Origin of the sequence: Myxococcus hansupus, from assembly GCF_000280925.3 — a bacterium.
In the GTDB taxonomy this organism is placed as follows: domain Bacteria; phylum Myxococcota; class Myxococcia; order Myxococcales; family Myxococcaceae; genus Myxococcus; species Myxococcus hansupus.
In genome coordinates, this window is sequence record NZ_CP012109.1 from 5054942 (window position 1) to 5112397 (window position 57456).

Here is a 57456-nt window from a genome sequence, read left to right on the forward strand (position 1 = left end):
CCTCCCCAGTGCTCCGAGCCATTGAGAATCGACCAGGGTTGAACCCGAATTCGCCCCAACTGCAGTGGGAAACATCCTGCTGAAGAAAGCAGGTATCCGCCAGAATGTCCGCCTTGACCGAATCAATTAGGTTGGCGACCACCGGATCCAATTGGTAGCCCGGCAGCGTCGCTGGCGGTATGGACACGTCGTCTCCATCCGGCCCACAGCCTGATACCGGCAGCAGAAGCAGGACGGACACCACAGGCAGGACGAACCGAAGCAGCATGAGGCCTCACCCTTCCAATAGCGCGGCCGTCATTGAAGCGGCTTGCTCACGCCCATGCAGGGCTTTTAGTCGAAGAAAGAGGACATCGTCGTAGATGCGCTTCACCGGCGCGGGCATGCCGGGTGAGTACCCCAATGACCGAAGCAAGGCGGACTCTCCATTGGCGAGCGACTGGACGCCCTTCACGTCAATGTAGGCATGCATGAGGTCACGCAAGTCCGTGCTGCGGCCCTCATCCAACGCCGCGCCACCTCCTCCCGTGAGAGTCAGCTCTCGAGCGAGCGCGTCCGCAGACCGAAGCAACCACCGTTCATCCCCCTTCTTCGCGGCCGTCCGCAACACGTCGATAGAGTAGAAGCGGGATTCCGCCTGAAAATCGCCGAACGCCTCTTTCGCGAAGGCCGTGTCCGAAATGGCTCTCGAAGCAATCTCGGCACCGTGTCGAGATTCCAGGATTCGAGCGACCTGCCGCTGACGCACGGCGTTTTGATTGTAGAGCCCTTGGACGGACAACATCTCCCGGTAGCTCTCCGTCAGCAACGCCACCGCCTCTCGAGGGAACCCGCCCACGAACTCTGGGACGGCCACGGGAGGAGGAAGCTCGACCAGCCGCTGCTTGGCAATCTCAGCCGCCCGCGCCTCCAGGCGTGCCGCCACCGGAGCAGGCAGGCCTCGCGTCGGGATGGAGTGTGCCTTCGGAGTTTGCTCCGGCGGGACTGCAGCGTCCCATGCCACGACAAGGCTCAATCCCAAGACGCTTGCGGCCACCGAGACCATGGCCATGCGCCACCGCACCGTTTTCGACATGGTCTGTGCCTCCTGAGGCTAACACTGACTGGCGAGACGAACGGCTCGTGTCCATCCCGCCAGTCCAAAGGACCGATTCCTGACTAACGTCGGACGGCGATGGCGCCCAGTTCGCGAGAAAGCTGGTTCTGCCAGGCCAGGTCGCCAACGAGAACGCCTTCAGCAGCCAGGAAATGGCCCGCCTTGTCCTCCGCGTTGACCTCGAAGTTGTACACGTCGAAGGCAGTGTGTTCGAAGGTAAGGTTCCGCACGGTGACAATTTCACCCTCCAGCCCGACAAACTCGTCGCCAACACGTACGGTCTTCGCTTCCACCACCCGACCGTTGCTCAAGAGCATGCCGTGGTTTTGTGTCACTTTGAGCTGACGACCGTTGTCCAGGGTGAAGACGAAGAGCGAAGGGGATTCCTTCCCCTGCGACATCGCGACGATATTGCGCGTGAGGAACCCGGGCGTCGTCAGATTCGTTGTCTCATCGAGTGAGATAAGCTCGGTGGTCGAACGAACGGACTTCGCGGACAGCCACACTCGGAACCCATCCGCATCCTGCGTCAAAATCTGAGTATCCGCCTCGAAGCAGCCGCATTTACACACAGCGCCGATTTGATTGTGCCGGTCGACAACCGGGTAGAATCCGGTGGACATGCCCCAACTGTAGGCCGCCTGCGTAATCAGTTGCTGGGAGTAGGCATACGCCAACTCCGATTGGCACTCCGTCATGGTGATGCCACCCACGCAGCGGGTCGTATTCTGGCCCGCGAGGCTCTGGAAGGTGGCCAGCCGCATTCCCGGCCCAGTCTCGCTTCCCCCACCGCCTCCTCCGCCTCCTCCGCCTCCTCCGCCTCCTCCCCCACCCCCGCAGAGGCCTTGGTCCGTGAGTTCCATGCAGGGCTGCTCCTCGATGACGATGATGTCGCGGACCCCCTGCGCCGAGCTGTCGAGCCGCGCATCCTCGGGATTCGTGACCTCCTGACCACACGCGGCGACAAAGACGCTCATCCCCAAGCAGACCGTTAGCCAGATGCTCTTGCGTTCCATGATTGGACTCCACGCACAGCGGATTATTGGGAATACGAGTGGGACGGTCCTCGACCCCGCCGCGCACAATCCCTCCGAGCGCGAGCCACATCACTGGAACACAATCATCTGGCGACCGGATTTGTCCGTTCCGGAAGCGCTGCGCATGGGATGACGCCGGACGCCCTCACTAGAGAGATTTGACCTCTCGGGAAAGACTATCAATCCGGAAACAATGGCAAAGCAACCCCGACTCGAATGCTAAGGGATATCCACATCCAACCCGCGCATGAGCCAAGCAAGCCCGCACTGGGCCTCCCCGCTCATTGTGACGCCGCGCCCACCGCAATCCCAGCGCCACTAGAGTACGCGGTGAACTCCGGAGCGAACATGGCCTGGAGGGTCGCCAGCCCCAGATTGAACGCGCCGGCCGTATTGGCGAGCAGGCAGTAGTTTAAGGTGTCGTGAGCCCTGCGAAGGGCCACGCCCCCACCCGCGACAAGGCCACCCGAGGGAAATGAGCCCGGCGAAGGGCTCCGCTCCCACCAGCGAGCGCGGACCTACTTCGCCGCGCCCACCGTAATCACGGCGCCGCTGGAGTACGCGGTGAACTCCGGCGCGTACATGGACTGGAGCGTAGCGGGCCCCACCTTGAACGAGCCCCCCATGTTGGCGCGCAGCCGATACTTGAAGGTGTACTCACCGGCGGGCAGGCGCTCGAAGAAGAAGTTGGTGCCGGAGTCGCGCGTCTCCTCGTACCAGGCGATGCCCAAATCCCACCGGTGGCGGGACTGCACGCTCTCCGGCTCCAGGCCCGCGGCGCGCGGGTCCCTCAGGTGGACGTACTCCGCGGCGTGCTTCGTGCGCAGGGACAACTGCACCTCCACTTCGTCGCCAGGCAGCACGACGGAGCCCTCGGCCAGCGGGACGAGCACGGCTTCACGGCCCTGGCGCTCGCGCAGGAAGTAGCGCCGCGACACCTGGAAGAAGTCGCCCCGCTCGCTGTCCGGCAGCTTCTCCGTGGAGAAGTGCCACGTCGCGGACGCGAAGGCGAAACCCGGCGTCGTCTTCTCCACCTTCACCGCGCTCATCGTCGCCGGGTTCAACTCCGGGCCGGGCACGACGACCTGGTTCTTCTTCCCCGTGTACTCATCCGGCGAGAAGTTCATCCGCACCACGCGCGGGCCCACCGTCACCAGGGCATCCTCACGCACGCCGAGCGCGCCCTCCGCCTGGAGGTACTTCACCAGCGCGTACAGCGCCTCCGCCGTGGCCCGCGTGGACTTCCAGTGGTTGAGCTTCTTGTTCAGCAGCAGCCACTGGACCAGTCCCTCGCGGCGCGGGTCCTTCGGGTTCAGCTCCGTCAACGTGCGCAGCGCGAAGGCGTGCGTCTCCGTGGTGTCGTTGTACCAGAGCCAGCTCCGGTCCTCCTGAGCCCAGTAGGTGCCCAGCTCGTCGCTTGTCTTCGCCGAGTCCATGACGCTCTCCCACACGCGCTCCGCATCCGCCTTGCGGCCCGCGCGCTTGAGCGTCAGCGCCAGGTACCCCTTGAGGTACGGCGAGTGCTGCTTCCAGTGCTTGTAGCTGAACGCGAGGATCTGCTGCCGCTCCGCGGCGGTCAGCGCGTCACCGGTGTAGCGCTCGTTCGGGTACGCCGAGGCCGTGTAGTTGAGGAAGGTGAGGAACTCCCAACCGGTCCCCTTCGCCATCAGCTTCTTCGCGTACTCCTCGCGGAAGTGCCCCGCCAGATAACCCCAGGCAGCGCGCGTCATCTCCGGAGGAACCTCCACGCCGAACTCCATCGCGCGGGACAGGCCGTGCACGATGTAGAGCGTCATGTACGGCGACGGCGGGCCACCCGGCCACCACGGGAACCCACCGCTGGCCGTCTGGGCCTTGCGGAGCTTCGCCATCGCGGACGTGCGCTCGGCGGCGGCGACGCGCGGGTCCAGCACGTTCGCCAGGCCTGCGTCCACCTCCGGGCCGCCCTTGGCCATCTCCAGCCAGGGCGTCTCCTCCAGCGCCAGCTTGCGGTTCGGGTCCACCGAGTCCCACGTCTCCAACTGCGTGGGGCGCTCGCTCAGCTTCTTCGCCATGCGCGCCACTGACGGGTACTGCCCATACAGGCTGGACAGGATGCCCGCGGAGACGAAGCGGTTGAGCGTCTGCTCCGTGCACTCGTAAGGGTAGTTCACCAGGTACGGCAGCGCCTGGAGCGCCGAATAGAACAACTGCGTGTCCACCGTGACGACGAGCTGCTCGTTCACCCGCGTCGGGTCTCCCCCCGCGCGCAAGTCATCGAACCGCATCGTCTTCCCGTCGTTGCCCTTCAGCGTCACGAAGCGCGACTGCGACAGGTGCATCCGGCCCGGCAGCACCGGCACGGGGCGAAGCTCGCCGTCGCTCCAATCCCCCGCGCGCGCCTCCACGCGGAACGCCACCATCCCCACCCGGGCCGGCGTGGTGAGCGGGAAGCGCAGCCGCGTCCCCTTCCCCGCCGCCACGGAGAAGCGCTGCGAGGCGCTCTGAACACCGAAGTCCGCGAGCACGCTCTTCTGCGTCTCCGGATCGACGATGTCCAACACGAGCGAGCCATTCATCGGCGCGGTCCCCGCGTTGTTCACCATCACCTCCAGCACGGCGCGGTCCCCTTCACGCAGGAAGCGCGGCACGTAGGGCCGCACCATGAGCTCCTTCACGCTGCGGGACGTGCGCTGCAACGAGCCGCCCTTCAAGTCCCGGGTCAGCGCATGGACCCACACGCTCCACGCCGTCACGGAATCCGGCACGGTGAACTCCAACGTCGCGGAGCCGTCCGCCCCGTTGAGCACCCGGGGCACCCAGAACGCCGTCTCCGCGAAGTTCGAGCGCAATCCCTCCGACGGCGCCTCCGCCCCACCCTCAGCGAACTGGGCCGCGGCATCCACGGACGTCACGCTCTTGCGCTTCTCCTCCCGCGCCGGCGCGGGAGCCGGCGGTGGCGGCGGCGGGGCACCTTCCCTCAACATTTCGGGAGCCGCCGCGGCGCGGGGAGCCCCCGGAGCGTTCCGCATGCCACCCACGCTTCCACCGCGGTTGTAGGCCCCGAAGCGCCGCCGACCGGGTCCGCCCAGTCCGTAGCCGTCCTCGAAGCGCAGCACGTCGGGGTCGGGGCGCGGCCAGCTCGTCACCTCGGCATAGCGGTCGTTCACCAGCCAGCGGGAGTACCCCAGGCCCAGGGATGAATGCAGGGACGCGTGGGTGCTCCAACGCGGATACAAGTCCGCCACGCGGGGCGGAGACTGCTTCGCGAACAAGTCCAACGACTGGTCATACATGTACGCGAGCAGCTCGGCGGTGCCGGCCTCGACCTTCGCGCCGTTCTGCCCCCGGACCGTCACCCGCCACGTCTCCTTGGCACCGGGCCGCAACGTGTCGCGGAACGTCGCGAACTCCAGCTTCAGCTCCTTGTCGTCCCAAGGCACGAAGAGGGTCTTCGAGAACTGCAGGAACTGGTAGTCGCGCACCATCGACAGGACCACGGTGAAGCCGCCGCGCATCTCCGCCGTCACGGGGACCTCCAGCACGCCGGAGGACGTCCCCGCGACGAGGGTGCGCCGCGAGAGGCGCTGCTCTCCCCGGTAGACGTCGAGCAGCATGGGCTGCCCCTCGAAGCCGGAGAGGGCCAGCAGCCGCGCCACTTCGCCCACCTGCGCCGTGTCACGTTCGGCTTCCAGCAGCCCGGGCAACTCGAGACCGCCCTTGGCCCCCGCCACCAGCAGGTCGCTCGCCACGGTGTACTTCTGTCCGAACGCGTCCGTCGTCTCGTAATGCAACCGGTAGGCACCGGCCTTGAGCGAAGGCAGCTTCACCTGGGCCAGCCCCTCCGCGTCGTGCTGCACCGTGCCCTTCGCCTGCTCCGCGCCGTCTGCCCACCCGCGCAACGTGGAGTCCGGCGAATAGGAGGAGAGCCAACGCGCGTGCTGCGCGTCTCCCGGCGTCGGCGTGTACACGACTTCGGGGTCCACGAACTTCTCGAGCGCGTTGGCCTCGTCCGCGGGCATCACCGGCCGGGAGGGCTGCGCCAGGGCCACCAGCCGCCACCGGCCCTCGCCCTTCTGGGGCACGCCATCCAACGTCGCGCGCGTCAGCCGAAGCGTCGCGGGCGCGCCTTCACGGAAGAACCCCGTGTCCGCGTCCACGCGCGTCTCCACCGAGACGAAGCCCAGTCGGAAGGCGCGGTGGGCCGAGCGCGTCTCGCCGCCTTCGTCCGTGGCGTCCGCCTCGATGCGGTAGCTCCACGTCATGCCCGGCGTGCCCGCCATCCGCTCGTCCGCTTCGGGCGTGAAGCCAATGGTGAAGCCGCCGTCCTCGCGCAGCGACGCCATGCCCGTGCCCACCACCTGCCGCTCCGCGGAGGTCGAACGGACGCCCCACCACCACCAGGGCATCACCGGCTCCCGGTAGGCGCGCCACCGCACCGAGCCGGACGTCACCGGCATGCCGAAGTAGTAGCGGGCCTCGCCCTGAATCGTCGCGGGGCGGTTGATGCGCAGCGGCGCCTGCGCATCCTTCAGCGTCACCTCGAAGGTGGGCCGCTTGTACTCCTCCACGCGGATGACGGCCTGGCCCCCATTGCTCACCGTCACGGACCACGCGCCCAGCACCCGGCCCGTGGGGATGGTGAACTCCCCCGCGGCCGAGCCGAAGTCATTGGTGTGGACCTCCCGGGTCTCCACCACCTGGCGGTTCGGGTCCATCAGCGACACATGGAGCCCCTCGCCCGCCTTCACCGCGAAGCGCGCCTGGTCGTAACGGCCGCTGTAGGACACCACCTTCCACTGCACCTTCTGCAGGGGCCGGTACACCGCGCGGTCCGTGAAGACGAGGGCGCTGCTGCGCTCCCCGGGGGGCTCCCGGTGGTAGAGGCCCACGTGGTGGGTGTGCCGGAGCAGCTCCCGCCCACGCCCGGCGAGCAACATGTGGTTCTGGTAGCCTCGGCCCGGCGCCGCCTTGAAGGTGGCCATGCCCGCCGCGTCCGTGGTGGTGCGCGCCGCTTCGGTGAACCCCTTCTGGTAATCCAGATGGATGAGCCGCAAGGGGACCTTCGCGACGGGGGCGCCCGTCTCCCCGTTCACCACCCGCACCTCCACCACGTCCGTCCCCTGCATCCGGGAGACAATCACCCAGGGCGTCACCGTGAGGTACACCGCCATGATGCGGTTGTTCTTCTCCCGGAAGTCCTCCTGGGCGGACACCGCGATGACGTAGGTCCCCGTCTCCTGGAGCGGCGGCGTGACGAAGGTGCGGTGGTCCCGGAAGTCCTCCGTCTTCGGCAGCGCGACGCTCCAGGTGGCCACCGCGCGCTGGCCCTTCATGAAGGACTTCAGCTTGTCCCCGTCCGGCATGAAGTCGAAGTCGTCCCTCTTCGCGAGCTGCGCCTCCAGGTCCATGCGGTACGCGCGGAAGTGCAGCGTGGGCACGTTGCGGTGGGTGACCTCGATGGAGCGGCGCCGCGGCCCGTCCGACGACATGATCCCCAACTGGAACTCCGGGGCCTCGAGCTGGGACACGATGGACTGGCAGCGCCGGGCCCCCAGCGAGCCGGGATGCGTCGCCGCGCACGCCTTCGCCAGCGTGTGGGCACGCACCGCGTGGTCCGCGGTCCGCTCCATCTCCGCGAGCTGGGCCTGCCCCACGGCCGACCAGGGAACGTTCTTGAACGTGGGCAGGTGCGCCGCCAGGTGCTGACGGATGCGCGTCCGGTCCTCCTTGTCGGTGAAGTGCTGGTGCAGCACCTCGTAGCGATTGAGGCGCGCCTCCAGCTCCGCCTCACGCCGGCCCGCGGCGCGGTGCCAGACCTCCAAATCCCCGAGCACCGCGGCCACCTTCTCCAAGGGGTGCACCGCCGGGTCCGTCAACGCCACCGTCCGCGTGCCGCTCAGGAGCGCGCCGAGGTCCAGGCGGTACACCTCGTTGGCCTGCTCGGGCCGCCAGTGCGAGCTGTCCGACAGCAGGGACACGCGCAGATACGTCACCGCGTCGCGCAGCGTGGAGCGCACGCCGTCCGGGTAGGTGTTGGGCTGGAGGTACTCCGTCAGCACCTTCACCGGCTCCGCGCCGAGCTGCTGCCGCTGCGTCCAGACCTCCTCATAGGCCCGCTGGGCCTCGGTGAGAATCTGCTCGTACGTCCACGCCTTGAGGTCCACCGGACCGGAGGACGCCACCGTCTCGCGCTGGCGCACCTCCCAGCCATACTCCCGCGCGTAGGTGACCAGCGCGTTGGCGTAGTAGAGGTTCAGCGTCGCGCGGTGCAGCGCGCCCTTGGGCCAGGGCTGATCGCGCAGGAACCGGACCGACGTTTCATACCCATGCAGCGCGGTGCGAAGCTGCACCGTGCGAATCAGGGCCCGCGCCCAATCGGCCTCGTCGGCCGCCTTCTTCGCCTGCTCCAGGCGGGCCTCGGCGGCCTGCGCGGCGGCCTCCAGCTTCTGCTCGGAGACCATCGTGTCGATGGCCTTCCACGACGGCGGCGCCTTGCCCTGCCCCAACGCGGGCGAGGCCAGCAGGAGGGACATCAAGCACAGCGAAACGAAGGGTGCGCGGGTCCAGGGGGTCCGGTGCATGTCGGCACTCTAGACACAGCCGCCCCCTGGAACGTTCCACAATGAACGTCAGATTTCCCCGGAGGGCTCTGGCGCGCGACGGCGCAGACCCACCAGGTAGACCTCCATGCTGGCGCCGCGCGTCGCCTCGGGGCGGACCACCTTCACCTCCTCGAAGAGGGCGCGCACCTGGTTGCGGAAGTCCTCGAAGTCGCCCCCCATGAAGACCTTGGCCACGAAGGAGGAACCGGGGAGCCCCCGCGCCGCGGCGATCTCCAGGGCCTTGCCCGCGAGCCGCAGGCTGCGCGCCTCGTCGGTGGCCTTGATGCCGCTCGTCTTGGGCGCCATGTCGGAGATGACCGCGTCGAAGGGACCGTCATAGATGGCGGCCAGCTTCGCGTCGAAGTCGTCCGCGAGCACGTCCATCACCTCCGTGCGCACGAAGGGCTGGCTGAAGGGCCGGATGGGGACGATGTCCACGCCGATGACGCGGCCCTTGGGGCCCACGGCATCCGCGAGGATCTGCAAGAAGCCTCCCGGCGCGGCCCCAAGGTCGAGCACCACGTGCCCCTTCTTCACCATGGGGAAACGCTTGATGAGCTCATCGACCTTGAAGGCCGAACGGGCTCGAAGGCCCTCTTGCTTGGCCTTCTGGAAATAGTGGTCTTTAGGACGGTAGGGCTTGCCCATGTCAGGGGGGCTCCCTAGCATCCGCTACTGTCTTCGGGAAGCCGGAGCAGTCGCGGGTGTGACTGCCCGTGCAACGGCCAGTCCGGAGGATGTTGCATGGGCACCACCCGGAGCGTGATGACGGCGCTTTGCATCTCCCTGCTCGCGGCGGGCGGCGCCTCGTACTGCTACATCCGCGCGGATGCCCTCCAGGTCCAGGGCCAGTGGCTGATGGAGCGCGGCACCGCCCAGGCAGAGGATTACGCGGCACGGCTGGATGGCGGCGCGGCGGATGCCCAGTTGAAGACGTTCGCGGAGCGCCGCGGGGTCCTCGAGGCGGCGCACGTGTGGCAGCGCGGCATGATGCTCGGCGTGCTGGCGGCCTCGCTGGCGGCGGTGTGCGCGTACCTGCTGTTCCTCCTCAAGCGGCTGAACGACCAGCTCATCGACGTCACGGGTGGCGACAGCCACGCCAGCCACACCCGGGAGCATGCCTCCTCGGAGCACGTCCAGGCGTTGACGCCCAGCCCCCAGCGCTGAGCGCTCGCCGCGCCCGGTGGCGCGCTGGCACAATGGAGGCCCCCGTCTCATTGGAGGAGGCCCATGCCCGGCTGCGCGCACTGTGGACACCGGCTCGACATCATCGCGAACCAGGTGGGACGGCGTGACGACTGCCCTCACTGCGGCGAGGACATCCGTTCGTGCCGCAACTGCCGTCACTTCGATTTGAGCGTGGCGAAGGAGTGCAAGGAACCCTTCGCCGAGGTGCCCAAGGACAAGGACGGCGCCAACTTCTGCGAGCTGTTCCAGATTGGCGAGGGCGGCCTCCACGTGAAGGAGGGCCGCGACGCCCTGCTGAACGCCGCGGAGGCGCTGTTCCGCAAGAAGTGACGCGGCCCGGCATGCCCCCGGCCGCCCGCTGCCCCCCCACCCACCCACCCAGCGAGTCCCAGGATGCGGCGCGCTATAGTCCGCGGCCTTCCACAGTGGGGTGCGGATGCGGTGGTTGAAGAATCTCTACGTCCAGGTGCTGCTGGCCATCGCGGTGGGTGTGCTCCTGGGCTGGCTGCGGCCGGACCTGGGCACGTCGATGAAGCCGCTGGGCGACGGCTTCATCAAGCTGGTGAAGATGATCATCGCCCCGGTCATCTTCCTCACCATCGTCGCGGGCATCGCGAAGATGGGGGACCTGAAGCACGTGGGCCGCATCGGCCTCAAGGCGCTCATCTACTTCGAGGTGCTCACCACGCTGGCGCTCGTCGTGGGGCTGGTGGTGGTGAACACGCTGAAGCCCGGCGCGGGGATGAACATCGACCCGGCGCAGATCGACACCTCCGGCATCACCCAGTACCGCGCCTCCGCGAGTCAGCAGGGCACCATCCCCTTCCTGATGGACATCATCCCCCACGACTTCCTGTCGGCCTTCACGGAGGGGAAGCTGCTCCAGGTGCTGCTCGTCGCGGTGCTGACGGGCGTGGCGCTCACGCGCCTGGGGCCCATGGGGCAGCGCGTGTTGGACCTGTCGGATGACCTGGCGCAGGTCTTCTTCGGCATCGTCGGGATGATCATGAAGCTGGCGCCGGTGGGCGCCTTCGGGGCCATGGCCTTCACCGTGGGCAAGTTCGGCGTGGAGTCCCTCAGCTCGCTGGGCCGGCTGCTCATCGCCGTCTACGTCACCTGCGCCCTCTTCGTGTTCCTGGTGCTGGGGATGGTGGCGCGCCTGTCCGGCTTCTCCCTGTGGAAGCTGCTGCGGTACATGCGCAGCGAGCTGCTGCTGGTGCTGGGAACGTCCTCGTCGGAGTCCGCGCTGCCGCGCCTGCTCAAGCGCCTGGAGACGCTGGGCTGCGACCGGGGCGCGGTGGGGCTGGTGCTGCCCACCGGCTACTCGTTCAACCTGGATGGGACGTGCATCTACCTGACGATGGCGGCCATCTTCATCGCCCAGGCCGTCAACGTGGACCTGACGCTGGGCGAGGAGCTCACCCTGCTGGGCGTGCTGCTGCTCACGTCGAAGGGCGCGGCGGGCGTCACGGGCTCGGGCTTCATCACCCTGATGGCCACGCTGGCGGCGCTCAACGGCAAGGTGCCCGTGGAGGGCGTGGCCCTGCTGCTGGGCGTGGACCGCTTCATGTCGGAGGCGCGCGCCATCACCAACGTGATTGGCAACGCCGTGGCGACGCTGGTGGTGTCCAAGTGGGAGGGCGTGCGTGACGACGCCGTCATGCACGCCGAACTGGACAGCGGGCCCAAGCCGCTGGAAGGGCTGCACCTGGGCCACGGCGCCTGAGCGGACGGCTCAGAAGCCGTAGATCTTCGAGATGATCTCCTTCATCACCTCGGAGGTGCCGCCGCCGATGGTGATGAGGCGCACGTCGCGCCACATGCGCGCGATGGACGTCTCCTCCACGTAGCCCATGCCGCCGTAGAACTGCTGGCAGTCGTAGGCCACGCGCTGGGCCAGGTCACCGGCGAACAGCTTCGCCATGGAGACCTCCTTCACCGGGTTCTCCTTCCGGTCGAAGAGGTCCACCGCGTGGTACGTCAGCCGCTTGGCCGCCTCGATGGCCGTCAGGTGCTCCACGAACTTGTGGCGCCACACCTGGAACTTCATCAGCGGCCGGCCAAAGGCCTCGCGCTCGTTGCCGTACTGGATGGAGTCCTCCACCATCCGCTCCATGCCCGCCACCGTGGTGATGGCGCCCACCAGCCGCTCACCCTGGAAGTTGGTCATGATGTGGTAGAAGCCCTGGTTCTCCTCGCCCAGCACGTAGCGGGCGGGGATGCGGCAGTCCTCGAAGTAGAGGACGGCGGTGTCCGAGGACAGGTTGCCCACCTTGTCCAGCTTCTTGGAGACGCCAAAGCCCTTCACGTCCGTGGGGAACGTCACCAGGGAGATGCCGCCGTAGCCGGCCTCGCCCGTGCGCACCGCCAGCGTGATGAAGTCCGCGCGCGTGCCGTTGGTGATCCACATCTTCGAGCCGTTGATGACGTAGTCATCCCCGTCCCGGCGCGCCGTCGTCTTGATGCTGGCCACGTCCGAGCCGCAGCCCGGCTCGCTCACGCCCAGCGCGGCGATCTTCTCGCCCTTGAGCGCCGGCTCCAGGAACTCGCGCTTCTGCTCGTCGGTTCCAATCTCGTTGATGATGGGCGTGGCCATCTGGCTCTGCACCAGCAGCGCCATGTTCACACCCGCGTTGAGGCTGCGGCTCAACTCCTCCGCGAACACCGTCACGTACCAGTAGTCCAGCCCGCTGCCGCCGTACTTCGGGTCATGGCTGATGCCCAGGAAGCCCAGGTCTCCCGCCTTGCGGAACAACTCCTTGGGGAAGATGCCGGCCCTGTCCCACTCCAGGCCGTGGGGCGTCATCTCCTTCTCGACGAAGCTGCGCACCGTGTTGCGGAAGGCCTCGTGTTCCTCGGTGAACGGGTGGGGCATGGGGGGTGTGTCCTCGCGAAAGGATTGATTCTGGAATCAATAACAGGGGCCTCTAGGTGCCACAAGCGGCGCCTCCGTGACACACATCCCCCGCCTCCAGGCCAAGGGACGCTCCCAATGCGGCATGTCATTTTTCCTGCCCGCCCAGCGGCCGGGCGTTAAACGCCCCCGATGGGAGATAGTCCGCAATGCGGAGTATCCCCTTGACAGACAGTTCAGAGACTGTAGTTTCTGGAGCGCAGACTTTCCATGTAGAAGCCGGTTCGGAAATGTCTCCCAGGGGACAGGTGCCCCATGACCGGCAGGAGCAGGACGACCGTGATTCGACGCATGTGGATGGCCGCGGCAATGGCAGCGGTGGTGACGACGGGCTGTGGCAAGGCCAGCAACAAGCCGGCCCTTCCCGAGCAGACGGGGGCCACGGCGATGGGCGTGCGTGCGATCACTCCGGCCACGGAGCTGAGCGCCGACGTCACCCGCGTGACGGGGCAGATCCGCTCCAAGCACGAGGCGGTCCTCGGGCCCCTGACCACCGGCACCCTGGCCAAGATGAACGTCCGGGTGGGCGACAAGGTGAAGAAGGGCCAGGTCCTGGCGGCGCTGGACGCCTCCAACGTGGTCATCAGCGTGGAGCAGGCGCGCGCGGTGAAGCAGGCGGCGGACGCGGCCCTGGAGCTGGCCACGTCCTCCCTGGAGCGCACCCGCAAGGTGGCGGAGTCCGGTGGCGTGGCCGCCGCGGGCCTGGATCAGGCCGTGATTGGCCAGAAGCAGGCCGCCGCGCAGGCCGCGCAGGCCGCCGCCGGGCTGCGGCTGGCGGAGGAGATGCTGCGCGACCACTCCATCATCGCCCCCTTCGACGGCGTCATCACGTCCCGCACGAAGAACATCGGTGACTCGGTGGCGATGACGCCCTCCACGCCCATCTTCACCCTGGTGGACACCACGGGGCTGGAGGTCCGCGCCCAGGTCCCCGAGTCCGTGGTGGACAAGATCCGCGTGGGCGGCAAGACGCACGGCACCGTGAGCCCCAGCGGCGCTCGCTTCGACGTGCAGGTGGCGGTGGTGGGCGCGGTGGTGGACACCACCAACCGCACCGTGGAGGTGCTGGCGGACGTGGTGGGTGAGCCTTCCTCCGCGCTGCGGCCCGGCGCGCTGGTGGAGCTGGACTTCTCCAACCTGAGCGACGCCGACGACAAGGGCCTCTTCCTCCCCACCCAGGCCGTCAGCGCCCGGGGTCAGGAGGGTTTCGTGTGGGTGGTGCAGGACGGCACGGTGCGCAAGCGGGATGTGCGCGTCGAGCGAGTGCTGCCGGGTTACGTCCGCATCCTCCAGGGACTGGCCGCCGACGAGCGCGTGCTCGCCGATTCCTCCCTGGACGTGAAGGAGGGCACGGCCGTCCGCGTAGTGCAGTGACGCCTGCCCTCCCCTTTCAAGCTTTGGAGTCCTGAATGCTCAAGACATTCATTTCGCGCCCCGTCTTCACCGCGATGTTGATGCTGGCGCTGGTCGTTTTCGGCGTGAACGCCTACCCACGCATCGGCGTGGATCAGTTCCCCGACGTCGAGTTCCCCGTCGTCACCGTCACCACGGTGCTGCCCGGCGCGGACCCGGAGTCGATGGAGAAGAACGTCAGTGATCCGTTGGAGGAGGCGCTCAACACCCTCAACGGCGTGGAGCAGCTTCGCTCCATCAACCTGGAGAGCGTGTCGCAGATCGTCGTGCGCTTCACCCTGGACACCAAGGTGGACGTGGCGTCCCAGGACGTGCGTGACCGTGTCCAGGCCACGCTGAGCAAGCTGCCGACGGAAATCGAGACGCCGGTGGTGGAGAAGTTCGACATCGGCGCGGCGCCCATCATGACGCTGTCGCTGTCCGGCGCGCTCCCCATCGAGGAGATGACGCGCGTCGCCGAGGACGTGGTGAAGCCGGCGCTGCAGCGCAACCCGGGCGTGGGCAGCATCGACGTGGTCGGTGGCCGCGAGCGTGAAATCCAGATCATCGTGGACCCGGAGCGGCTGCGCGGCTTCGGACTGGCCGTCAGCGACGTGAGCCAGTCGGTGCGGGCGCAGAACCTGGACGTCCCGGGTGGCCGCACCATGGACAGCGGCCGTGAGCGCGTGGTGCGCCTCACCTCCGAGGTCAAGAGCGTGGACGAGCTGCGCAACATCATCATCGCCAGCCCCAACGGCGCGCCGGTGCGCGTGCGCGACGTGGCGGACGTGGTGGACGGCCCGGAGGAGGCGCGCTCCAGCGCCAAGAGCGGTGACCGCAGCGCCGTGGCGCTGGTGGTGCGCAAGCAGTCCGGCTCCAACACGGTGCAGGTGGCCGAGGCCATCAAGGAGTCCCTGGGCGAGGTGAACAGCCTGCTGCCCGAGGGCGTGCGCACGGAGATGGTGACGGACAACTCGCGGTTCATCCGCTCGTCCATCGCCGCGGTGCAGTTCGACCTGGTGCTCGGTGGCTTCCTCGCCGTGCTCATCGTGCTGGTGTTCCTGCGCAACCTGAACTCCACGCTGGTGGCGGCCATCGCGCTGCCGGTGTCCGTCGTCGGCACCTTCGCCGTCATGGCGGCCCTGAACTTCACGTTCAACGTCGTGACGATGCTGGCGCTGACGCTGTCCATCGGTCTGCTCATCGACGACGCCATCGTGGTCATCGAGAACATCGTCCGGCACCTGGAAGAGGGAAAGACGCCCATGGAGGCGGCGCTCGTCGGCACCGGGCAGATTGCCCTCGCCGTGTTCGCCGTGACGCTCGCCATCGTCGCCGTGTTCATCCCCGTGGCCTTCATGGACGGCACGATGGGCATGTTCTTCTACCAATTCGGCGTCACAGTGGCCGTGGCGGTGCTCATCTCCTACGCGGTCTCCATGACGCTCACGCCCATGCTGTCGTCGCGCATGCTGAGCCACCACGGATCTCCCACGGGCGTGTCCGCCATGGTGGAGAAGGTCCTGGTCGCCACGGAGACGGGCTACCGCAACATCCTGGCCAGCATCCTGCGGCACCGGGCCATCACCCTGGTCGTCGCCGTGGCGGTGCTCTTCCTCACCTTCTTCATGGCCGGGTTCCTGAAGTTCACGTTCATCCCCGAGCAGGACAACAGCAACATCAAGCTGGCGGTGGAGCTGCCCATCGGCTCGACGCTGCAGGAGACCCAGGCGGAGCTGGACGCGCTGGACGCGCAGGTCCGCGCCCTGCCCGGCATCGACTCCACCTTCGCCACCGCCGGTGGCGGCGTGCAGGAGGAGGTCCACAAGGGTGAGCTGCTCATCAACCTGATTCCGCTGAAGGACCGTGGCTTCAACCAGGGCGAGCTGAAGACGTACCTGCGTGGCGCCATCACGCCCCGCAGCGGCGTCACCGTCACGGTGCAGGACGTCGCGGCCATTGGCGGCGGCGGCGCCCGCACGCAGCAGATCCAGTTCAACCTGCGCGGCGACAACTGGGACGAGGTGGTCAAGGCCGCCGACAAGGTCCAGGCCGAGATGCGAAAGAATCCGGGCCTGGTGGACGTGGACATGACGTTCCGCTCGGGCAAGCCGCAGTACGACGTCAAGGTGGACCGCGAGCGCGCGGCCGCCCTGGGCGTGCCGGCGGCCTCGCTGGGCTCCACGCTGCGTGCCTTCCTGGGCAAGGACAAGTTCGGCGACTACCGCGAGGGTGGCGAGACGTACGAAATCAAGGTGGCGCTGCCGCCGCAGACGCTGGCCTCCGCCGACGCGCTGGGCAAGCTGACGGTGCGCAGCACGACGGGCCAACTGGTGGAGCTGCGCAACATCGCGACGATTACGCCGGCCGACGGCCCGGTGCAGATCGACCGCGAGTCCCAGAAGCGGCAGATCACCCTGCTGGCGAACCTGGCGTCCGGCTACGCGCTGAGCGACGGCATGAACTTCCTCAACGCGTACGCGGAGAAGGAGCTGCCCAAGACGATCATCTACGACTTCGAGGGTAACGCGAAGGAGATGGGCAAGTCGGTCGCGGCGTTCGGCTCCGCCCTGCTGCTGGGCATCATCCTCATCTACATGATTCTGGCGGCGCAGTTCGAAAGCCTCATCCACCCCTTCACCATCATGATGTCGCTGCCCTTCGCCCTCATCGGCGCGATTGGCGGTCTGCTCATCACCGGTCAGGCCATGTCGATGTTCGCCCTCATCGGCATCATCATGCTCATGGGTCTGGTGGTGAAGAACGGCATCCTCCTGGTGGACTTCACGCTGCAGCTTCGTGAAGAAGGCAAGACGGCCACCGAGGCGCTGCTCCACGCGGCTCCTGTCCGTCTGCGCCCCATCCTCATGACGACCATCGCGATGATCGCCGGCATGATTCCGGTGGCGGTCGCCAAGGGTGACGGCGCGGAGACGCGCGCGCCCATGGCCATCACCATCATCGGCGGTCTGGTGACGTCCACGTTCCTCACGCTGGGCGTGGTGCCTGTGGTGTACTCGCTGATGGATCAGCTCATCGAGAAGATGAAGCGCCGCAAGGGCCCGGGCGCGTCCCATGGCACGCCGCACTCCGTGGGTCCGAAGCACGGCGAGGACTCGCCTTCCGTGGCCGCCGCGGCCCGGGTGGAGACGGCTTGATGCGCAGGCCGGATGACAAACCGGCCGTCCTCGCGAACCGGCGAGGCGACCCGGGCGAGGAGGGACAGGACCTCCACGAGGACGGTGGCTCCGAGGAGAGTCACGGTCCGGTGGTCGAGGTCGGCGCCTCCACGCCCGAGTCGCGGCGCCTCCACGAATTGATGATTGAGTTCAGCCGCTACCGCTCGCTGAAGAACCCGCTGGCGGGCATCTGCGAGGACCTCCAGCTCACGCCCACGCAGATGCATGCGTTGTCGTGGCTGGGCAACGACGGTCCGGTGCAGGTGGGGGTGCTGGCGCTGCGCGTCGGCATCACCCGGAAGACCATCACCGGGGTCGTCGACCGGCTGGAGAGCATGGGGCTGGTGGAGCGGACCCGTGACGTGGAGGACCGACGCGCCGTCGTCGTGCGCCTCACCGAGCAGGGCGACAGCGTCTTCGCCCGCATCGACCGGGGGCTCGACGAGAGCCTCCGCCGGGTGCTGGATTTGATGACGCCCGAGGACCGGGACGCCGTGTTCGGCATCCTGGAGCGGATGCTGGCGAAGCTCACGGCCGAGGCACAGTCGGACGAGGGCAACTCGCAGGCGAGCTGACGTTGGGCTGATGTTTTCACGCACGCGCGCGGGTCCGGATTCGGGCCCGCGCGCGTTGTCGTTTGGGGGGCACGGGATTGAGCTCGCGGCAGGTGCAGGAACCGCCTGGGGCTGCGACGCTCGCGTCCGCCACGCATGCCGATGACGCCCCTGCTCCCAATTGGACTCGCCCTGAGCCTGGGCGCCCCCGCGTTGCCCGCCACGACGCAGGCGGAGTGCGTGGCCCCCGTGATGGTGCAGGCCGTGCGTCCCGGTGACATGCAAAGCGACAGTCGGGCGCGGAGGGGCGACGTCTCGTTGCCCGCCACGGCGCAGGCAGAGCGCGCCGCCCCAGTAACGGAGCAGACCGAGCGCGTCGCCCCCGCAGCGGCGCAGGCCGAGCGCGCCGCCCCCGCAACGGCGCAGGCCGAGCGTGCCGTCGACGTGCAAGGTGACAGTCAGGCGCGGCGGGGCGACGTCTTGGCACTGCTGTCCCTGCGATGTCGACAGTGGGCAGCCGCGCCCGAGAACCCCTGGGCCCTGGCGCATGGCATGGTGCTCGACGGGCGCGCCTTCCGAACGCGGGATGGCCAACCCGCCGCGGACACGGTCATCGCGGGATTCCTACGCCGGACGCCCGAGCGGCTCTTCTTCGAGCCGAGAACCGCCGATGGCACACCGGTGGAGCCCCATCCCGCCTTGCAGGTGAAGACGCTGCTGCGCTCGGGCTACCGCCTGTCGCACCAGTTCAAGGCGTCCTGGGGACCGGTCACGGTGCGGGACCTCGTCGCGCAGGTGCAACGTGACCACCGCCCTGCCCTCGCGGCCAGCCCAGAAGGCGCGTGGGCCTTGGATGCCCTGTCCCTGGCGCACAAGCCCGGCGATACCTTCCTCGATGGCACCGGCACTCGGGTCCACGTTGACGCGGTGATGCGGGAGGCACTCGCCACGCTCGAAGCGGCGCAGGCGGAACTCGCGGAAGGGATGCGCGCGGGGCGGCCCGAGGTCCCCAAGCGCAAGCAAGGCATCTACGCCCACCCCTGCGGCGGCCTTCACTACTTCCAGGCCGTGGCCGGCTGGGCCCGGCACGCCCGTGTCCGAAAGGCGTGGCGCGAACGGCTCGACACGCAGGTGGACGTGCTCCTGTACCGGCTGGACTCGGAGGGGCGTCAGTACGAGGCGGCGCTCGCCTCCATGCCCGCGGCGTACCGTCTCCCTCTGCTGGTGCAGATGCTGAAGTTCCAGGGCCACCTGCTGGAGACGCTCGGCCGCTACCGCGACGACACGGGTTGGCGGCCCACCCCGGCACAGCAGCGGACCGTGGAGCGCGCGCGCACAGCACTGGAGACCACCGTGCGCAGGCTGAACGCGGCGGGCGCCTTCGACGGCCTGCCGGCCATCGCGGCCCAGCAGCCCCAGCTCGCGCTGGACCTCGTGGGCGACACCTGCCACGCGGCGCACGGCGAGGCCCTGTGGCGCGCGCCGCCGCTCAGTGCCCCAAGCGCGCCCGCTCCTCGGCGGTGAAGCCCGCCTCCTCCAGAATCTCCCGCGAGTGCTGTCCCAACGCGGGCGGAGCACGCAGCGGCGTCTCCCCCATGCGCAGCGGCGTGAGCAGGTGCGTCACCTTGCGACCCAGCGTCGCGTCCTCCGCCTCGACGAACAGGCCCCGGGACTTGAGCTGCGCGTCCTGGAGCACGTCGTCCCCCTCCGCCACCGCCTCGATGCACAAATCCGAGCCCGCGAAGCGCTCCTGCCAGTACGCCAGCGGGTGCTCGGCGAACAGGCGCGTCAGCTCCGCCTTCACGCGCGCTCCCGCCTCGCCCGGGGCATAGGCGTCCTCCATCAACCCCGGGCGCCCCAGCCGCTCGCACACGCCCGAGAAGAACTTCGGCTCCAGCGCGCCCACCGCGAGCCACCGGTCATCCGCTGTGCGGTACAGGCCGTAACACGCGTAGCCCCCGTTGAGCGCCTCCGTCCCGCGCTGCAACGGCGTCCCCTCCGCGCCCATGTAGAGCCGCGACGCCAGGTGCATGTGCAGGAAGGCCAGCGCGCCGTCCGTCATCGACACGTCCACGAAGCGCCCCTGCCCCGTGCGCTCACGTTCGTGCAGCGCCGCGAGGATGCCCACCAGCGCGAAGAGACTTCCGCCGCCAATGTCCCCCATCTGCACGCCGGGGAAACCGGGCGCCCCGCCGGGCTCGCCGCCGTAGCCCAGCAGCCCCGCGCGGGCCACGTAGTTCAAGTCGTGCCCCGCCTTCAGCCGGTCCGGGCCCGTCTGCCCATAACCGGAGATGGCGCACACGATGAGCCGGGGGTTCTCCGCGCGCAGCACGGCATCCCCCACGCCCAGCTTGTCCAACACGCCGGGCCGGAAGCTCTCCACCACCACGTCGTAGTGGCGCACCAGCCGCTTCAGCGCCTCGCGGCCCTCGGGCTGCTTCAGGTTCAGCGTCAGCGAGCGCTTGTTCCGGTTGAGGCCGTAGAACAGGCCGCTGACGTCGTCCCGCAGCGGGGGCATCTGCCGGACGTAGTCGCCGCCCTCCGGCTCCTCCAACTTGTCCACGGTGGCGCCCAGGTCGGCCAGCACCAGCGTGGCGTAGGGACCGGGCAACAGGCGCGACAAATCCAACACACGCAGGCCAGCGAGCGGAAGCGACGACATGGGCACTCCTCGAGGAAGAGACTCCGGGGTGTGGAAACGACAGCGGCGCGGCCCCTGGAAGGAGACGCGCCGCGGACGACTCAGGCCTCGGGAGCGCTGCCGCTCACCAGGGCCAGGTCGGAATCAAAGCAGCTTCGCGAGCTTCATCGCGAGGCCCATGTCCATGGGCTTGAACTTCAGCTTGCCCTGCATGGCCGCCATCTGCGCGTTGAGCTTCTTCTCGCGGATCTTCACGAAGTCGTCGTTGCTCACGCTGATGGTCATCTTGGCACCGTCGGTGGCGCCCTCGGTCACCCAGCCCTCCGTCTTGGTGGTGTCCAGCGTCCACTTCCCGCCGCCCTCACCGGAGACGTCAAACACGATGACCGCGTTGATCTCCTTCGCCAGCTCCGGCTTCGCCTTGAGGGACTCCGGAATCTGGTTCTCGATGATGTCCTTCGCGTTCATGCCCCACTCCTTGTCGCCTGATCGTTGATTTGAAAATCAAAGACGGGGGGACCGTAATGGCGCCCCCTTGGCAGGTCAAGCCACGGATGCGGCATCTGTCAGGCGCTGGTGGACGCGGCCGCGGGATTCAGCGCCCGGCGCACCATGTCCAACAAGTCATTCAGTTCGAAGGGCTTCGCCAGGTGGCCCACCGCGCCGATGTCCGCGGCCTTGCTGCCCACGTTGCGGTCGGCGCTGAGGACGATGAGCGGGACGCGCGCCACCTCGGGCGGCTTCTGCCGCATCCGCTGCGCGAACTCCCAGCCGTCCATGACGGGCATCATCAGGTCGAGCAGGATGAGGTTGGGTGGTTCAGGCTCGAGCCGGTCCAACGCCTCCTTCCCGTTCCGCGCGCGGCGGATTTCGAAGCCTTCGGCTTCCAGAATCTCTGAAAGGGCCTCCAGGATGTCCGGGTCGTCATCGACGACGAGGACAACGGGGGCACCCGCATGCTGTGCATTGTGCAAGGTCAGAGCAGTCTCCCGAGGGTGCGACGCGGAGATTCTTCAACCATCCTCCCACACGGCCGCGCAAGAAAATGCGCCCACGCCGCCAGACATGGGCCCACGTTGCAAAACCGACAGTCACTGCCCACCCTTTCCGTGACCTGATGGACTGGAGGCGAGGAACGTGGCGAGCCCGGGGGAGCTGACGACAGGGGATATGGCGGCACCAGGGCTGCTGCTGCTCCCGCGACAGGGCCCTCCGCGCCTGCTCGGACGCTCCCTGTTGGAGCAGTTGGGCCTGGAAGAAGTACCTGCCCGCGTGGCCTCGGTGACGGAGCTGCTCGAGTCCGCGGGCTTCCAGCGGCGCCCGGGCAGCGGCAGCCTCTGGAGCCGGGACGGCCAGGTGCTGATGGCCGGCGAGGAGCGCCTGGAGGACGGCGGCCGGCTGCTGTGGACCGCGCCCCTGAGCTGGGACGAGGCCGGAGTCCGCCGCCGTGTGAAGTACCTGTCCATGGCCTCGCATGACCTGCGCGGCTCGCTGGCGAACGTGCGCTCCTACGCGGCCCTGCTGCTCAACGGCCGGGTGCCCCTGGAGCCGAAGGTCCAACGTGGCCTGGAGACCATCCTCCGCAACGCGGACCGCTCGCTCTCCTTCTCCCAGGACTTCTTCGACGCCAGCCGGGCGGACCTGGGCGCCCTGCCCTGCGAGCTGGAGCGCCAGTCCCTGCTCCCCATCCTGGACGCGGCGGTGGAGAAGCAGAGCGCCGCGGCGAAGGCCGCCCAGGTGACGCTCGTCCTGGACCTGGGGCCCGGGGACGCGACGCCCGACATCGTCGTGGACGGGGCCCGCATCCAGCACGCGGTGGAGTCCTTCATCCAGTACCAGCTCGCGCGTGCCCAGCCGGGCGAGGTCATCCGCCTGCGCATCCGCGCGTACCCGCCCCGGGTCCGCGTGGAAGTCCGCCGGGACGGAGCGCCGCTGACGGACGAGGACGCCTCGGCCGTGTTCCAGCGCGAGGAGCGCGCCTTCCGGGAGAAGAAGCTGGAGGACCCCCTGCGCGTCTACCTGGCACGCCAGGAGGTGGAGGCCCACGCTGGCAGCGTGGGTGTGGAGACGGACCGGGAGGGCAGCACCCTGTACCTGACGCTCCCGGAGGCCCCCGCGGCGGAGCTCGGTTCCCCAGCGAGCATGCAGGCTTGAGTCGTCCGCCGGTCTTGCTGGCGGTCGGCGGCGCCCATCGGTATGCTCCTCGCGTCTTCACGAAGGAGCCGGGTAATGGGTTTGAAGGGAATGGAAATCCTGCTGATCATGGGCGTGCTGCTGCTCCTGTTCGGAGCGTCGCGCCTGCCGCAGCTCGGCTCTTCGCTGGGAAGCGCGATCCGCAACTTCAAGCGTGGCTTCGGCGGCGAGGGTGAAGATGCGGCCGCCCCCGGGGACAAGAAGTCCTCGGGCTCGCTGTCCAGCGCCACGGGCGTGGACAACAACGTGTCGAAGAGCCAGACGCCCAGCAGCCACGTCTGAAGCACCCGGGGCACCCCGCCCCTGACCTGAAGTGCGAGACGCCCGTGCCGCCCCGTTCATCCGGGGAGGCCGGGCGTTCGCATTTGCCCGTCAGTCGACGACGGTGGTGCCTTCGTACATCCGGTCGAGCTGCGCCTTGTACTTCTGGCTGCAGACCTTCCGCTTCACGCTGAGCTTGGGCGTCAGCTCCTCCGTCTCCTGGCTGAAGTCGGCCTCCAGCACCGCGAAGCGCTTGAGCGTGGAGTACGGCGGCTGCTGCGTGTTGACCTGATCCACCGCCGCCTTCACGGCCGCGTGGACCTCCGGACGCCGGGAGTTCTCCGCGTAGGTGCCCACGGGCGCGCCCTTCTCCTGGAGGAGCTTGCGCGCGGCCTCGTCCGACACGGTGATGAGCACCACCAGGTACGGCCGCTTGTCCCCTGTCACCACCGCCTGGCTGATGATGGGGTGCGTCTTGAGCGAGTTCTCCAGGTTCTGCGGCGCCACGTTCTTCCCGCCCGCGGTGACGATGATGTCCTTCTTGCGGTCGGTGATGCGCAGGTAGTTGTCCGAGTCCAACTCACCGATGTCGCCCGTGTGGAACCAGCCGTCCGCGTCGATGGCCTCCGCCGTGGCCTCGGGGTTCTTGTAGTACCCCTTCATCACGGAGGGCCCGCGGATGAGGATTTCGCCGTCGGAGGCAATCTGGACGTCCAGGCCGGGCATGGGCGCGCCCACGGTGCCGATCTTGATCTTGTGCTCGCGGTTGACGGTGGAGCCGGCGGACGTCTCCGTCAGGCCGTACCCCTCCAGCACCTTGAGGCCCAGCAGGTCGAAGAAGTAGCCAATCTTCGGCGACAGCGGCGCGCCGCCGGAGATGAACAGGCGCATGTTGCCGCCCAGCTTCTCGCTGATGGCCGCGCGCACCTTGGCGAACACCAGCTTCTTGGCCAGCGCGAAGCCCAGCGAGCTGTACTCGCGGCCCTGGCTGCGGGCCTCCACGTACTCGTCGAAGAGCTTGAAGGCCCAGCGGAAGAGCCGGCCCTTGAGGCCCGGCGCCGAGGAGCCGTTGGCCACCACGTTGTTGTAGACCTTCTCGAAGACGCGCGGCACGGACGGCAGGACCGTGGGCCGCGTCTCCACCAGGTTGGCCAGCAGCTTCTCCACCGACTCGGCGATGATGAGCCGGTAGCCCATGCTCAGCCAGGACGCCTTCACCACCTGGGCGAAGACGTGCGCCAGCGGCAGGAAGAGCATCACCGAGTCACCCGGCGCCATCATCCCCACGGACTGGGCGGCCTTGGCCTCGAAGGCCCAGTTGCGGTGGGTGAGGATGACGCCCTTGGGGTCGCCCGTGGTGCCGGACGTGTAGATGAGCGCGGCGGTGTCATCCATGGACACGGCGTTCACGCGCGCATCGAAGTCGTCCGGGCGCGCGGCGTGCTCGGTGCGGCCCTGGGCCACGAAGTCCGACAGCGCCAGCTCGTTGCCACCCGCCGCCGGGCCCTCGAAGAGGACCAGCTTCGCGACGGAGGGACACTCGGCCAGCTTCTGCCGGATGCGCGTGAGGCGGCCGGGCTGGCGGACGTCCTTCTCGTCGTTGTCGATGAAGACGAGCGACGTCTCGGAGTGGTTGAGGATGTACCGGCATTCATCCGGCGTGTTGGACGCGTAGATGGGGACGGTGATGGCCTGCGCCGCGCCAATGGCGAGGTCACAGATGAGCCACTGGAGGCTGGTGTTGGCGAAGATGGCCACCCGGTCTCCGGGCTTCACCCCTTGCGCCACCAGCGCCGCGGACATCGCCTTCACGTCTTCCAGGAACTGGGCGAAGGTGACGTCCTGCCAGCGGCCGTCCTTCTTGTGTGACGCCCCCACCGTTGACGCGTTCTTCGCGCGCTGGATGAGCAGTTGTACGAGCGTCCCGTCCTGAAGTCCCCCCGGGGTAGCGGGAGCCGCTACCTGATTCTCTGCCCTCATCTGAGCTCCTTCTCGATGTCGGCTTCGACCTTCTTGGACCACTCCTGTACGCGCCGCCCCTCCGCGGGGTCATACGCGACGCTGCCTTGCTTCACCTTCTGAAGGGTGTCCCGCGCCTTGGCGGCCTTGCCGTCCCGAAGCTGCGTCTCCGCGAGGAAGTAGTAGGCGCGCAGCATCTCCGGGTGCTTCGCGATGGCCTTCTCGTAGAGGCTGGCGGACTTGGCCAGATCCCGCTTGGGCCACGGCAGCTCGTAGTAGTAGCGGCCCTTGGCCAGCAGCGGCGCGCCCCGGTCGTAGTTCGCGTCAATCTGGAGGGCCTTGTCGAGCCGCTCGTTGAACTTGCCCTCGAGCCCCTCGCCCAGCGCCTTCATGATGCCCACGGCCTGGGAGTACGCACCGATGCCGGTGGCCGCGTAGTAGTGGCCCTCCACCCGGGCGGGCGCGAGCTTCACGGCCTTCTCGCCCCAGTCCCACGTCTGGCGGCCCAGCACCTTCTTGAGCTTGTCGCTGGCCGCGCCGTCCGCCTGCCACTGGAGGATGCGCGCCTTGCGCCACACCAGCTCGTAGTCCTCGGGGGCGGCGTCCAGCGCCGTCTTCAGCGCGCCCTCGTAGGCCTTCTCCCCACCCGCGTCGCCCCGCTTCGCGTACAGCGCGTCAAGCTCGGACAGCAGGGAGGCTTCAGCCCCCCAGGCAGGCAGGCTCAGGAGCAGGCACAAAGCAAATGAAATCAGGCGCATAAGCGCGGGGCTTAGCACGCGCAATTGCCCGCTAGCAAACCAACGGACCTCAAACATCCACCAAACGACACGAGGCGGGAGCAGTGCGGGTTAACCCGTACCGTCCCGCCTCGACAAGGCGCCCTCCCAGGTGGGGAGGCTGTTGGGGGCCCTCACGCGGCGTCGGCCGCGTGCTCGCCCAGGTCCACGAACTCCTCGTTCTCGTTGAACGCGGAGAGGTAGCGCTCCAGGAAGTTCTTCGTCTTCAGCTCCACCTGACGCACGCGCTCGCGCGACACGCCCCAGCGCTGGCCCAGCTCTTCCAGCGTTAGCGGCTTGTCCTGGGTCAACCGCTCCGTGAGGATGTCCCAGCCCAGGTCACCAATGCGCTTGCGCACCTTGGCGAGCGCCTCCTGAATCTCGGTGTCCTGTTCGTGCGACAGGAACACCTGCTGAGGCGAAGGGCCGTTGTCCTCCAGCCTGTCGAGGAAGGTCGTCTCGCCGTCCTCGTCGATGCTGGCGTCCAACGAGAAGTCCACCATGCTGCCGCGCTCCGCCTCGCCGCCGCGCACCTGGCTGCGGTTGTCCTTCAGATACCGGGTGATGTAGGCGCGAATCCACCACACCGCGTAGGTGGCGAAGCGCACGTTCTTCTTGGGGTCGAAGTGCTCGATCGCCTTCATGAGACCGACGTTGCCTTCCTGGATGAGGTCATCCAGACGCGAACCGCGATTGGCGAACTTCTTCGCCACGGCGACAACGAAGGCCAGATTGGAGCTGGCAAGCGTCTGCCGCGCGGACTCGTCACCCTTGCGGGCGCGGCGTGCGAGCTCGTACTCCTGCTCACGCGTCAACTGCTGGTGCCCGCCCAGGTTCCGAAGGTAGTGCGACAGGCCTTCCGCTGCGTACCTCGTCGAATTGGCCATGATTTCCCGTCCTCCGTTCGATGCCGGACGCGCTCCCCTGCCGCCTCGCGTCCACCTGGAACTAAGACGCGCAACGAGCGAAAGGGTTTCTCATTCCAGCCCCGAATGATCATTTCGCGCGGCATTCCCAGTCCGTCTCAAGACTTGGACGGTAAGCCGCTCGACGCCGGGACGAAAAAAGAGCCGCGTCGGCCACGCATCAAGAACGCTTGGGAGCCGGGAACATTTTCGCGGGATTGAGCAGCCCTGATGGGTCGAAGAAGGCCTTGAGCCGACGCTGCAAGTCGATGAGCGCGGGCGCCTGCTCCAACGGCAGATATTCCCGCTTCGCGTGGCCCACACCGTGCTCGCCTGTGATCGTTCCGCCCAGCTCCACGGTCAGCACCAACATGCGTCGCAGGGCTTCGTCCACGAGCGGCCGTTGATGGGGACCGTCGTACAGGATGTTCGCGTGCAGGTTGCCGTCACCCGCATGGCCATATGTGGCCACCGTGAGGCCCAGCTCACTCCCCATGGCCTTCAGTCGCTCGATGACCTCGGGGATGCGCGAGCGCGGGACGACAATGTCCTCGGAAATCTTGCGAGGCTTGAGGGCCCGGAGGGCTGGGGAAATCACCCGGCGCGCGGCCCACAGCTTCTCGCGCTGGGAGGCATCCTGGGCCACCAGCGTCTCGGTGGCGCCCTGGCGGGTGCAGATGTCACTGAGCTGAGACATCTCCGATAACAGGCCGTCACGTCCGTTGCCGTCGACCTCCACGATGACGGCCGAGCCCGCGCCTGGGGGGAACTGAAAGCCGCGGCCATCCACGGCGCGAAGGGCCACATCGTCGATGAGCTCCAGGCACCGGGGCAGGATGCCCGCGGCCAGCACGGCGGACACACCTCGCGCGGCGTCCATGACGGACGGGAACACCACCAGGGCCGTGAGCACCTCGCGGGGCAGCGGGATGAGCTGCACCGTGATTTCGGTGGCGACCCCCAGCGTGCCCTCCGAACCGACGAAGAGGCCCACCAGGTCGTAACCCGCCACGCCCTTGATGGTGCGCCGACCCACCCGGAGGACCTCGCCGTCCGGCAGCACCCACTCCAACCCGATGACGTAGTCCCGGGTGACGCCGTACTTGAGCGCGCGAGGACCGCCGGCGTTCTCCGCCACGTTGCCGCCCAGCGTGCAGACCTCCCAGGAGTTCGGATCCGGTGGATAGAAGAGCCCCACCGCCTCCACCGCCTTCATCAAATCGCCAGTGATGACACCGGGCTGCACCACGGCCGTGAGGTCCTCGGGGGAGATGGAGAGGATGCGGTTCATCCGCTCCAGGCTCACCGCCACGCCGCCCTGCAAGGTCAGCGAGCCGCCGCTCTTCCCGCTCCGCGCGCCACAAGGGGTGAAGGGCACGCCGTGCGCGGCGCACGCCTTGAAGACCTCGGACACCTGCCGGGTGTCCTCCGGGAAGACGACGACATCCGGCGGGTACACCCCGCTGTCGGACTCATCCTTCGAATAGGCGGCGAGCGTGGACTCGTCGCGGCGCACCTGACCCGGTGACAACACGGTGGCCAGCGCCTCGCACACCCGCGCCACCTGCTCGGGCGCCACCCGGGGAAACTCCGCGGGCGTGCCGCTGCTCATCGGCGTGCCCCCAACCGGGCCCACAATTCACGACGCAGCGGCCCGTCGCGCCGCAAGGTGCCTTCATAGGCCTCCGCATGGGTGACGGCGTCACGCTGCTTGTCCCCGCGCAGGCGCAGACACGCCTGCTCCGCTTCGATGATGCACGCCGTGGCGGGGCTGCCCAGCACCTGGGCCAGGGAGCGAGCCACCTCCCGCGCCAGGTCCTCCTGGAGGATGAGCCGGTGCGCGAAGCAGTCCACCAGCGCCGACAGCCGGCCGAAGCCCACCACGCGCTTGCCCGGTACGTAGGCCACGTGGGCGCGGCCCGTGAGCGGCAGCAGGTGGTGTGGACACATGGAGTGGAAGCGCAGGTCCGTCACCACCACCAGCTCACCAGAGGAGCCCGGCGGCACGGGGAACGTCTCGCCCAGCGCCGCTTCCGGGGTGCGACCGTAACCGTCGAGGAACTCGGAGGTCCAGGCCTCGGCGACGCGCGAGGGGGTGTCCGCCAGGTGGACGTCCTGGAGGGACAGGCCGGCGGCGCGCAGGAAGTCCGCGACCGCGCGCGCCATGGCCGCGGTGTCAGGGGCGCTGGCGGGAGCCGGAACGGCGGTGGCTTTGCGGCGGGCTCGGGACGAGGTCACAGCGGCATCTCTCCTGGAAGGGGCCGGCATTCAGGGGGCCGGGACGCTACCCGATGCGGCCACGAGGATGTGCTGTCCCTGCACGCGCACCTCGAAGGTGGGGACCCGCACGCCGGGGTGTCGGGAACACAGCCCCGTCCGGATGTCGAACGGCCAGGTGTGCAACGGGCAGTGCACCACGTATCCCACCAGGTCGCCCTCGGACAGGGGCCCCGCCCGGTGAGGGCAGGCGTCCGCCACCGCGTGGAGTTCCCCGTTCACCCGGAAGAGGGCCACCGCGACCCCGTCCACCTGGACCACCGCGCGGCCCCGTGCGTCGAGTGCGTCCAGCGTCGCCACAGGAATGAATCCGCCGTCCGAGTGTCCGTTCATCTTCGAGAAACCCCAACGCGCCGGCGGGAGCGACACATCCCCACCCGGACGAAACAGAGCGTGATACCGTCCCTTGACACTGGCCGGGCCGCGTCATTAGAGCACCCGGCCGACGCCCTCTTCCGATGAATCAGCGAGCCCACACCTTCGCCCGCTGCACCGCGACGCTGCTCGCCGTGCTGTGGCTGTGTCAGCCGTTGAGCGCGCTGATGCACGCGAGGGACGAGCACGCGCATCGCTTCTGTCCGCAGCACCAGACGTTCGAAGAGACAGCGCTCGGCACCGGGGCCCGCCTGGCGCGCATCGCCATCGAGCAGGGCCCGCAGGTGTCCGCCCTGCCGGAGGCGGTGGCGGACTCCGCGGCCCTCACGCACGAAGAGTGCCCGCTGGTAACGACCAGCTCCCGCCCGGAGCTGCTCACGCCCTACCGCCCGTCGCTGGTGTTGACGCTGCTGGCCGTGAGCCGTCCGGCCACCGCCCCGCCCCGGGTCCACCCGCCGCTCTCCATCCTCGACACCGCTCCCAAGGCCTCGCCCCCAGCCCGCGCGTGAAGCGCGTCGTCTGAGGTCTGGCAGGTCATGGTGGGCGTGGCCGCATCGCGGGCGCCCTGTTCGAGGAGCATTCCAGGTGGACACCCGTTCGCGCGCCGTCCGCGGCGCCGTCATCGCCGTATCACTCACGCCTTGGCTGCTGAGCAGCAGCGCCCTGGCCCAGGAGCCCGCCGCGCCCCCCGCGGACGCGCCGGTTCAACCGCAAGAGGCGCCGCCTCCGTCGCTCACGCCCGCCGAGCTGAAGGAAATCGAGGACGCGCTCGGCAGCGACGCCGCGGCGGCTCAGCAGGGTGCGCCCACCGGCACCGCCACGGCGCCCTCCGGTATGCCCGGAGCGACCAGCGCGCTGTCCATCCCCGGGGTGAACAACGGCGCCGGCGCCAACTTCCTCGACCTGAGCTTCATCCTGGACGTGGCGGCGGCGGCCTTCACCGACAAGGAGCCGATGCAGTCCGGCGCGCACGACCCGACGCGCAACGGCTTCAACCTCCAGCAGTTGGAGCTGTCCATCGGCTCGGTGGTGGACCCCTACTTCCGCTTCGACGGCAACATCGTCTTCAGCCAGTTCGGCGTGGAGATTGAGGAGGCGTACGGCACCACGCTGGCGCTGCCCTACAACCTCCAGGTGCGCGCCGGTCAGTTCCTCACGCGCTTCGGCCGCATCAACCCCACCCACCCGCATTCGTGGGACTTCGTGGACCAGCCCTTCGCCGTGGGCCGCATCTTCGGCGCCGAGGGCAACCGCGGCCTGGGCACGGAGGTGTCCTGGCTGGCGCCCCTGCCCTGGTACGTGGAGGTGCTGGGCAGCATCACGGATGCCACCGGCGAGGCCACCGCGCGCAGCTTCCTGGGCGCCACCAGCGAACGGGTGCAGTCGCCGCTGGACCTGCAGGCCACCGGCGCGGTGAAGCAGTTCTTCCCGCTGTCGGACGACCTGTCGCTGATGTGGGGCCTGTCCACCGCCACCGGCCCCAACCCCACCGGCCACCGCAACCGCACGGACGTGTTCGGCACGGACATCTACCTGCGCTACCGGCCCGTGACGCAGGCGTACAACACCACGCTCATCACGTTCCAGACGGAGGCCTACTACCGCCGCCGTCAGGTGCCGGGAGACGTGCTCACCGACTTCAACCTCTACGCCCAGACGGCGTGGCGGTTCTCGCCGCGCTGGGCCACCGCGCTGCGCTACGAGCTGGGAACGGCGGCGCGAGGTGAAGGCGGCGAGCGCATCGCCGACCCGTTGGATCCGGAGTGGACGGAGAGTCGCAACCGCGTCTCCGTCAACGCCACCTTCTGGCCCACCGAGTTCTCCCGGCTGCGCCTCCAGGCCGCCAGGGACCGGGCCGGATGGCGGGACGAAGCCGGTTATTCGCTCATGCTCGCGCTCGAGCTGGTCACGGGTGCCCACGGCGCCCACGCGTTCTGAACCCTTTCATAGGAGCCATGCCCATGCGTCCTACCCGACTGTTCGCGGCCGTGTGCGCCGCCCTCACCCTCTTCGTCGCCGCCCCCGCGCGCGCCGACCTCAACGTCGTCACCACGCTGCCGGACCTGGCCGCGCTCACCAAGGCGGTTGGCGGCAAACATGTCCAGGTGCAGGCCCTGGCCCTGTCCAGCCAGGACCCGCACTTCGTGGACGCCAAGCCCAACCTGGCCCTGGCGCTCAACCGCGCCGACCTGCTCATCGCCGTGGGCCTGGACCTGGAGATTGGCTGGCTGCCCACGCTCCAGGTGGGCGCGCGCAACTCGAAGATTCTCGTGGGCGCGCCGGGGTACCTGGTGGCCTCGCAGTTCGCCCGGCTGCTGGAGGTCCCCACCGTGCAGGTGGACCGGGGCCAGGGCGACGTCCACCCGGGCGGCAACCCGCACTTCCTCTATGACCCGCGGCAGGCGCTGGCCGTCGCGAAGGGCATCACCGAACGGCTGGCGCAGTTGGACCCGACGAACGCCGAGGCGTACCGCGCCAACCTCGCCACCTTCACCACCGACTTGGAGAAGGCGCGCGCGGACTGGGAGAAGCGGCTGACGGCCCTGCGCGGCCAGCCCGTCATCGCCTACCACCGGACCACCGCGTACCTGTCCGACTGGCTCGGCTTCGAGACCATCGCGTACTTGGAGCCCAAGCCCGGCATCCCGCCCAACCCGTCGCACGTGGCGGGCGTGCTGGCGCAGGGCCGTCAGCGCAAGGCGCGCATGCTGTTGATGGAGAGCTACTACCCGGACACCACCGCGCGGCTGGTGGCCTCGAAGATTCCCGCCCCGCTCGTCACCCTGCACGGCGGCACCGACTTCAAGGCCGGCGAGACGTACATCCAGCACATCAACGAAATGGTCGAGCGCCTGGAGAAGGGCCTCGCCGGCAAGGGGACCTGAGCCATGCGGACCCGACTCCTCCTGCCGCTGCTCCTGCTGTCCGGCTGCGCGCTGGAGCCTGGCGAGAGCTTCGCGGTGCTGGAGCCCACCGTGCGCGCGGACTACACCCCCGTGGCCTCGCGCGACGCGGGCAACGGCTTCCAGCGGCTGGCCTCCGACTTCCAGGTGCGCCTGGACGGCGCCGCGCTGGGCGTGACGCACATCGACCTGGTGGGCGGCGCCACTGGCGGCGGCCCCACCACGTTCGACCCGGCCAACCCGCCGCCCCGCTACAGCAACTGCCACAACGGCCACTGCCACCGCGATGACGGCGCGCTGGTGGACTACGAGGACATCCAGGCGGAGCTGGATGGCGGTGGCGGCGCTTCGGAGTCCACGGTGGCCAGCCTGCACGTGGACGCGGACCTGGACCTGCTCGTGGAGCAGACGCTGACGCCGGAGTGCGAGCCGTCGTGTGAGCTGCCGCGGACGAACGTCAGCCGCTATCAGTGGGACGTGTCATCGGTCCGGCTGGAGGGCGCCGTGCGCGACGGCCGCGCCACGCCGCGCTTCACCGGTGAGCGCCCCTTCCGACTCACGCTGACGACGGAGGGCACCGGGGAGGCGGGCCGCCCGGTGCTCGAGCTGCGCGGCACCGTGGCCATCCCCGCGGACCGGGAGCACAAGCCGCGCGTGAAGCTGGCGCTGAGCCTCGCGCTTTCCCCCACGCTGTTCGACGCGCTGGACTGGGCCGCGACGACGCCGGGGCCGGATGGCGTCGTGGACCTGGACGCGCCGGAGCACGCGACGTTCCGGACGGCGCTCCTGGAGTCCCTGTCCGAACTGGAACCCCAAGCGGAGGTCCGGCGTGAAAACCGCTGAGCCCACGACGCACGCGGTGCCCGCCTCGTTCAGCCCGGGCGACGCGCTGCTCACGTGCGAGAAGCTGGTCATCGGCTACGACGGCACCGCCATCCTGCCGCCCATCGACCTGACCATCCGCCGCGGGCAGTTCGTGGCGGTGGTGGGCCGCAACGGCTCGGGCAAGAGCACGTGGTTCCGGACGCTGCTGGGCATGCTGCCGCCGGTGTCCGGCACCATCTCCCGCGCGTCCGCCCAGGTGCGCAGCGCCTATGTGCCGCAGACGTCCGCCATCGACGGGCTGTTGCCCCTGCGCGCGGATGAGCTGACGGCCTGGGGCCGGCTGCGCGGCTGGAGCTTCCTGTGGCCCTTCGCCCGGAAGACGGACCGGGACGCGGTGCAGACCGCGCTGGAGACGGCGGGCGCGAAGCCCTTCGCGTCCAGGCCGTACCGCGAGCTGTCGGAGGGCCAGAAGCAACGCACGCTGCTGGCCCGGCTGGTGGCCACCGAGGCGGACCTGGTGCTGCTGGACGAGCCCACCGCCGCCATGGACGCGGTGGCCGAGCGCGAGACGATGCAGCGCTTGTGCACCCTGTCCCGCGAGCGGGGCCTGGGCGTGGTGGTGGTGAGCCACGACCTGGAGGTCGCCGCCGAGCACGCCGACGTGCTCGTCTTCGTGGACCGCGAGACGTCCGCCTTCGTCGTGGGCGATGCCCGCACCGTCTTCTGTCACCCCGCCTTCCGCCGCCAGTACGGCGACGAGTACTGCCAACGCGCGCCCCTGGGACCTCATCGTGGAAACGACGCTCGCTGAACCGTCCAAGTGGGAGCAGTTCCACCTGGCGTTCGACCTGTTCAGGGACCCGCTGCTGTGCGCGCTCATCGCGGGCGGCGTGCTGGGCTTCCTGAGCGTCTACGTGGTGCTGCGGCGCATGGTGTTCGTCAGCGCCGCGGTGGCCCAATCCGCCGGCCTGGGCGTGGCGCTGGCCTTCTACGCGGCCATCCACCTGGGCACCCACGTGGAGCCGGTGATTGGCGCCACCGCGCTGGCGCTGCTGGCCACGCTGCTCCTGATGACGGAGCCCGCGAAGCTGCGCCTCACGAAGGAGAGCCTGCTCGGCCTGGCGTACGCGCTGGCGGGCGGCGCGGCGGTGCTCGTGGGAGACCGCATCGCCCAGGAGGCCCACGACATCCAGGGCATCCTCTTCGGCACCGCGGTACTGGTGACGCCGGAGCAGCTCTACACGGTGGCCATCGCCGGCGGGGCCGTCATGTTCATCCAGCTCTGGTGGTACCGGGGCATCACCTTCGCCAGCTTCGACCGGACGGGCGCGCTGGTGCAGGGGCTGCCGGTGCGGCTGCTGGACGGCGTGCTGATGGTGAGCATCGGCGTCATGGTGGGCGTGTGCGCCCGCGCGCTGGGCGCGCTGCCGGTGTTCGCGTTCTCCACCCTGTCCGCCATCGCCGCGCTGATGCTGGAGCTGCGGCTGCCGTGGACCTTCTTCGTCGCCACGGTGATGGGCGCGATTGCCGGCGTGGGCGGCTACCTCTTCGCCTTCTTCTACGACTTCCCGGTGGGCGGCTCGCAGACGGTGTTCGCCGCGGCCATGGTGGCCGTGGCGACCGTCGTCCGGATGCTCGTGCACGCCGTGCAGAAGGCGCGCTGAGCGGCGTCAGCGCACCGCGGCGGAGACCTGCTTGAACTCGGGCGTGCCCGCGCGCCCGAGCACGTCGAACAGCGCGGCCTCCACCGTGGCGACGTGCGCCCCCGCGTCGCGACAGAGCTGGAGGCCCACCTGCCGGTCCTCCGAATTGCGCGACAGGACAGCGTCCGCCAGGAGGAAGGGCGACAAGCCCCGCTCGGCCAGGTCGCGCACCGTCTGGAAGACGCAGATGTGCGTCTCCATGCCCGCCACCAGCACCTGCGTGCGTCCGCCCAGCGCGGCCAGCACGTCCGGCACCGCCGCGCTGAACTCCAGCTTCTCCACCGGCTTGACGTCCTTGAGCGCGCGCATGCGGAGGAGCGAGTGCGTGGGGCCCAGGCCCTGGGGGTACTGCTCGGTGAGGAGGATGGGCAGCCCCAGCGCCCGCGCGCCCTCGATGGCGGCGCCGGTGCGGCTGAGCATGCGGTCCAGCGCGTCCCGGTCCATGGCGGCGCACAGGCGCTCCTGGATGTCCACGATGAGCAACGCGGCCTGGTCCTGCTTGAGGCGGAAGGTCGGCATGCCCCCTCCTCGCGCGAACAGCGCGGGCACGTCAAGCGGCGGGCGGCCCCGGTGCGCGGGAGCGTCCGCCGGAGACCCGCGCGGCGCGGGGACTCAACAGGACATCGTCCCCTGGGCGGAGACAGGCGCCACGTCCGGCTCGCGCAGGGCGAGGATTTCCGGGGGCCGCACCAGGCGCAGCAGACGGCCCCGTCCGGCGATGAACGCCCGGGCGCGGCGAAGCTCCGGCAGGTGTGCATCCGCGCAGCACCAGCGCTCGAGGAACGCGGAGAAGTCCTCCACCGCGCCGCTCCACGCGCCCAGCGCCACCTGCGACTCCGCCGCCAGCAGCCGGAAGTGTCCGCTGGCCGGCCGCTCCGCCACCAGGGCCCGCGCCAGCTCCAGGGCCTTGTCCTCGCGGCCGGTGCGCAGCCGCAACCGGACCAGGGCCTCGCGCGCGGGCCGTGAGAAGGACGGGGGCCCCGCGGTGCGCAGCCTCCGCTCCAGGCGGAGCGCCCGCGTCAGCGTCGCTTCGGCGCGGCCCACTTCACCCCGGCGCGCCTCCAACGCGCCCCGCAGCTCCTGCGAGGCCACTTCCACCACGCGCGCCACGTCCCTGGGGCACAGGGCCCCATCCTCCGAGCGGCGCGTCTCCACCAGCGGCGCATGCAGCGCGTCCAGCGCGTTGCAGGTGCGCTCCACTTCGCCCAACCGCCCCGCCTCCAGCAGACACAGGCCCCGCGTGTAGAGGCGCAGGCCGTCCCGATACGCCAGCTCGGCAGACGACGCGGTGGTGGACAGCTCCAAGGGCACGTCCGCCGCCGCGCGCCAGAAGCCGAAGCGCAGGTGCGCGGCCACCAGCGTGGAGGCGGCGAAGAGGAGGCCCTGGTTGTCCCCGCTCGCGCCCTCCATCCGTTGCCGCAAGCGCCGGGCCCAGGCCTGCGCCTCGCCGTACTGCCCCGCTTCCGCGCAGCCCTGGCTGAGCAGCCGCATGGCGGCCTCCGCGCCAGGTGCATCGGTGACGGTCAGCCCTTCCTCGGCCAGGTAGGCGTCGTCCGCGGCCACGGCGGATTCGAGCGCGTGCTGCGCCTCGTGCACCCGCCCCACCCTCTGAAGCAGGCGGCCCGCGGCGAGCAGCGCGGGACTGGCCCGCGGCGCCAGGGACAGCAGCCGCTGCGCGCTCTCCAGCGCGGCCTCCGGCCGGCCACTGGTCAGCATCGCCTGCACCCACGCGTGGTGGACGCCCGCGTGGTCTGGGTGCGAGCGCAGCAGCTCGCGCAACAGCGCCTGCGCGTACGGCTGGCCCTGACCGGGACGCCCGTCCGGTTCGTACCCGTCCACCAGGAAGCCCGCCAGCAACAGCCTGGCGTCGCCGTCCTCGGGATAGCGGTCGATGAGGCACTCCATGTCCCGCACGAAGGCGTGGCGCCCGTTCGCGGGCCCCTTCTCCGCGAGCAGGCTGGCCGCGACGATGTAGCGCTGCTCCCGGTCCGAGGTGCCCTCGCTCAGCGCCAACGCGTGGCCCATGGCCTCCGCTCGGGCGGCGGCGAAGCGCGCGCCGGGGCCCCGCGACAGGGCCAGTCCCCACCACGCCATGGCCAGCGCCGGGTCCTCGCGCGTGGCCGCGGCGAAGGCGCGGCGGGCTTCCGAACCCCACCCCAGGTGCAGACACCGCAGCCCCTGGTCGAACCAGGCCTGGGCTTGCGGCCGGGACGTGCTGACCTCCAGGTGCGCGGCCCCCAGGCCGTCGCGGACGCGCGGCGGCGGCAAGGCCTCGTCGGCGACGTCCTCCCACGGTGCGCGGGCATGGACGGAAGGTTCATCGGCTCGGAGCAGTCGCGCCAACATGAGGTCCTCTCCTCAGGCCCCGGAGACCGGGGCGGTGCAGACAGTGAATCCAGCATCCAGGGAACGCAGGCGGGAGGCGAAGCGCCGCCACGAGACGGCCAGCGCATCCGCGGCGACAGGCGGCGCCTTGCGCCGGGCCGCGAAGCAGGTGCGCCGCCAGGACGCGCCCATCTCCTGGGACACCCACTCCTCATGCGAGGCCAACCACCCCGCCAGGGAGACGAGCCCCGCGCGAAGGGCCCGCCGCTCGCGCCCCGTGGTGGGGATGCGCGGCGGACTCAGGTCCTCCGCGCGGAACGGGAGCGCACCCGGCGCGGTGTCCAGCAGGACGGGCATGAAGCCCGACCTCGGGACGAAGACGGCCTCGCCGCACTCACACAGCGCGCCAAAACCCCACAGCGACAACCGCCTCCCCTCCGGCAAATCCACCGTATAGGGGCTCTGCCCTTCCACCCCTTCCGGTCGCGCGTGGCGGACAAGCCCCCTGCGCACGAGGAGGTTCCCCTCGGGACAGAGCACGTCCCTTCCGAGGCACCACATGGAGAGGTCGAACAGGCGGTCCCCCTCGCGTTGAAGCTCGCAGGGAATCACGGTGGACAGGGCGTGGCCGGACATGGGCGGAGTTCCTCTCGGGGCTAGGACTTCTTCGCGCTGGCGCCGCGGCGCACGGGGCTGCTGCCAAAGAGCGCGGGGGCCTCGACGGGGCTTCCGCCCTGCTTCCCCAGCACGGCATTCACCGCGCGCACCAACTTGCCGCGCACGCGGGCCGGCAACGGCCGGTCGCCCAGCGCGGCCTGGAGCTGCTGCGCGCTGATGCCCCGGCCGCTCTTCGGCTTGGCGATGTTCAGCGACGCGTAGCTCTTGCCCTGCGCGTCCTTGTCACGGCGGCGGGCGACGCGCTTGCGAGACAGGACACGGCCCTCGGAGCCACGGGACTCGAGCTGGCGCGACAGGCGGAGGAGCGTCTGGGAGGTGATGTTCTTGTCGGTCAGGAACTGCTGGAAGGAACCCATGGTCTTCTCTCTGGGGAAACGAGGGGCCGGCACCTGGGCGCCGGCCCCGGGTGAACGGGCCGTGAAGGCCCGAAGCGGCGTCAGTGCTCGTGGCCGTGGTCGTGCGCCGCCTCTTCGATGAGGACGGAGACGGTGGCGGCCGACGTGGGGCCGAAGGTCAGGATGTGCGTGCCCACCGTGAGCGGCACCACGTGGCGGCCCTTGATGTCGGTGCAACCCTCGGAGCTGCTGGCGCTCTCCTCGATCTCCACCGGCTCACCGCTCGCGGTGGTGACGGACAGGGCCACGGCCGCGTTCGTGTAGATGACGTAGTCGGTGGCCTCCGTCGCGGCGAAGGACACGGCGCCCTGCTTGCCGTCAGGGCCATCCGCCAGCGTGATGTCGTAGCGGCGGTGGTCGGCGCGAATGGCGGGGGGCTCACCCGCACCCAGCGCGGCGATGACGGAGGTTGCGGGCCCATTCTGGAGGTGCTCACACGCCTCGGCGTCAACGCCGTGGTCATCGTCGGAATGGTCATCGCCGCAACCAGCGGACACGAGCGCGGTGGACAGCAGGAATGCGGCCAGGAGCTTCTTCTTCATGGTGTTACTCCACGGGACGAACTGCGGGTGTGCCACGCCCGCGCGACCGCAACGGACGCCCTCGGAACAGAGGGGTGCCGCCACGGACACGTGGGAATGGAAGGGGCCGTGCGATGGGCACGAAGAACGGGCGCGGTGAGACAGCTCAGCCACGGCAACGGACACAAAGCCGCAATGACTCACGGCCCACGCGAGGTGGACGGAGTGTGTCTGGCTTTAGCCGATGACAGGGCTCACACGGCGCGCAAGGCCGCGTGAAGGAGCAGACTCCCGGACCTCACGCGCGAGGCGGAGACGCCTTGGGAGCCAGGTGCAGCCGGGCGACGGGCTCCGAGTGGAACCGGAACACCGCCAGCGCGGGCTGGGACAACACGGGTGCGACGCGGAGCGACGGCGCCGCCTGTTGCGGAGGCGGTGCCTCCCGCCGGAAGAAGGCGTGGACACAGTGCGCGTCGGTCCCGTGGGAATCCGCCTCCGCGCCTCGGGAGGCCAGACGCACGTCGTCGAAGGACGCCTCGACGTGCCCCGCGCCGTGGTCATCCCCCGCCTCCACGTGAATCACCTCGCCATGCTCCAGGCACGTGGCGTGCTGGACCAGGGCGAAGTGCATGACGCTGCCCACGTAGGCCAGCGCGCACAGGAGCGCGAGCGGCAACGCCATGCGGCGCGACCGGACGGGACTCACGGGCTGGCGGTGGGTGGAGCGGCTCACGTCAGGGCATTCCTGGTTGAACGGCGTCTGACGTTGTAAGCCAGACAGGCCGTTCGCGCAAGTCAGACTGTATCACGCGGCCTCCGCCAGGCGACATCTCCGCGAACCCCTGCAATAGCAACTTGGAAACAAAGGCAACCAAGGAGCACGTTTCCAGCGACAGCGTGCGCGCCGGTCGCCCGCCAGCCAGGAGGGCCTCATGACGCGGTCCAGGGCCCCCTGGAGGGGGAAAAGGCATGCGCCCGGTGTAGGTGGAGCGCACCGCCGTCATGGACCGACGGACCGTTCCAGGCGTAGGGTGCCGCCGCCCGGCAGAAGCCGGGGCGTACCCTCCCGAGGTCACGACTTCGTGCAAGAGTTCATCGACGTGCTGCGGAGCCAGGCGCGCCACATCGCGCCCGACCTGGCGCGGCTCGCCTACCAGCGCGGCCTGGCCGTCACGCGGCCGGACGGCAGCACCCGCCCCATTCCCATCACCGCCACGCCCGTGGTGCTGGACGCCTCGGAGATTCGCCGCCGCGCGGAGCTGTCCGCTCGCCTGTCCTCCGCCACCGCGAAGATGGCGCGCGCCCTGCTCGAAGGCGACGAGGCCGAGCTCCTCCTGGGCTCGCTGTCCCCCCTCGAGCGCACGCTCGCCGAGCGCACCTGGAGCCAGTCCACCCGGCTGGTCACCACCCGCGTGGACTACTTCGTCGCCGGTGGGAAGCCCTGGGCCCTGGAGGTCAACGCCACCATCCCGGCCATGCAGGGGTACTCCGACATCGCCGCCCGCACCTTCATCGAGGTGGTGGGCCGCTACTTCCGCTATCCGGAGAAGTCGCTGCACGCGCTCCTGTCGCTCAACGGGAGCAACGCGCTGGCGTTGTACCGGGCGCTGCTGGATGGCTACGCCGCCGAGCGCGACGGGCGGATGCCGGACACGGTGGCGCTCCTGTGCCGCCGCAACGACGCACAAATCACGGAGCTGCGCTGGCTGTGCGAGCGCTTCCGCGAGTTCGGCGCGGACGCCGACCTGGTCCACCCGGACGAGGTGTCCGGTGACAGCGCCTTCGTGGCGAACGGGAAGAAGTACGACTTGGTGTACCGACACCTCTTCGTGCGGCGCCTGGAGGAGTCGCCCTCCCCGTGGGTGGAGGACTTCCTGAGCACGGTGCCCGGCAAGAAGGCGGTGTTCCTCAACCCGCCCGCCTCGCAGGTGGAGGTGAAGCTGACCTTCGCGCGCCTGTCCCAGGCCCTGGCCGAGCCCGCCCTGGCCGAAGCCGCCCGCCTCACGGGCGAGGAGCTGGAAGCCGTGCGCGCCTCGGTGCCGTGGACGCGGCTGTTCCGCCCGGGCCCCGCAGTGGGACCCGACGGCGCGCGGGTGGACGACCTCGTCGCCCTGGTCGCCTCGGCCCCTCAGCGCTTCGTCCTCAAGCGGGCGTGGGACTACGGCGGCCGAGCAGTCTTCCTGGGCCGCTCGGCGGGCACAGTGCCCTACACGGAGCGCGTGACGAGCGCCTACGGAACACCGCTGACGTGGGCGGAGTTGTGTGCCCGGACGGCGGCGGACACCGCGGGCGGAGGCTTCGTGGTGCAGGAGGTGGTGGACTCTCCTCCGGAGGATCACCTGCTCTGCGAACCCAACGGCACGGTGCTGCCCGCGTCCTTCTTCGTGGACTACTCCGCGTACGCCTCCGTGGGGCTGGCGCGGCAGCCGGCGTGGGGCGGCGTGTGTCGGGGCTCCATGTCGGAGATCGTCAACATCGTCGGCGGCGGCGGCGTGCTGCCGCTCATCACCTCGGAAGTCGCCTCCAAGCTTTTGATGGCGTGGAAGGCCTTTTAAGGGGTTTCACGTGGGCCAGGGCCGCGCGCACGCCTGGGCCGGACGCGTTATAAGCAGTGCGCTGCCGGGAAGGCTCCTGGCTCGAAAGGAAGCAGATTCATGGCCTGGGAAACCTCGGGGTGGCAGGCGAGCAGCAGCGACGCCGCTGACTCCATCCTCGTTCAAGAGTCACAGCGCGCGTTCATGTCGCGCGTGCATGGCTGGATGTTCATCGGCCTGCTCGTCACGGGCTTCACCGCGGCGCTGACGTTCAGCAACCCGGCGGTGTTCGAGACGGTGATTCAGTGGCGCCTGGGGTTCATCGTGGCGCAGCTCGGCGCCGTGTTCGCCCTCTCCTTCCTGGCGCCCCGGCTGTCCGGTCCGGTCGCCGGCGTGCTGTTCCTGGGCTACTCCGCGCTCACCGGCATGACGCTGTCCGTGCTGATGGCCATCTACACGATGGGCAGCCTGGCCCAGGCGTTCTTCCTCACCGCGGCCGTCTACGGCGCCATGGCCATCTACGGCACCGTCACCAAGAAGAACCTGAGCGCCTGGGGCACCTTCCTCTTCATGGGTCTGGTGGGCGTGGTGCTGGCCAGCATCATGAACCTGTTCCTGCGCAGTGACGCCATGGGCTTCGTCGTCGCCTGCGCGTCCGTGGTCGTCTTCGCCGGCCTGACGGCGTACGACACCCAGAAGCTGCGCGCGATGCACGCGGGTGCGGGCTACAACAGCATCGCCGCGCTGAGCATCGTCGGCGCGCTCCGGCTCTACCTGGATTTCATCAACCTCTTCATCGCCCTGCTGCGGCTGACCGGCTCGCGCCGGTAGTCGAGCGCCCCACCTCGGTTCAGCGGTCCAGAAGCGGCGGCGTGTCCCCTCCCCGGGCACGACCGCCGCTTCGCCGTTTCAGACGCCGTTGACCCGATTTCCAGGTGCGCGCCCTCCCTCCTCCCATCACAGGAGGAAGGGATGACCTCAGCAGTGCAACGGTGTCTGGGCGTTTCGCTCGCCGTCGTGTCCATGTTGTCCGCGGGCGTCGCCCTGGCGCACGGCTCCATGGAAGTACCTCTCAGTCGCGTCTATGGCTGCTTCAAGGAAGGGCCCGAGACGCCGAAGTCCGATGCTTGCAAGGCGCTCATCCAGGCCGGCGGAACCCAGGCGCTCTACGACTGGAACGGCGTGCGCCAGGGCAACGCCAATGACCGGCACCGCGAAATCATCCCGGACGGGAAGCTGTGCAGCGGGGCGAACGAGAGCCACCGCGGCCTGGACCTGGCGCGCACGGACTGGCCGTCCACGCTCATCGCTCCGGACGCGCAGGGGCGCTTCGAGTTCGTCTTCCACGCGACGGCGGTGCACGCCACCGGCTACTTCCGCCTCTACGTCACGCGCGAGGGCTACAACCCCGCGCTGCCGCTGAAGTGGTCGGACCTGGAGGCCAACCCCTTCTGCTCCATCACCAACGTCTCCGCGCAGAACAACCGCTACCGCCTCAACTGCCCCTTCCCGCAGGGCAAGACGGGCTCGCACGTCCTCTATGCCATCTGGCAGCGCTCGGACAGCCCGGAGGCCTTCTATGCCTGCACCGACGTGAAGTTCAGCAACACGCCGCCTCCGCCCTCTTCCTGGCGGGAGCTGGGCCAGGTGCAGGCCCGCGAGGACCTGCCCGCGGGGAGCTCGGTGACGTTGCGCGTGTTCGACGCGCAGGGAGGTGACGCCGAATCGCATGTCCACCCGCTGCCCGCCGCCACGCCCGCGGCGCAGTGGATTCATGGCCTCGCGCAGCGTGTGAACGCCGCCTCCAACCGCGTGCAGGTGGGCGTGCTCGACACCGCCGGACGCGTCAACCCGGTGCAGAACGCCACGGCCAACCGCGTCTACGCGCGCGACACGGGCTACACCTTCCAACTCGACATCACCAAGCCGCCGCCCGGAGGCAATGGCGACCCCATCTACCCGGCGGGCCTTGAAAGCTATACGGCGGGCTCCGTGGTGCGGGGAACCGATGGCCTGCGCTACCGCTGCAAGCCTTTCCCCTACTCGGGTTGGTGCAAGGGCTCCGCGCTCCACTACGCACCGAGTACGGGGATGAATTGGCAGGACGCCTGGGAGCGCATTCCCTGAGCGCAGACATATGACACGACGCGCCATCTCCGAATGACAGACACGGGTTTGTCACGGCCCGGGCCGCAACATCCGCGCGGCCCGGGCCGACAATCCTGAAGGCTTTGACCTTCATGTCGTTCCCGAGAAAGGCGTAAGCATGTCTCCCCGAATCGACCGGCGCACCCCGACCGCCGTCGCCCCCACGAGCAGGCAGGGCACCGAGCAGCCGTTGGCGCGTCAGGGCGCCGATGCGGCGACCTCCGGTCAGGTCCGAACCCAGCGCAACGCCGATGGCTTCCAGCCCAACGTGGCTCGTGACCGGGCAACGACCAACCTCAACGGTCGTCAACCCATCACGCCGCAGGCCCCCGTCACGGCACGGCCGTTGACGCCGTCCGAAGTCGCGTCGGTGAACCAGGTCCTCCAGGAGGCCACCAACAGCCGGGACCCGTCGGTCCTCGTGAACTTCCTGAGGGACAACCCAGACCCCGCGATGCAAGCGGCGCTCATGGACAACCTCTTCGCCTTCGGCCCCGTGGCCGGTCAGATCCTCGACAAGGCGGGGCGGCTGAGCGCGGCGGACCAGCAGGTGCTGTCCAGCGCGCTGGACACGGCCTTCCGTTCGGGCGCCGTCACCGTTGAAGAGCTGACGGCGGGCGTGGGTTCCCATGGACGTGGCTCGTGGGGTGGCGAAACGCACGAAGGGCTGGCGAAGATTGTCGCCGGGACAGGCAACCCGGAGCTCATCACGGCCTACGCGCAGCGTGAGATGCAGATCATGTCGGACGGCAACACGCCGGACCCGGCGCGCTCCGTGGCCGTCGCCACCGCCCTGGCGGGTCTGCCGCCCGAGCAGCTCCAGGACTTCCTGAAGAACAACCCGGACGGCATCGGCAAGGTGCTGGGGAACCTCAACAACCCCATCATCTCCGGTGGCACGGGCGCGCTCGGGGGATTGCTGGACGCGGCCAGCGCCATCAAGCCTCCGACACAAGAGTCGCTCAAGCTGTTCCTGGACAGCATCCAGCAGGTGGGGACCAACCCCGAGTCTCGCGCGGCGGCGGCTCGCTTCTTCATGGAGCACTCGGACGCGATTCTCTCCGGGGCCAGCGACCTCTCCGGCTCCGTCGGCAGCGCCAGCGCGGGCAGGCTGTCCGAGTTCTTCACCCGCACGCTCTTCACGGAGCCCCCCTTCGAGGGCCAGGACGCCCTCCGCTCGTTCGTGAACACGAAGCTGGGCGACATGCGCGCCGCACTGGAGACCCAGGCGAACGCCAACCCGCCCTCGCAGGAGACGCAGCGCCTGGCCCGCTCCATGGGCAGCCTCCTGGGCGCCATCGAAGGCGGCTTCCTGCTTTCCGTCGAGGAGCTGAAGAAAAACAACGAGGCCGCCGCCGGGCTCGCGGGGCTCATCTTCAAGCTCAAGGACGTGATTCCCACCTCGAGCATTCCGGGCCTGGGACAACTTCAGAACCTCACGCTGGGGCAAATCGAGAAGTGGGTCACCGACGCGGTCCAGCGGGATCCGGACAAGGCGCGTGACGCCATCCCGTTCCACAGGCTCTTCGGCGAGCAAATCACCAACCCGACGCTTCGGAGCATCTACGACGCCGCGCGCCTGACGTCGCTGGAGGACCGTCGGCTGGGCCTGAGCAACTGAAGACTCACACCGGAGACCTGACGGTTCCGTCCGGACCGTCAGTCCTCCGAGCACGCGGCGCCGGCATCCCGGATGTCGGCGTCGTAGTGCAGACGGAGCGGTCCGGACGCCTCGACGTGGCGCACGAACACGGAGCCGAAGACCTCCGCTCCGCCGCTCAAGCTGAGCGTCGCGTGCGGGGCGTAGAGGTTCCCCGCGAGCGTGCTGCCCGCTGACAGCGCCAGCACGCTGGCCCCAGCGACGTAGACTCGGACACGTGACGGCGTGGCCGTGGAGCCCAGCGAGAGCGGCCCCGCCACCGCGACCGAGCCCCCGAGGAACAGGTCCAGCTCTCCTGGCGCCTGGACGTCCACGGTGAGCCCCTCGGCCAGGTCGACGATGTCCTCGATGAAGAGTGCCGTCCTCGCGCGGACCGTGAGCGTCGCGCGGCCCGTTCCCGTGATGCGTGTCAGGTGGAAGCGGCCACAGGGCAGCGCGAGGGACCGCTCGCCTTCGATGTCCTCCATCGCCGCGGCGTCGAGCCCGATGGCCGCGTTGTCGTTGTCATGCGCATGCCGCGCGATGAGGCCCGTGACATCCACCTGCGCGGTTTCATCACATGCACAAGGCGTGACGGGGTCCACGGGTTCGCGACGGACCGCCGACGCCTCGACAGGGCCCAGCGTCGCGCCCTCCGGCACCGTGAGCACGCCACCGACGTGAAACGCGGGCAACGACACGTCACCGCGCACGCGCGCATCTCCAACCACGGAGGCCGAGACAGGGCTTCCCGACAGTGGACCACTGCTGTGCAGCGTCTCGCCCACGTAGAAGGCGCGGCCGAGCTGGAGTCCTCCCGCGCCGCCTACGCGCAGTGAGCCACCCACATTCACCGTGTCGTTGGCGGACAAGGCACCGTTGACGCCGACATCGCCCCCAGCGCCACCAGGCTGGTACGTCCCCGCCGAACCCCGGAAGGCATCCGCGTCGAGGGAGGCGCCCAGCGTCAGTCCCTCGCAGGTGCAGAGCGCCTGTCGAAAGGTCTGCTCGGCCAGGCGCCCACTGCACACGTGCGCGTCGGTCTCCGCCTCGCCCACGAAGATGGGAGGTCCGCGTCCCGCGCAGTACGCCTCCCAATCGTCGGGGGGCCCTCCCCCATCCTGCGTTCCCGCATCCGCCGAGGCACCCGTCCCACCGCCATCCGGCGTGGTCACGATGGCCACGAGGTCACCTCGGGTACAGCCGCCCATCGCCAGGGCGAGCGCCGCCGTCAGGTGCCATCGACCGCTCATCGCGCGGACAGCTCCTGGACGCGCGCCCGCGCGGACGGTCCCAGCGGTGAATCGGGGTGCGTGGCCAGGAAGGACTCCAGCGCCCTCCGCTCGGCGTCACGGTCTCCCAACACGCGGTGAGCTTCCGCGAGGCCGTGCTGTGCCTCCTGGTCGAGCACCCCTCGCGGCTGGAGCCGGAGCGCCGCCTTGAACTGCAGCAAGGCGCCTCGCGCGTCGCCCAGGTGCTCCAGGCGGAGCGACCCCGACGCGACTCGCGCGACATACGCCGCGAGCGAGGATGGCTGGGCGCGGATGACGCGCAGGTAGAGGGACTCGGCTTCCTTCCATTGGCCCTTGGAGCGAAGGCCGTTGGCCTTGAGCAGCAGGTCCTCCGCGGCGCGAGCGGCGGCGGGAGGTGCCACCCCGGACGCTGGTTGACGAGGTCGCGCCGTGCCCACCTCGGGGGCCCCGCTCGATGAATCCACTCCCTGCGCCGGCGCTCGAAAAGCGACCGTCCCGGAGTCCTTCGACTGCGCGCGGACCTCGCGCGTTACTTCGGATGACGCGGGGACGTCGCTGACGGACTCGGGCTGCGCGAGGACCTCGCGGGCAGGCTCCGTCACACCGGGTGCATCCACGGCTCGCGGAGCCTCCGCGTGCGCAGCCTTCACTTCCACGGCCGTCTTCGCCTGGACCTCCGGCGTGCGTGCGGAGCGCGTGAAGCTCCAGATTGCGGCGGCGGCCCCCGCCACCAGGATGGCTCCCGTCATGAGACAGACGGGAGGCCGCTTTCCGAAAGGCCTTCGCGGCGCCCGAACCGTCAGCGTGCTCGCTTCCAGCGCGGCCAGCACCATCGCCGCCGACTTCTCCCGGGAGATGCGCCGGGCGGGCCCCGCGGCCTCGTCGAGCGGCGGGAGCAGCGCGGTCAGGGCGTCATCCCCCTCTTCCCTGATGTCACTCATCCCTGTGCCTCCCCTCCGCCATCCTCCGCCGTGGCCAGGGCGCGCAGGTTCGTGCGCCCCAAGCGGAGCCGGCTGCGCACCGTCTCGAAGGGGATGCCCAACTCCGACGAAATCTCCGGCACGCTCAACTCCAACACGTGATGCAACACCAGCGCATGCCGCTGCTCGTTCGAAAGCCGGTCCAGAAGCGTCATCATGCGCCGGCGATGAACATACTCGTCCGGTAGCGCGTCCTCGGAGGGAACCGCCACCAATTCCACCGGCGCGTCCGCGTGCTGGGCCTCGCGCCCCCGGGAACGCTTCATCCAGGCGAATGTGGTCCGCGCCACCACCCGGTCCGCCCAGGATTGGAAGCGGCCTTCGGCGCGATAGGACGGGAGCCCACGCACCAGGGCGATGAGCGCCTCCTGCGCGATGTCCTCCACGTCCGAGTCACCTCGCACCAGATAACGCACGAGGTTTCGCACCCGGGGGAGCAGCTCCGACAACAATGCGCCCGTCGCCTCGCGCTCGCCCTGGATGGCCGCCAGGATGCGCGGGTCCTCCGCCGCCCGAGACCTGCCCGCTGGCTGTGAGCCCAAGCTCCTCATTGCGGAGATGGAGGACGACCCCGGCCCATTCGGGTCATCCGCGCTCACGGAAAAACCACCAACGCCACGTGCAGGCGTGGACGGAGGGCCCAACCGTCACCGCGCGAGACGAAGTTTCCATCGATGACGTAGCGAAGCTCGGGCCGCCCCAGGAGGACCTCGGCGGACAGCCCCGCCTCCACGCCCAGGCGAGCAGCCCATCGCCACCGCGCGCGGAGCTCCGGCCCCGTGAGCAGGGCCCACGTCATCGCTGGCGGCGCGGCCTCCACGTCGGGGGCCAGTACCGACGTTCGGCGGCGAAACACCACGGCGCCCGCCCCCACACCCACCTCGACATCGAGCCGCTGCGTGACGGCCCACGGCCAGCCCGCCCACGCGGACGCCGCGTGCTGGCCCAGGGACACCTCGGTGCGTGCGTCGCGAAGCCGCGCGGGAAGCCCCGCCAGCAGTTGCAGGCGCAGCCGCCACCGGCCCGGCTGCCACCCCGCCCCCAGGGACACCCCTTGATGTCCCGCGCGTGCGTAGCCATCCAACGCGGCGTGCCCGCCCACGGAGAGCCACCACGTCCCCACCGCGCCCTCACGCTGCGATGCGAGTGAAGTCGCCGCGGCATCTCGAGGCACGGCGTCCACCGCGCGCGCCGTCGACGCCGGCGGTGTCACCATCGGGGCATCGTCCACTCGGGGAGGCACCACCACCCCGAGCGGCGCGCCCGCATCCACCGCGCGCAACGCGGAGCGCGCGGCGAGCGCCAGAGCCTCCGCGCCCGCGGACCACTCCAACGTCCCGGGCACCTCGCCCAGCCGCGCCTCGCGCGTGAACAAGTGACGTCCGTCCAGCTCCGCCACCAGGACGCGCACGTCCTGTCCCTCCCGCACGAACCAGAGCACGGCGCGCGCGTCATGCCGCGCGGCCAGTTGCTCCGCCGCGCGCCATTGCTCCACCGGCGTTCCCGTCAACGACCCACCGGGGGACGGCTCGAGCGTCACGGACAGGTCGCTGCTCTGTCCTTTCACCCGCTCCAGGAGCGCGGCCTCCTCCTCGGAGGCGACGCGCGCCACGGCGGTCCAGGGCTCGGCGGCCATGGATGCGCTGGAGAGCGCCACCAACACGACAGCAGCCGCGAGGGACATGCGGCAAACCCTATCGCCATGACGCCGGGGAACAGAAGTCCCTCGGCGTATGGCTTCACGACACGCTGGCAATGGCTGTCAGCCCATTCGCCAGCGCTTCACGTCACGGCGCTCAGCGCAGCTTCTGGGCCAACGTATCCAGCAGCGAGCCGTCATCCCCGCTCAGCTCCCAGAACATCGCGCCGCCCAGGTTCTTGCTCAGGATGTAGTCCGCCTTGGCGCTCATGCTCTGCGCGTCGTCGTAACCAATCCAGATGCCCGTGGCCGGGCTGTACACGAAGGCCTGCTTCGCCTCCGGGTGGAAGAACTTGGTGTAACCGGAACCGGCGCGCTCGAAGCGGTTCTTGATGTCCTTGAAGTCGAACACGCCCGTGGGTCCGGACGAGCCGTCATCCCAGGTGCCATTGATGGGGACACCGGACTGGAACAGGCCGTTGTTCGCGTTGGGCACGCGGCCCCAGCCCCGGCCGTAGAAGGGCACGCCGACGACAATCTTCGCGGGCGGCACGCCCAATTGGAGCATCTTCGCCACCGAGCCATCCGTGTAGAAGCCCACGGCGGCGCCCGGGTCTCCCGTGACGCGGTTGAGCGCCGAATGGAAGTTCGTCGTGGGCTCGAAAGCACCGTGGTAGTCGTAGGACATCACGTTGATCCAATCGAGCACGTCGGCCAGGTTCTTCGTCTCCTGCTTGTTCTCCAGCAGGTCGGGCGACGCCCCCGTGGCGATGGTGAGCAGGTACGGCCGGCCCGTCTGCGCGGTGACGGCGTTGAGCTGGCTGCGGAACTCCTGCATCAGCAGCGTGTAGTTCCGCTTGTCCGCGGGGCTGTTGCTGTTGCCCGGCAGGCCGCCCCCCACGGGGTACTCCCAGTCGATGTCGATGCCGTCGAAGACGCCCTCGCCATTGGCGGGCGTCACGCCCGGGTACTGCCCCCGGATGTAGAGGTCCACGCAGGACTTCACGAACGCCGCGCGCGAGGCGGCGCTGGAAGCCACGGTGGAGAAGTGCGTGGACCAGGACCAGCCGCCCACGGAGATGAGCAGCTTCAGGTGCGGGTTCGTCCGCTTCAGTTCCTTGAACGCGCGGAAGTTGCCGCGCAGCGCGCCGGGGTCCCACTCACCCGGCCAGCCGGCCCCCTTGTCGATGTCCGCGTACGGGTCCCCCAGGACGCAGCGCCCATCCGGCGTGATGTTGGAGAAGGCGTAGTTGATGTGCGTGAGCTTCGACGGCGGCACGTTGGACACGTGGTAGTTGCGCGCGTAGATGCCCCACGCGGTGAAGTAGCCGACGATCTTCTTGCCACCCGGCGGCGGCCCACCCTGAATCTCGACGACCACGGTGACCGACGTGGTCCCCATGTTGCCCGCGGCGTCATAGGCGCGCACCGAGTAGACGTACGTCCCGTTCTGCTCCCATCCCGTGAAGGCCCGGCTGAACGACGTCCCGGAGGCGACGACGGAGCCGTTCTCCAGAATCTCCACCCGCGTCACGCCCACGTTGTCCGTCGCCGTGGCGGTGAGTGACAGCGGCCCGGCCACGGTGATGCGCGAGGTGCTCGCGGTCATCCCCACGGTGGGCGCGGTGACATCCCCGCCCGTGCCCGCGTCGTTGCCACCCGTGCCGGCGTCGACGTCACTGCCCGCGGGGCCCAGGTCCAACCACAGCGCCGCCACCGCCAGCGGCGTCCAGTCCGCCTGGGACGTGTGCGGCTGACGGCACTCGTAGAGCCGGCCCTGATACGTGACACGAGCCCCCACGTTGTACGAGACGCCCGCGGCCCACTCCGCGGCCAGCGCGGACGCGTGGGCCGACAGCCGGTCCATCTCGTGGAACGTCGTGACTTCGGAATCACAGCCAGCCACGCTCAAGGCGGTGGCGATCAGGCCAGAGGCCCACCAACTGCGACGCATGCGTGCACTCCTCGCGGCGACGGGCGCACGAACGCAATGGCCTTGGAGCTGACGAGCCCCACGCCTCTGCTGACGCCGCCCGCGCTGCTGCTCGACGGGTTCGCGCAGAGAGAGCGCAGGGTCTATTTTTTCGGGTTAATCCCGGGTGTCGAGTCTTAGCCCGGCTGCTGCGCCTTGCGCGAGAAGGGCATCAGCAGCCGCTCCACGGGGCGCCCTTCGATGAGGTGCTGCTCGACGATTTCCTTCACGTCCTCCACCTTCACGCCGCCGTACCAGGTGCCCTCGGGATAGACGACGACGGCGACGCCGAAGGAGCAGGTGTCCAGGCAGCCCGCCGCGTTGGCGCGCATCCGCCCCTTCATGCCGCGCTTGTCGAGCTCCTCGCGGAAGGCGGTGCGCACCTCCTCCGCGCCCTTGCTGGCGCAGCACCCCTTGGGGTTCCCATCCGGGCGGCGGTTGGTGCAGACGAAGACGTGGCGTTGAAAGGGAGGTGCCATGTCCGCCTCCTAACGCGGGCCCCGGCTGAAATCGACGGCCTCGTTCACCAGAGGACCGCTCCAGGCGCTGATCCGCTGCCCGCTCCAGATTGGATCACTTGTTTCGACCCGTGCCGTGCACAGACTCACAGCAAACGTCTTCCAATGATCACGCTCGCTTGCCTTGAAGTGACGATACATGGCTCGCCATCTGTACGCAGGCACTGCAAAGCATGTGTTGCCAAGGCCTCGCGAGGGCTCTAGATCCGGCGTCCCTGATACACGCTGTAGCGGCTGGGCAGGCAGGCAAGTCCCAGGTCTTCACCCCGCCCCTATACACAATTCGTTGTGGGTATGATTTTGACCGGTACCATTTGTTGTACCGACAGATTCTTTGACGGCGGTGCTACAGGGGTCTATCCATGGCCTCGTCCGGCAGTCTGGCGGGCATCTCCTGCAGATCGAACGAGGGGCCGGACGCGCCCCTGCTCCCCCGTCGCGAATCCCCATCCGAGATCACCGCATCGCATCGCGGATGCGTCATCGGATCTGTTGGGATCTCGCGACGTTAGCGTTTTGCAAATTTTGCATCCGAACTCACAGTGAATTCGCGGAGGGTGGCGACATGGATAAAGAGCTGAGCTCGAAGTCCACGGTGAATGGGAAGGCGCGGCGGACGCCGGCGCGCAAGGCGCGTGCTGCGACGACGGCGGGCCTGACGGTGGAGCGCTTCTTCACGACGCCGGGCGTGGACCCCGCGGACGAGCTGGCGTGGGAGTACCGCAGCGCCAGCATCACTGGCGAGGACGGCAAGGCCGTCTTCGAGCAGAAGAACATCGAGGTGCCGAAGTCCTGGTCGATGCTGGCGACCAACGTCGTCGCGTCGAAGTACTTCCGCGGCACGCCCGGCACCCCGGAGCGTGAGTCGAGCGTGCGTCAGCTCGTCGCCCGCGTGGTGGACACCCTCACCCGCTGGGGTGTGGAAGGCGGCTACTTCACCCGCGACACCGACCGCGAGGCGTTCCACGCGGAGCTGACGCACCTGCTGCTCCGGCAGAAGGCGTCCTTCAACTCGCCCGTGTGGTTCAACGTCGGCGTCGAGGCGCAGCCGCAGTGCTCCGCGTGTTTCATCAACAGCGTGGAGGACAACATGGAGTCCATCCTCACGCTGGCGCGCACGGAGGGCATGCTCTTCAAGTACGGCAGTGGCACGGGCAGCAACCTGTCCACCATCCGCGGCAGCAAGGAGCTGCTGGCGGGCGGCGGCACCGCGTCCGGCCCGGTGTCGTTCATGCGCGGCTTCGACGCCTTCGCCGGCGTTATCAAGAGCGGCGGCAAGACGCGCCGCGCGGCGAAGATGGTCATCCTCAACGCCGACCATCCGGACATCCTCGAGTTCATCCGCTGCAAGTCGAGCGAGGAGAAGAAGGCCTGGGCGCTCATCGAGGCCGGGTATGACCCGTCCTTCAACGGCGAGGCGTACTCGTCGGTGTTCTTCCAGAACTCGAACAACTCGGTGCGCGTCACCGACGACTTCATGAAGGCCGTGGTCAACGACGGCCCGTGGACCACGCGCACGGTGCGCGAGGGCCTGCCCCTGGACACGCACCAGGCGAAGGACCTGTTCCGGGAGCTCGCCGAGGCCGCGCACCTGTGCGGCGACCCGGGCATGCAGTTCGACACCACGGTGAACAGTTGGCACACGTGCTCGGGCACGGCGCGCATCAACGCGTCCAACCCCTGCTCGGAGTACATGTTCCTGGACGACTCGGCCTGCAACCTGGCGTCCCTGAACCTGATGCACTTCCGCACCATCGACGGCGACTTCGACGTGACGGCGTTCCGCCACGCGGTCGACATCCTACTGATGGCGCAGGAAATCATCGTGGGCAACTCGCGCTACCCCACTGAGCGCATCGAGAAGAACAGCCACGACTACCGCCCGCTGGGCCTGGGTTACGCCAACCTGGGCGCGCTGCTGATGGCCACGGGCCTGCCCTACGACTCGGCCGAGGGCCGCAACTACGCGGCGGCCATCACCTCGCTGATGTGCGGTGAGGCGTACGCGATGAGCGCGCGGCTGGCGGAGAAGCAGGGCCCCTTCGCGGGCTACGCGAAGAACGCCGAGCCGATGCTGAGCGTCATGCGCAAGCACCGCAAGGCGGCGTACCACGTCGCCCCGGAAGGCGTGAGCACCGCGCTGTACGAAGCGCAGAAGGACGCCTGGGACCGCGCGCTCGCGCTCGGTGAGACACACGGCTACCGGAACAGCCAGGTGACGGTGCTGGCGCCCACGGGGACCATCGGCTTCATGATGGACTGCGACACCACCGGCATCGAGCCGGACATCGCGCTCATCAAGTACAAGAAGCTGGTGGGCGGCGGGATGCTGAAGATCGTCAACCAGACGGTGCCGCTCGCGCTGGAGAAGCTCGGGTACCGGCAGACGCAGGCCCAGGACATCATCAGCCACCTGGACAAGCAGGACACCATCGAGGGCGCGCCGCACCTCAAGGCCGAGCACCTGCCGGTGTTCGACTGCGCCTTCAAGCCGGCCCAGGGTGAGCGCAGCATCCACTGGATGGGCCACATCCAGATGATGGAGGCCTGCCAGCCGTTCCTCTCCGGCGCCATCTCCAAGACGGTGAACATGCCGTCCGACGCGACGGTGGAGGACATCGAGAAGGCGTACCTGGAGGCGTGGAAGCGCGGCCTCAAGGCGATTGCCGTCTACCGCGATGGCTGCAAGCGCACCCAGCCGCTCAACACGGCCAAGGACTCGGCGAAGGACACCCGCGCGGCCAAGGCCACCGTGGCCCCCGAGCCCGCCCCCGCCGTCCAGCCGGAGCCCCGCGCGGTCCGCCGGCGCCTGCCGGACGAGCGCCGCTCCATCACGCACAAGTTCTCCATCGGCGGCCACGAGGGCTACCTGACGGTGGGCATGTACGAGGACGGCCTGCCGGGTGAGCTCTTCATCGTCATGGCGAAGGAAGGCTCGGTGGTCAGCGGGTTGATGGACAGCTTCGCCACCAGCGTGTCCATGGCGCTCCAGTACGGCGTGCCGCTCAAGGTGCTGGTCGACAAGCTCAGCCACACGCGCTTCGAGCCCAGTGGCTTCACCGGCAACCCGGACATCCCCATCGCCAAGTCCATCACCGACTACATCTTCCGGTGGCTGGAGTTGAAGTTCCTGCCGAGCGGGGAAGAGGACGCCGTGCTGGACCGCGTGGACGTCCGTGCCTCACGAGAGGCCCTGCCCGCTCAGACGGCGCCGGTGCAGCAGCTTCCGGCGGCTTCTTCGTCGAAGCGCTCCACCTGGCTCAATCAGGCGGACGCGCCGCCGTGCCACACCTGCGGCGCCATCATGGTGCGCAGTGGTGCCTGCTACAAATGCAGCAACTGCGGCGCGACCAGCGGTTGCAGCTAAGACCGGTGCGAGGCGCTTGAAGTGACAAGGGCTCCGGGGCGATGTGCTCCGGAGCCCTTCTGCGTTTCCCCTCCCCCGCGTCAGCCGCGGCGGGCCGTTGGGAGCCGGGCGAAGGCATCGGAGGCCTTCTCCGCGACGCGGGTGAGCTCGTCGAGGGCCGGCGTGGACACCGGTTCCGGGCCGTGGTCCGCGACGATGAACGCCACCGCGTGCCCCTGGTTCCGGATGGCGATGACCGCCAGATGCGAGGCGTTGGTGCCGCCCAGCGCGGCGAAGATGGCCTCGTCCTGGGCGCATGCCGGCGCGGTGAAGACGCTGGGGCCCGTGGAGGACATCGCCGCCAGGAGCAGCGACGGCGCCTCAAGGTCGACCTTCAGGCCGGCGACCGCCTCGCTCTCACTGCCGGGTCCCCAGGCGTGCCCCACGCGCGCGAGTCCCAGGCTTTCGCCGAGGAGGAAGGCGCGCTGGAAGCGGCCCGCGCAGTACGCCAGGACCACCTTGCCGAGCGTGCCCTGCGTATTCACCGCGTCGAGCGCCGTGAGGACCTGCTCGGCCGTCACGGCCGGCGCGCCTGGAGGCACCTCCGTGGAAGCGCTGGCCGCGGTCGCGAGGAGCGCGGTGATGACCTCCGCGGGCTCCTGCGCCTGGGGCTGCCACGGCTGCTGAATGAAGTCCCAGGCGGAGGCCAGGGGCATCTCCGTGGCCGCTGGCGCGACCGCGGGCCCCTCGAGGTCCACCACCCGGTCCGCCCACGTCGTCTCCGGCGTGTGACCAATGGAGCCCGTGTCGTCCCCGCCCTGCCAACCGACGAACTCCCACGTCGACGCGAGCTGCATCGGTTCGTCGGAGGTTCCGGACAGGTCGTCCAGTTCGATGGGCGCGCGTGGCGTGGATGGCACCTCTCCCGTGATGGAGGCGCCAGCGCCGGCCTGGAGGTCGTGCTCGATGACAGGCGCAACAGGCGTGGTGAGCAAAGCGCCGTGCTCCGCGACGACGAAGCCGCGTGGCTTGAGCGGCGTTGTCGGTGCGTCGGCCGGGCCCTGCGCGTCGTCGGGCGCCTCCGTGGAGGACTCCGCGTCTTCGACGTCCGTGCTCTCCAAGCGCACGCCGAAGGGCTGCGTGACTTCGACGTCCAGATGGAGGTCGCTGTACGCGGGTCTCGGCGCTGTGGATTCGGTGCTGTCCACGCTCGATACGGCGATGACCGACCAGGATTCTCCGGGCCGCGTCGCTCCGTCGGGCGTCGAGGCAGAAGCGTCCGAGACGGCGGCGGCTGCGAGTTCGGGAGGGGCTTCGAGAACGGCCGGCGTGTTGTCGTCAGGCGACGGGGCGAGCGAGGAAGACGCCGTGTCGGTGGACAGCGTCGCCGTTGCTTCGTCCTGAGGCGGTGGTGCGTCTTCGGTGACGGAGGCGTCGCTCCGAGGCTCCGAGACTGGCGAGTGCTGAGCCGCCTCGTACGCGCTTTCAGCAAGGACCTTGGCGGCTTCGGAATCGCTGACCGGGTGAGCGACTTCCCCCTGCACGGCGGCCGGTACGCTCTGGATGGGTGCCCCCTCGGCCACGTCGCTCGCGGCGGTGGGCACGACCTTCTCGGCGGCTTCCGTAGCGCTCAGTTCAACAGCCGCGTTGGAGGCAGGCGTTTGCGCGCCCCCCGCTTCGTCGACCGGAGTCATGGCGTCCGCGACGGCAGGGACTGCGGGAGCCCCAGTCGATCCCGTGACGGTCGCGGTGTCGTCGATGCTCGAGGACACTCCGGACTCAGGACCCGCGATGACAGCAGAGCCACCCGTGCTCTCCGAGGATGCCAACGTCGTGCCCACAACCAGGGCGCTGGTCTCGACGGCCTCACCATCGCCATTCGCAGACGGCGCGTTCGTGACAACGGAGGTGCCCACTGAAACCGCACCCTCGTTGCTCGCGGGCGGTACGAGCGAATCGCTCGGAACAACACCGATGCCCTCAGCCGACGCATCGTCGCCACTCGCGAGTGGCGGCATCGAAGCAGCGAGGGTGCCCACAACGGCTTCGCCATCCGTGCTCTTGAGCGACTCGACCGTGGCGCTTGCGACAGCAGCGGCGTCCAGAGAGGCGCCGTTCGGCCGCTCTGGCGACTCAGACAGAGGCACCGCGACTGAAGAGGTATCCGAGGAGACGGCGGCAGCAACGCTCGCTGGCAGCTCAGGCGCGGCGATTGCGGCTGCGTCCACAGAGGAGGAGGTCTCGCCACTCGCAACCGGCGCAGACTCCGTTGCCACGAAGGACGCGGCATCCGTGATTGCCACGGTCTCAATGCGCGCACTTGCAGCGGCATCCGCGAGAATGACCGCATCAATGCTCGCCGCAACCGGCACAGAGTCGAACGCCGCGAGTGCAATGGCATCAGCAGAGACTGACGTCCCCATGCCCGCGGGCGACTCAGGCATGGGAGCCGCGATAGATGCATGCTCTTGCGAGTTAGCTTCCGCCCCGGAGAGCGGCTCAGCCACAGGCGCCGCATCCCTCCCTGCGAACGACTCAGTCACAGACGCTGCGACAGAGACGTTCTCCTGCGGGATGGCCACAATCTCGACGGGCGACGCATCTGCAGGCACCGGAACGAAAGCGCATTCCGGCGAGATAGCCGCAATCGCTGCGGGCGCATCAGACGCAGTCTCCGCAACAGAAGCACGCTCTTGCGAAATAGCTTCCGCATCTGCGACCCGCTCAGTCGCAGGCGCCGCAACGG

General features: G+C 69.1%; 48 protein-coding genes (1 of these 48 running past the window's edge). 20 read left to right on the top strand and 28 right to left on the bottom strand.

What is annotated here, in order from left to right; genetic code table 11:
- The 5 genes from A176_RS19475 to A176_RS19495 all read right to left on the bottom strand — a co-directional run.
- On the bottom strand, positions 1–268 hold the start of the coding sequence (locus A176_RS19475; RefSeq protein WP_226993926.1) for a hypothetical protein. It extends 863 nt beyond the left edge of the window; the window shows 268 of its 1131 coding nt (coding positions 1–268); its start codon is at positions 266–268; its stop codon lies beyond the left edge, outside the window.
- Between the two features lie 6 nt (positions 269–274).
- Complete coding sequence (locus A176_RS19480; protein ID WP_044891057.1) at positions 275–1075, bottom strand: hypothetical protein; 801 nt, start codon at positions 1073–1075, stop codon at positions 275–277.
- An 83-nt stretch (positions 1076–1158) separates the two neighbouring features.
- Positions 1159–2112 (bottom strand): Hint domain-containing protein, encoded by a 954-nt coding sequence (locus tag A176_RS19485; protein ID WP_021781616.1) that lies wholly within the window; start codon positions 2110–2112, stop codon positions 1159–1161.
- Positions 2113–2651: 539 nt separating this feature from the next.
- Entirely contained in the window at positions 2652–8696 is a 6045-nt protein-coding gene (locus tag A176_RS19490; RefSeq protein WP_044891058.1) for an alpha-2-macroglobulin family protein, read from the bottom strand.
- Between the two features lie 48 nt (positions 8697–8744).
- Entirely contained in the window at positions 8745–9386 is a 642-nt protein-coding gene (locus tag A176_RS19495) for an SAM-dependent methyltransferase (protein ID WP_044891059.1), read from the bottom strand.
- A gap of 75 nt (positions 9387–9461) precedes the next feature.
- On the opposite strand from A176_RS19495, the gene A176_RS19500 reads away from it, so the two are divergent.
- From A176_RS19500 to dctA, 3 genes are all read left to right on the top strand, one after another.
- The gene (locus A176_RS19500; protein WP_002639719.1) at positions 9462–9884 is read left to right on the top strand and encodes a hypothetical protein; all 423 of its coding nucleotides are present in this window, start codon (positions 9462–9464) and stop codon (positions 9882–9884) included.
- A 63-nt stretch (positions 9885–9947) separates the two neighbouring features.
- Entirely contained in the window at positions 9948–10235 is a 288-nt protein-coding gene (locus tag A176_RS19505) for a hypothetical protein (protein ID WP_002639718.1), read from the top strand.
- 106 nt (positions 10236–10341) lie between these two features.
- Positions 10342–11631, top strand: a complete 1290-nt coding sequence (gene dctA, locus A176_RS19510) for a C4-dicarboxylate transporter DctA (protein ID WP_002639178.1) — start codon at positions 10342–10344, stop codon at positions 11629–11631.
- Between the two features lie 9 nt (positions 11632–11640).
- On the opposite strand, the gene A176_RS19515 is transcribed toward dctA, so the two are convergent.
- Positions 11641–12780, bottom strand: coding sequence for an acyl-CoA dehydrogenase family protein (locus tag A176_RS19515; protein WP_002639179.1), 1140 nt, complete (start codon positions 12778–12780; stop codon positions 11641–11643).
- 294 nt (positions 12781–13074) lie between these two features.
- Between A176_RS19515 and A176_RS19520 the strand changes: the two genes are divergently transcribed.
- From A176_RS19520 to A176_RS19535, 4 genes are all read left to right on the top strand, one after another.
- Complete coding sequence (locus A176_RS19520; RefSeq protein ID WP_044890115.1) at positions 13075–14193, top strand: efflux RND transporter periplasmic adaptor subunit; 1119 nt, start codon at positions 13075–13077, stop codon at positions 14191–14193.
- A 35-nt stretch (positions 14194–14228) separates the two neighbouring features.
- The gene (locus A176_RS19525) at positions 14229–17369 is read left to right on the top strand and encodes an efflux RND transporter permease subunit (protein ID WP_002639181.1); all 3141 of its coding nucleotides are present in this window, start codon (positions 14229–14231) and stop codon (positions 17367–17369) included.
- On the top strand, positions 17369–17965 hold the full coding sequence (locus A176_RS19530; protein WP_002639182.1) for a MarR family winged helix-turn-helix transcriptional regulator: 597 nt from the start codon (positions 17369–17371) through the stop codon (positions 17963–17965). The genes A176_RS19525 and A176_RS19530 overlap by 1 nt, the downstream gene beginning before the upstream one ends.
- 141 nt (positions 17966–18106) lie before the next feature.
- Positions 18107–19468 (top strand): hypothetical protein, encoded by a 1362-nt coding sequence (locus A176_RS19535; protein ID WP_226993927.1) that lies wholly within the window; start codon positions 18107–18109, stop codon positions 19466–19468.
- Here A176_RS19535 and A176_RS19540 read toward each other — a convergent pair.
- From A176_RS19540 to A176_RS19550, 3 genes are all read right to left on the bottom strand, one after another.
- On the bottom strand, positions 19434–20606 hold the full coding sequence (locus A176_RS19540; RefSeq protein WP_002639184.1) for a CaiB/BaiF CoA transferase family protein: 1173 nt from the start codon (positions 20604–20606) through the stop codon (positions 19434–19436). The two genes, A176_RS19535 and A176_RS19540, sit on opposite strands and share 35 nt — an antisense overlap.
- A 123-nt stretch (positions 20607–20729) precedes the next feature.
- Positions 20730–21053, bottom strand: coding sequence for an SCP2 sterol-binding domain-containing protein (locus A176_RS19545; RefSeq protein WP_002639185.1), 324 nt, complete (start codon positions 21051–21053; stop codon positions 20730–20732).
- 98 nt (positions 21054–21151) lie between these two features.
- Positions 21152–21559, bottom strand: a complete 408-nt coding sequence (locus A176_RS19550; protein WP_002639186.1) for a response regulator — start codon at positions 21557–21559, stop codon at positions 21152–21154.
- 196 nt (positions 21560–21755) lie between these two features.
- Here A176_RS19550 and A176_RS19555 point away from each other — a divergent pair, with 196 nt between their 5' ends.
- Positions 21756–22739: a sensor histidine kinase gene (locus tag A176_RS19555; protein WP_044890114.1), complete on the top strand. Its 984-nt coding sequence runs from the start codon at positions 21756–21758 to the stop codon at positions 22737–22739.
- A 75-nt stretch (positions 22740–22814) separates the two neighbouring features.
- A complete protein-coding gene (gene tatA / locus A176_RS19560; protein WP_002639188.1) occupies positions 22815–23060 on the top strand; it encodes a twin-arginine translocase TatA/TatE family subunit in 246 nt (81 codons plus the stop codon).
- 90 nt (positions 23061–23150) lie between these two features.
- Here tatA and A176_RS19565 read toward each other — a convergent pair whose 3' ends face one another.
- The 6 genes from A176_RS19565 to A176_RS19590 form a co-directional block, all read right to left on the bottom strand.
- Complete coding sequence (locus tag A176_RS19565) at positions 23151–25019, bottom strand: AMP-dependent synthetase/ligase (protein WP_002639189.1); 1869 nt, start codon at positions 25017–25019, stop codon at positions 23151–23153.
- Positions 25016–25756, bottom strand: coding sequence for a tetratricopeptide repeat protein (locus A176_RS19570; RefSeq protein WP_002639190.1), 741 nt, complete (start codon positions 25754–25756; stop codon positions 25016–25018). Before A176_RS19570 ends, A176_RS19565 begins: the two co-directional genes overlap by 4 nt.
- A gap of 152 nt (positions 25757–25908) precedes the next feature.
- Positions 25909–26661, bottom strand: a complete 753-nt coding sequence (locus A176_RS19575; RefSeq protein WP_002639191.1) for a sigma-70 family RNA polymerase sigma factor — start codon at positions 26659–26661, stop codon at positions 25909–25911.
- 199 nt (positions 26662–26860) lie between these two features.
- Positions 26861–28291, bottom strand: coding sequence for an FAD-binding oxidoreductase (locus A176_RS19580; protein WP_002639192.1), 1431 nt, complete (start codon positions 28289–28291; stop codon positions 26861–26863).
- Complete coding sequence (gene folE, locus A176_RS19585) at positions 28288–28845, bottom strand: GTP cyclohydrolase I (RefSeq protein ID WP_002639193.1); 558 nt, start codon at positions 28843–28845, stop codon at positions 28288–28290. The genes A176_RS19580 and folE overlap by 4 nt, the downstream gene beginning before the upstream one ends.
- A 102-nt stretch (positions 28846–28947) precedes the next feature.
- Positions 28948–29256 (bottom strand): Rieske (2Fe-2S) protein, encoded by a 309-nt coding sequence (locus A176_RS19590; protein WP_237076888.1) that lies wholly within the window; start codon positions 29254–29256, stop codon positions 28948–28950.
- Between the two features lie 158 nt (positions 29257–29414).
- Between A176_RS19590 and A176_RS19595 the strand changes: the two genes are divergently transcribed.
- The 6 genes from A176_RS19595 to A176_RS19620 all read left to right on the top strand — a co-directional run bounded on the left by A176_RS19595 (position 29415) and on the right by A176_RS19620 (position 34723).
- Positions 29415–29840, top strand: a complete 426-nt coding sequence (locus A176_RS19595) for a hypothetical protein (protein WP_002639195.1) — start codon at positions 29415–29417, stop codon at positions 29838–29840.
- A gap of 76 nt (positions 29841–29916) precedes the next feature.
- Complete coding sequence (locus A176_RS19600; protein ID WP_002639196.1) at positions 29917–31269, top strand: hypothetical protein; 1353 nt, start codon at positions 29917–29919, stop codon at positions 31267–31269.
- 17 nt (positions 31270–31286) lie between these two features.
- Positions 31287–32216 (top strand): metal ABC transporter solute-binding protein, Zn/Mn family, encoded by a 930-nt coding sequence (locus tag A176_RS19605; RefSeq protein WP_044890111.1) that lies wholly within the window; start codon positions 31287–31289, stop codon positions 32214–32216.
- A 3-nt stretch (positions 32217–32219) separates the two neighbouring features.
- A complete protein-coding gene (locus A176_RS19610; RefSeq protein ID WP_002639198.1) occupies positions 32220–33077 on the top strand; it encodes a hypothetical protein in 858 nt (285 codons plus the stop codon).
- Complete coding sequence (locus tag A176_RS19615; RefSeq protein ID WP_002639199.1) at positions 33064–33870, top strand: metal ABC transporter ATP-binding protein; 807 nt, start codon at positions 33064–33066, stop codon at positions 33868–33870. Before A176_RS19610 ends, A176_RS19615 begins: the two co-directional genes overlap by 14 nt.
- The gene (locus A176_RS19620; protein WP_002639200.1) at positions 33851–34723 is read left to right on the top strand and encodes a metal ABC transporter permease; all 873 of its coding nucleotides are present in this window, start codon (positions 33851–33853) and stop codon (positions 34721–34723) included. The genes A176_RS19615 and A176_RS19620 overlap by 20 nt, the downstream gene beginning before the upstream one ends.
- A gap of 6 nt (positions 34724–34729) precedes the next feature.
- On the opposite strand, the gene A176_RS19625 is transcribed toward A176_RS19620, so the two are convergent.
- The 6 genes from A176_RS19625 to A176_RS19650 form a co-directional block, all read right to left on the bottom strand.
- The gene (locus A176_RS19625) at positions 34730–35281 is read right to left on the bottom strand and encodes an isochorismatase family protein (protein WP_002639201.1); all 552 of its coding nucleotides are present in this window, start codon (positions 35279–35281) and stop codon (positions 34730–34732) included.
- Between the two features lie 93 nt (positions 35282–35374).
- Positions 35375–37108, bottom strand: a complete 1734-nt coding sequence (locus A176_RS19630) for a tetratricopeptide repeat protein (RefSeq protein WP_002639202.1) — start codon at positions 37106–37108, stop codon at positions 35375–35377.
- Positions 37109–37120: 12 nt separating this feature from the next.
- Entirely contained in the window at positions 37121–37723 is a 603-nt protein-coding gene (locus A176_RS19635; RefSeq protein WP_002639203.1) for a hypothetical protein, read from the bottom strand.
- A 20-nt stretch (positions 37724–37743) separates the two neighbouring features.
- Entirely contained in the window at positions 37744–38121 is a 378-nt protein-coding gene (locus tag A176_RS19640) for a hypothetical protein (protein ID WP_002639204.1), read from the bottom strand.
- A gap of 80 nt (positions 38122–38201) precedes the next feature.
- Entirely contained in the window at positions 38202–38702 is a 501-nt protein-coding gene (locus tag A176_RS19645; RefSeq protein WP_002639205.1) for a hypothetical protein, read from the bottom strand.
- Positions 38703–38979: 277 nt separating this feature from the next.
- On the bottom strand, positions 38980–39414 hold the full coding sequence (locus A176_RS19650) for a hypothetical protein (protein WP_002639206.1): 435 nt from the start codon (positions 39412–39414) through the stop codon (positions 38980–38982).
- Between the two features lie 349 nt (positions 39415–39763).
- Here A176_RS19650 and A176_RS19655 point away from each other — a divergent pair, with 349 nt between their 5' ends.
- The 4 genes from A176_RS19655 to A176_RS19670 all read left to right on the top strand — a co-directional run bounded on the left by A176_RS19655 (position 39764) and on the right by A176_RS19670 (position 44984).
- Positions 39764–41236 (top strand): hypothetical protein, encoded by a 1473-nt coding sequence (locus A176_RS19655; RefSeq protein WP_002639208.1) that lies wholly within the window; start codon positions 39764–39766, stop codon positions 41234–41236.
- Between the two features lie 99 nt (positions 41237–41335).
- Positions 41336–42046, top strand: coding sequence for a Bax inhibitor-1/YccA family protein (locus A176_RS19660; protein ID WP_002639209.1), 711 nt, complete (start codon positions 41336–41338; stop codon positions 42044–42046).
- Positions 42047–42187: 141 nt separating this feature from the next.
- The gene (locus A176_RS19665) at positions 42188–43342 is read left to right on the top strand and encodes a lytic polysaccharide monooxygenase auxiliary activity family 9 protein (RefSeq protein WP_002639210.1); all 1155 of its coding nucleotides are present in this window, start codon (positions 42188–42190) and stop codon (positions 43340–43342) included.
- A gap of 139 nt (positions 43343–43481) precedes the next feature.
- Positions 43482–44984 (top strand): hypothetical protein, encoded by a 1503-nt coding sequence (locus A176_RS19670; protein ID WP_002639211.1) that lies wholly within the window; start codon positions 43482–43484, stop codon positions 44982–44984.
- Positions 44985–45022: 38 nt separating this feature from the next.
- Here the strand turns inward: A176_RS19670 and A176_RS19675 are convergent, their stop codons facing one another.
- From A176_RS19675 to A176_RS19700, 6 genes are all read right to left on the bottom strand, one after another.
- Entirely contained in the window at positions 45023–46255 is a 1233-nt protein-coding gene (locus A176_RS19675; protein ID WP_002639212.1) for a DUF7305 domain-containing protein, read from the bottom strand.
- Complete coding sequence (locus tag A176_RS19680; RefSeq protein WP_002639213.1) at positions 46252–47196, bottom strand: tetratricopeptide repeat protein; 945 nt, start codon at positions 47194–47196, stop codon at positions 46252–46254. Before A176_RS19680 ends, A176_RS19675 begins: the two co-directional genes overlap by 4 nt.
- Complete coding sequence (locus A176_RS19685; RefSeq protein WP_226993928.1) at positions 47193–47786, bottom strand: RNA polymerase sigma factor; 594 nt, start codon at positions 47784–47786, stop codon at positions 47193–47195. The genes A176_RS19680 and A176_RS19685 overlap by 4 nt, the downstream gene beginning before the upstream one ends.
- Positions 47787–47830: 44 nt before the next feature.
- Positions 47831–48919 carry a hypothetical protein gene (locus A176_RS19690; RefSeq protein WP_002639215.1) on the bottom strand — a complete coding sequence of 363 codons (1089 nt, stop codon included), beginning with the start codon at positions 48917–48919 and terminating at the stop codon, positions 47831–47833.
- A 112-nt stretch (positions 48920–49031) separates the two neighbouring features.
- A complete protein-coding gene (locus tag A176_RS19695; RefSeq protein WP_002639216.1) occupies positions 49032–50828 on the bottom strand; it encodes a glycosyl hydrolase family 18 protein in 1797 nt (598 codons plus the stop codon).
- Positions 50829–50983: 155 nt separating this feature from the next.
- The gene (locus A176_RS19700) at positions 50984–51325 is read right to left on the bottom strand and encodes a (2Fe-2S) ferredoxin domain-containing protein (RefSeq protein WP_002639217.1); all 342 of its coding nucleotides are present in this window, start codon (positions 51323–51325) and stop codon (positions 50984–50986) included.
- 604 nt (positions 51326–51929) lie between these two features.
- On the opposite strand from A176_RS19700, the gene A176_RS19705 reads away from it, so the two are divergent.
- On the top strand, positions 51930–54731 hold the full coding sequence (locus tag A176_RS19705) for a vitamin B12-dependent ribonucleotide reductase (RefSeq protein WP_002639218.1): 2802 nt from the start codon (positions 51930–51932) through the stop codon (positions 54729–54731).
- 80 nt (positions 54732–54811) lie between these two features.
- Here the strand turns inward: A176_RS19705 and A176_RS40045 are convergent, their stop codons facing one another.
- Positions 54812–56404: a general secretion pathway protein GspE gene (locus A176_RS40045; RefSeq protein ID WP_226994404.1), complete on the bottom strand. Its 1593-nt coding sequence runs from the start codon at positions 56402–56404 to the stop codon at positions 54812–54814.
- Positions 56405–57456 lie beyond the last annotated feature (1052 nt).

What these genes read in the sequence shown, in the direction of transcription:
- A176_RS19565 (WP_002639189.1), bottom strand. Translation starts at nt 25,019, where the DNA reads ATGAGGGCAGAGAATCAGGTAGCGGCTCCCGCTACCCCGGGGGGACTT.
- A176_RS19625 (WP_002639201.1), bottom strand. Translation starts at nt 35,281, where the DNA reads ATGCCGACCTTCCGCCTCAAGCAGGACCAGGCCGCGTTGCTCATCGTG.
- A176_RS19505 (WP_002639718.1), top strand. Translation starts at nt 9,948, where the DNA reads ATGCCCGGCTGCGCGCACTGTGGACACCGGCTCGACATCATCGCGAAC.
- A176_RS19645 (WP_002639205.1), bottom strand. Translation starts at nt 38,702, where the DNA reads ATGAAGAAGAAGCTCCTGGCCGCATTCCTGCTGTCCACCGCGCTCGTG.
- A176_RS19480 (WP_044891057.1), bottom strand. Translation starts at nt 1,075, where the DNA reads ATGTCGAAAACGGTGCGGTGGCGCATGGCCATGGTCTCGGTGGCCGCA.
- A176_RS19690 (WP_002639215.1), bottom strand. Translation starts at nt 48,919, where the DNA reads ATGTCCCTCGCGGCTGCTGTCGTGTTGGTGGCGCTCTCCAGCGCATCC.
- A176_RS19680 (WP_002639213.1), bottom strand. Translation starts at nt 47,196, where the DNA reads ATGAGTGACATCAGGGAAGAGGGGGATGACGCCCTGACCGCGCTGCTC.
- A176_RS19660 (WP_002639209.1), top strand. Translation starts at nt 41,336, where the DNA reads ATGGCCTGGGAAACCTCGGGGTGGCAGGCGAGCAGCAGCGACGCCGCT.
- A176_RS19695 (WP_002639216.1), bottom strand. Translation starts at nt 50,828, where the DNA reads ATGCGTCGCAGTTGGTGGGCCTCTGGCCTGATCGCCACCGCCTTGAGC.
- A176_RS19700 (WP_002639217.1), bottom strand. Translation starts at nt 51,325, where the DNA reads ATGGCACCTCCCTTTCAACGCCACGTCTTCGTCTGCACCAACCGCCGC.
- A176_RS19640 (WP_002639204.1), bottom strand. Translation starts at nt 38,121, where the DNA reads ATGGGTTCCTTCCAGCAGTTCCTGACCGACAAGAACATCACCTCCCAG.
- dctA (WP_002639178.1), top strand. Translation starts at nt 10,342, where the DNA reads ATGCGGTGGTTGAAGAATCTCTACGTCCAGGTGCTGCTGGCCATCGCG.
- A176_RS19515 (WP_002639179.1), bottom strand. Translation starts at nt 12,780, where the DNA reads ATGCCCCACCCGTTCACCGAGGAACACGAGGCCTTCCGCAACACGGTG.
- A176_RS19610 (WP_002639198.1), top strand. Translation starts at nt 32,220, where the DNA reads ATGCGGACCCGACTCCTCCTGCCGCTGCTCCTGCTGTCCGGCTGCGCG.
- A176_RS19535 (WP_226993927.1), top strand. Translation starts at nt 18,107, where the DNA reads ATGACGCCCCTGCTCCCAATTGGACTCGCCCTGAGCCTGGGCGCCCCC.
- A176_RS19570 (WP_002639190.1), bottom strand. Translation starts at nt 25,756, where the DNA reads ATGCGCCTGATTTCATTTGCTTTGTGCCTGCTCCTGAGCCTGCCTGCC.
- tatA (WP_002639188.1), top strand. Translation starts at nt 22,815, where the DNA reads ATGGGTTTGAAGGGAATGGAAATCCTGCTGATCATGGGCGTGCTGCTG.
- A176_RS19630 (WP_002639202.1), bottom strand. Translation starts at nt 37,108, where the DNA reads ATGTTGGCGCGACTGCTCCGAGCCGATGAACCTTCCGTCCATGCCCGC.
- A176_RS19705 (WP_002639218.1), top strand. Translation starts at nt 51,930, where the DNA reads ATGGATAAAGAGCTGAGCTCGAAGTCCACGGTGAATGGGAAGGCGCGG.
- A176_RS19500 (WP_002639719.1), top strand. Translation starts at nt 9,462, where the DNA reads ATGGGCACCACCCGGAGCGTGATGACGGCGCTTTGCATCTCCCTGCTC.
- folE (WP_002639193.1), bottom strand. Translation starts at nt 28,845, where the DNA reads ATGGCGCGCGCGGTCGCGGACTTCCTGCGCGCCGCCGGCCTGTCCCTC.
- A176_RS19530 (WP_002639182.1), top strand. Translation starts at nt 17,369, where the DNA reads ATGCGCAGGCCGGATGACAAACCGGCCGTCCTCGCGAACCGGCGAGGC.
- A176_RS19575 (WP_002639191.1), bottom strand. Translation starts at nt 26,661, where the DNA reads ATGGCCAATTCGACGAGGTACGCAGCGGAAGGCCTGTCGCACTACCTT.
- A176_RS19490 (WP_044891058.1), bottom strand. Translation starts at nt 8,696, where the DNA reads ATGCACCGGACCCCCTGGACCCGCGCACCCTTCGTTTCGCTGTGCTTG.
- A176_RS19635 (WP_002639203.1), bottom strand. Translation starts at nt 37,723, where the DNA reads ATGTCCGGCCACGCCCTGTCCACCGTGATTCCCTGCGAGCTTCAACGC.
- A176_RS19675 (WP_002639212.1), bottom strand. Translation starts at nt 46,255, where the DNA reads ATGAGCGGTCGATGGCACCTGACGGCGGCGCTCGCCCTGGCGATGGGC.
- A176_RS19685 (WP_226993928.1), bottom strand. Translation starts at nt 47,786, where the DNA reads ATGAGGAGCTTGGGCTCACAGCCAGCGGGCAGGTCTCGGGCGGCGGAG.
- A176_RS19540 (WP_002639184.1), bottom strand. Translation starts at nt 20,606, where the DNA reads ATGTCGTCGCTTCCGCTCGCTGGCCTGCGTGTGTTGGATTTGTCGCGC.
- A176_RS19605 (WP_044890111.1), top strand. Translation starts at nt 31,287, where the DNA reads ATGCCCATGCGTCCTACCCGACTGTTCGCGGCCGTGTGCGCCGCCCTC.
- A176_RS40045 (WP_226994404.1), bottom strand. Translation starts at nt 56,404, where the DNA reads ATGACTCCGGTCGACGAAGCGGGGGGCGCGCAAACGCCTGCCTCCAAC.
- A176_RS19525 (WP_002639181.1), top strand. Translation starts at nt 14,229, where the DNA reads ATGCTCAAGACATTCATTTCGCGCCCCGTCTTCACCGCGATGTTGATG.
- A176_RS19495 (WP_044891059.1), bottom strand. Translation starts at nt 9,386, where the DNA reads ATGCTAGGGAGCCCCCCTGACATGGGCAAGCCCTACCGTCCTAAAGAC.
- A176_RS19545 (WP_002639185.1), bottom strand. Translation starts at nt 21,053, where the DNA reads ATGAACGCGAAGGACATCATCGAGAACCAGATTCCGGAGTCCCTCAAG.
- A176_RS19665 (WP_002639210.1), top strand. Translation starts at nt 42,188, where the DNA reads ATGACCTCAGCAGTGCAACGGTGTCTGGGCGTTTCGCTCGCCGTCGTG.
- A176_RS19485 (WP_021781616.1), bottom strand. Translation starts at nt 2,112, where the DNA reads ATGGAACGCAAGAGCATCTGGCTAACGGTCTGCTTGGGGATGAGCGTC.
- A176_RS19520 (WP_044890115.1), top strand. Translation starts at nt 13,075, where the DNA reads ATGACCGGCAGGAGCAGGACGACCGTGATTCGACGCATGTGGATGGCC.
- A176_RS19595 (WP_002639195.1), top strand. Translation starts at nt 29,415, where the DNA reads ATGAATCAGCGAGCCCACACCTTCGCCCGCTGCACCGCGACGCTGCTC.
- A176_RS19670 (WP_002639211.1), top strand. Translation starts at nt 43,482, where the DNA reads ATGTCTCCCCGAATCGACCGGCGCACCCCGACCGCCGTCGCCCCCACG.
- A176_RS19580 (WP_002639192.1), bottom strand. Translation starts at nt 28,291, where the DNA reads ATGAGCAGCGGCACGCCCGCGGAGTTTCCCCGGGTGGCGCCCGAGCAG.
- A176_RS19555 (WP_044890114.1), top strand. Translation starts at nt 21,756, where the DNA reads ATGGCGGCACCAGGGCTGCTGCTGCTCCCGCGACAGGGCCCTCCGCGC.